At 35.8% G+C, this 57,671-nt stretch carries 41 protein-coding genes, 1 tRNA gene and 1 pseudogene (1 of these 43 running past the window's edge); 17 read left to right on the top strand and 26 right to left on the bottom strand.

The window, feature by feature from the left end:
- Nucleotides 1–2,047: the 5' portion of an AsmA family protein gene (locus GXM17_RS17890; RefSeq protein ID WP_163400827.1), read on the bottom strand. The gene continues 407 nt to the left of window position 1, outside the view; 2,047 of the gene's 2,454 nt are visible here — the first part of the coding sequence; the start codon lies at nt 2,045–2,047; its stop codon lies off the left edge, out of view.
- 288 nt (nt 2,048–2,335) lie between these two features.
- Between GXM17_RS17890 and trxA the strand changes: the two genes are divergently transcribed.
- Complete coding sequence (trxA, locus tag GXM17_RS17885) at nt 2,336–2,653, top strand: thioredoxin (RefSeq protein ID WP_026712447.1); 318 nt, start codon at nt 2,336–2,338, stop codon at nt 2,651–2,653.
- A 221-nt stretch (nt 2,654–2,874) separates the two neighbouring features.
- Here trxA and GXM17_RS17880 read toward each other — a convergent pair whose 3' ends face one another.
- The gene (locus tag GXM17_RS17880) at nt 2,875–4,956 is read right to left on the bottom strand and encodes an ATP-binding protein (protein WP_163400825.1); all 2,082 of its coding nucleotides are present in this window, start codon (nt 4,954–4,956) and stop codon (nt 2,875–2,877) included.
- Entirely contained in the window at nt 4,957–5,661 is a 705-nt protein-coding gene (locus GXM17_RS17875; protein WP_163400822.1) for a LytR/AlgR family response regulator transcription factor, read from the bottom strand.
- A 204-nt stretch (nt 5,662–5,865) separates the two neighbouring features.
- On the opposite strand from GXM17_RS17875, the gene GXM17_RS17870 reads away from it, so the two are divergent.
- Nucleotides 5,866–6,444: a DUF4082 domain-containing protein gene (locus GXM17_RS17870; RefSeq protein WP_163400820.1), complete on the top strand. Its 579-nt coding sequence runs from the start codon at nt 5,866–5,868 to the stop codon at nt 6,442–6,444.
- Nucleotides 6,445–6,571: 127 nt separating this feature from the next.
- On the opposite strand, the gene GXM17_RS17865 is transcribed toward GXM17_RS17870, so the two are convergent.
- The 5 genes from GXM17_RS17865 to GXM17_RS17845 form a co-directional block, all read right to left on the bottom strand.
- On the bottom strand, nt 6,572–7,789 hold the full coding sequence (locus GXM17_RS17865) for a hypothetical protein (RefSeq protein WP_163400818.1): 1,218 nt from the start codon (nt 7,787–7,789) through the stop codon (nt 6,572–6,574).
- 51 nt (nt 7,790–7,840) lie between these two features.
- Nucleotides 7,841–10,048: a TonB-dependent receptor gene (locus GXM17_RS17860; RefSeq protein WP_244307436.1), complete on the bottom strand. Its 2,208-nt coding sequence runs from the start codon at nt 10,046–10,048 to the stop codon at nt 7,841–7,843.
- 12 nt (nt 10,049–10,060) lie between these two features.
- On the bottom strand, nt 10,061–10,531 hold the full coding sequence (locus GXM17_RS17855; protein WP_163400816.1) for a DUF4625 domain-containing protein: 471 nt from the start codon (nt 10,529–10,531) through the stop codon (nt 10,061–10,063).
- A 12-nt stretch (nt 10,532–10,543) separates the two neighbouring features.
- Nucleotides 10,544–11,464: a DUF4625 domain-containing protein gene (locus GXM17_RS17850; RefSeq protein WP_163400814.1), complete on the bottom strand. Its 921-nt coding sequence runs from the start codon at nt 11,462–11,464 to the stop codon at nt 10,544–10,546.
- A gap of 430 nt (nt 11,465–11,894) precedes the next feature.
- Nucleotides 11,895–12,245, bottom strand: coding sequence for a hypothetical protein (locus GXM17_RS17845; protein WP_163400812.1), 351 nt, complete (start codon nt 12,243–12,245; stop codon nt 11,895–11,897).
- Nucleotides 12,246–12,401: 156 nt separating this feature from the next.
- Here GXM17_RS17845 and GXM17_RS17840 point away from each other — a divergent pair, with 156 nt between their 5' ends.
- The 3 genes from GXM17_RS17840 (at nt 12,402) to GXM17_RS17830 (ending at nt 16,055) form a co-directional block, all read left to right on the top strand.
- Nucleotides 12,402–14,972: a M1 family aminopeptidase gene (locus GXM17_RS17840; RefSeq protein ID WP_163400810.1), complete on the top strand. Its 2,571-nt coding sequence runs from the start codon at nt 12,402–12,404 to the stop codon at nt 14,970–14,972.
- Nucleotides 14,969–15,895 (top strand): DUF58 domain-containing protein, encoded by a 927-nt coding sequence (locus tag GXM17_RS17835; protein ID WP_163400808.1) that lies wholly within the window; start codon nt 14,969–14,971, stop codon nt 15,893–15,895. The genes GXM17_RS17840 and GXM17_RS17835 overlap by 4 nt, the downstream gene beginning before the upstream one ends.
- Before the next feature lie 86 nt (nt 15,896–15,981).
- Nucleotides 15,982–16,055: transfer RNA gene (locus GXM17_RS17830), tRNA-Asp, on the top strand.
- 380 nt (nt 16,056–16,435) lie between these two features.
- On the opposite strand, the gene GXM17_RS17825 is transcribed toward GXM17_RS17830, so the two are convergent.
- The gene (locus tag GXM17_RS17825; protein WP_163400806.1) at nt 16,436–17,101 is read right to left on the bottom strand and encodes an HAD family hydrolase; all 666 of its coding nucleotides are present in this window, start codon (nt 17,099–17,101) and stop codon (nt 16,436–16,438) included.
- A 542-nt stretch (nt 17,102–17,643) separates the two neighbouring features.
- Between GXM17_RS17825 and GXM17_RS17820 the strand changes: the two genes are divergently transcribed.
- Entirely contained in the window at nt 17,644–18,744 is a 1,101-nt protein-coding gene (locus GXM17_RS17820; RefSeq protein ID WP_163400804.1) for a DUF4407 domain-containing protein, read from the top strand.
- 60 nt (nt 18,745–18,804) lie between these two features.
- On the opposite strand, the gene GXM17_RS17815 is transcribed toward GXM17_RS17820, so the two are convergent.
- Nucleotides 18,805–19,854 carry a helix-turn-helix domain-containing protein gene (locus tag GXM17_RS17815; RefSeq protein ID WP_163400802.1) on the bottom strand — a complete coding sequence of 350 codons (1,050 nt, stop codon included), beginning with the start codon at nt 19,852–19,854 and terminating at the stop codon, nt 18,805–18,807.
- A gap of 138 nt (nt 19,855–19,992) precedes the next feature.
- Here GXM17_RS17815 and GXM17_RS17810 point away from each other — a divergent pair, with 138 nt between their 5' ends.
- Together GXM17_RS17810 and GXM17_RS17805 are read left to right on the top strand one after the other, a co-directional pair.
- Nucleotides 19,993–22,254: a TonB-dependent receptor plug domain-containing protein gene (locus GXM17_RS17810; RefSeq protein WP_163400800.1), complete on the top strand. Its 2,262-nt coding sequence runs from the start codon at nt 19,993–19,995 to the stop codon at nt 22,252–22,254.
- Between the two features lie 19 nt (nt 22,255–22,273).
- Nucleotides 22,274–23,662: a hypothetical protein gene (locus GXM17_RS17805; RefSeq protein ID WP_163400798.1), complete on the top strand. Its 1,389-nt coding sequence runs from the start codon at nt 22,274–22,276 to the stop codon at nt 23,660–23,662.
- Nucleotides 23,663–23,771: 109 nt separating this feature from the next.
- Here GXM17_RS17805 and GXM17_RS17800 read toward each other — a convergent pair whose 3' ends face one another.
- The 6 genes from GXM17_RS17800 to GXM17_RS17770 all read right to left on the bottom strand — a co-directional run bounded on the left by GXM17_RS17800 (nt 23,772) and on the right by GXM17_RS17770 (nt 29,284).
- Nucleotides 23,772–24,680 carry a pseudouridine synthase gene (locus GXM17_RS17800; protein WP_163400796.1) on the bottom strand — a complete coding sequence of 303 codons (909 nt, stop codon included), beginning with the start codon at nt 24,678–24,680 and terminating at the stop codon, nt 23,772–23,774.
- Nucleotides 24,681–25,018: 338 nt separating this feature from the next.
- Nucleotides 25,019–25,978: a geranylgeranylglycerol-phosphate geranylgeranyltransferase gene (locus GXM17_RS17795; protein ID WP_163400794.1), complete on the bottom strand. Its 960-nt coding sequence runs from the start codon at nt 25,976–25,978 to the stop codon at nt 25,019–25,021.
- Between the two features lie 61 nt (nt 25,979–26,039).
- Complete coding sequence (locus tag GXM17_RS17790) at nt 26,040–26,630, bottom strand: DUF502 domain-containing protein (protein WP_163400792.1); 591 nt, start codon at nt 26,628–26,630, stop codon at nt 26,040–26,042.
- Nucleotides 26,631–26,687: 57 nt separating this feature from the next.
- The gene (locus tag GXM17_RS17785; RefSeq protein WP_163400790.1) at nt 26,688–27,626 is read right to left on the bottom strand and encodes a mevalonate kinase family protein; all 939 of its coding nucleotides are present in this window, start codon (nt 27,624–27,626) and stop codon (nt 26,688–26,690) included.
- A gap of 308 nt (nt 27,627–27,934) precedes the next feature.
- Nucleotides 27,935–28,153, bottom strand: a complete 219-nt coding sequence (locus GXM17_RS17775) for a hypothetical protein (protein ID WP_163400788.1) — start codon at nt 28,151–28,153, stop codon at nt 27,935–27,937.
- Between the two features lie 30 nt (nt 28,154–28,183).
- Nucleotides 28,184–29,284 carry a diphosphomevalonate decarboxylase gene (locus GXM17_RS17770; RefSeq protein ID WP_163400786.1) on the bottom strand — a complete coding sequence of 367 codons (1,101 nt, stop codon included), beginning with the start codon at nt 29,282–29,284 and terminating at the stop codon, nt 28,184–28,186.
- 299 nt (nt 29,285–29,583) lie between these two features.
- On the opposite strand from GXM17_RS17770, the gene GXM17_RS17765 reads away from it, so the two are divergent.
- Nucleotides 29,584–30,057: a TspO/MBR family protein gene (locus tag GXM17_RS17765; protein ID WP_163400784.1), complete on the top strand. Its 474-nt coding sequence runs from the start codon at nt 29,584–29,586 to the stop codon at nt 30,055–30,057.
- 70 nt (nt 30,058–30,127) lie between these two features.
- Here GXM17_RS17765 and GXM17_RS17760 read toward each other — a convergent pair whose 3' ends face one another.
- The 10 genes from GXM17_RS17760 to GXM17_RS17715 all read right to left on the bottom strand — a co-directional run bounded on the left by GXM17_RS17760 (nt 30,128) and on the right by GXM17_RS17715 (nt 46,643).
- A complete protein-coding gene (locus GXM17_RS17760; protein WP_163400782.1) occupies nt 30,128–32,602 on the bottom strand; it encodes an arylsulfatase in 2,475 nt (824 codons plus the stop codon).
- 545 nt (nt 32,603–33,147) lie between these two features.
- On the bottom strand, nt 33,148–33,795 hold the full coding sequence (locus GXM17_RS17755) for an HAD family hydrolase (RefSeq protein ID WP_163400780.1): 648 nt from the start codon (nt 33,793–33,795) through the stop codon (nt 33,148–33,150).
- Nucleotides 33,796–33,801: 6 nt separating this feature from the next.
- A complete protein-coding gene (locus GXM17_RS17750; protein ID WP_163400778.1) occupies nt 33,802–35,040 on the bottom strand; it encodes a BaiN/RdsA family NAD(P)/FAD-dependent oxidoreductase in 1,239 nt (412 codons plus the stop codon).
- A 184-nt stretch (nt 35,041–35,224) separates the two neighbouring features.
- Nucleotides 35,225–35,902: a glycerophosphodiester phosphodiesterase gene (locus GXM17_RS17745; RefSeq protein ID WP_163400776.1), complete on the bottom strand. Its 678-nt coding sequence runs from the start codon at nt 35,900–35,902 to the stop codon at nt 35,225–35,227.
- Between the two features lie 291 nt (nt 35,903–36,193).
- Nucleotides 36,194–38,056 (bottom strand): glycoside hydrolase family 13 protein, encoded by a 1,863-nt coding sequence (locus GXM17_RS17740; RefSeq protein WP_163400774.1) that lies wholly within the window; start codon nt 38,054–38,056, stop codon nt 36,194–36,196.
- 135 nt (nt 38,057–38,191) lie between these two features.
- Nucleotides 38,192–40,306 (bottom strand): glycoside hydrolase family 97 protein, encoded by a 2,115-nt coding sequence (locus tag GXM17_RS17735; protein WP_163400772.1) that lies wholly within the window; start codon nt 40,304–40,306, stop codon nt 38,192–38,194.
- Nucleotides 40,307–40,628: 322 nt separating this feature from the next.
- Nucleotides 40,629–42,935 carry a glycoside hydrolase family 65 protein gene (locus tag GXM17_RS17730; protein ID WP_163400771.1) on the bottom strand — a complete coding sequence of 769 codons (2,307 nt, stop codon included), beginning with the start codon at nt 42,933–42,935 and terminating at the stop codon, nt 40,629–40,631.
- 169 nt (nt 42,936–43,104) lie between these two features.
- Nucleotides 43,105–43,755: a beta-phosphoglucomutase gene (gene pgmB, locus GXM17_RS17725; protein ID WP_163400769.1), complete on the bottom strand. Its 651-nt coding sequence runs from the start codon at nt 43,753–43,755 to the stop codon at nt 43,105–43,107.
- A 20-nt stretch (nt 43,756–43,775) separates the two neighbouring features.
- Nucleotides 43,776–45,131, bottom strand: a complete 1,356-nt coding sequence (locus GXM17_RS17720) for an MFS transporter (RefSeq protein ID WP_163400767.1) — start codon at nt 45,129–45,131, stop codon at nt 43,776–43,778.
- Between the two features lie 483 nt (nt 45,132–45,614).
- Nucleotides 45,615–46,643, bottom strand: a complete 1,029-nt coding sequence (locus tag GXM17_RS17715) for a LacI family DNA-binding transcriptional regulator (RefSeq protein ID WP_163400765.1) — start codon at nt 46,641–46,643, stop codon at nt 45,615–45,617.
- A gap of 239 nt (nt 46,644–46,882) precedes the next feature.
- Here GXM17_RS17715 and GXM17_RS17710 point away from each other — a divergent pair, with 239 nt between their 5' ends.
- The 8 genes and pseudogenes from GXM17_RS17710 (at nt 46,883) to GXM17_RS17680 (ending at nt 57,542) form a co-directional block, all read left to right on the top strand.
- Nucleotides 46,883–49,858, top strand: a complete 2,976-nt coding sequence (locus tag GXM17_RS17710; protein ID WP_163400763.1) for a SusC/RagA family TonB-linked outer membrane protein — start codon at nt 46,883–46,885, stop codon at nt 49,856–49,858.
- A gap of 36 nt (nt 49,859–49,894) precedes the next feature.
- Nucleotides 49,895–51,502: a RagB/SusD family nutrient uptake outer membrane protein gene (locus GXM17_RS17705; RefSeq protein ID WP_163400761.1), complete on the top strand. Its 1,608-nt coding sequence runs from the start codon at nt 49,895–49,897 to the stop codon at nt 51,500–51,502.
- 27 nt (nt 51,503–51,529) lie between these two features.
- Nucleotides 51,530–52,345 (top strand): SusE domain-containing protein, encoded by an 816-nt coding sequence (locus GXM17_RS17700; protein ID WP_163400759.1) that lies wholly within the window; start codon nt 51,530–51,532, stop codon nt 52,343–52,345.
- Nucleotides 52,346–52,417: 72 nt separating this feature from the next.
- Nucleotides 52,418–55,291, top strand: a complete 2,874-nt coding sequence (locus GXM17_RS17695) for an alpha-amylase family glycosyl hydrolase (RefSeq protein ID WP_163400757.1) — start codon at nt 52,418–52,420, stop codon at nt 55,289–55,291.
- 199 nt (nt 55,292–55,490) lie between these two features.
- Nucleotides 55,491–55,799: a type IIL restriction-modification enzyme MmeI gene (locus GXM17_RS21970; RefSeq protein ID WP_341872913.1), complete on the top strand. Its 309-nt coding sequence runs from the start codon at nt 55,491–55,493 to the stop codon at nt 55,797–55,799.
- Nucleotides 55,800–55,852: 53 nt separating this feature from the next.
- The gene (locus GXM17_RS22020; protein ID WP_208796460.1) at nt 55,853–56,572 is read left to right on the top strand and encodes a type IIL restriction-modification enzyme MmeI; all 720 of its coding nucleotides are present in this window, start codon (nt 55,853–55,855) and stop codon (nt 56,570–56,572) included.
- 82 nt (nt 56,573–56,654) lie between these two features.
- Nucleotides 56,655–57,233, top strand: a pseudogene (locus tag GXM17_RS17685) (DNA methyltransferase); the annotation flags it as partial.
- A gap of 36 nt (nt 57,234–57,269) precedes the next feature.
- Nucleotides 57,270–57,542: a type IIL restriction-modification enzyme MmeI gene (locus GXM17_RS17680; protein WP_341872911.1), complete on the top strand. Its 273-nt coding sequence runs from the start codon at nt 57,270–57,272 to the stop codon at nt 57,540–57,542.
- The last annotated feature ends 129 nt before the right edge of the window (nt 57,543–57,671 follow it).

The following is a 57,671-nucleotide window of genomic DNA, read 5'->3' as shown; positions in this document are numbered from 1 at the left end:
TCAGTTCGCCGTTGCTGTTGATTAAACCGGTTAGATTGGCGTTGCTGGTGAGTTTTCCGCGGATGTTGTTTGGAGAAAAAGACGTGATTCCGAAGTTGCTGAACGACTTTAAAAAACTCGTAATATCAACCTGATTGACCTGCGCGTTTGATGAGAAATTGTAGTTTTTGCCATTTGGAGAAACGGTGGAGCTAAAATTGATGCTTCCGCCACAAGTCTGCAGCGAACCGTTTTTGATGACAAGCCGTGAATCGATCATCTGAATTCGGGCTTTGGTGTTGGTTGCGGTCAATTTATTATAGGTGATTTTATCGGCTTTGATACTGATGTCTACAATGCATTTTTCGATCGCTGTCCGCAACTGATGCGACATGGTAGGTTTTTTGGCAGTAATTTTCTTTTTTTGAGAAGAAGCCAAAACGCCCAGAAATTGCCTGATGTCGATACTTGGGCAATAAATGTTCCAGTTTACGACCATTTTTTCGGGAGCGTCATAATATAGATTCAGGAAATTATCGATTTTGCCTTCGATGTAAATGGTGTTGTTTTTGTTTTTATAGGCGATTTTTTTAATAAGCAAAGCTTCTTGTGTAAATTCGAGCTGTACGTTGATTTTTTCGGCATGAACGTTTTTCGGAATAAAATGGAAAGAGGCATTCCGGACATTTATGTTTCCTATAAAACGAGGTTTGGTGATGTACAAATCGACAATATCAAACTGAAATTTTAAGTTGGCCGAGGCATGACCTTCGGTAAAATCAATCCATTTTTCGGTGTTTTCTTCGTTGAGGTTTTTAATGTCAAAATCAGAATTTACGATTCCGGTTGCCAGCGGTTTGTCCAGATTATTGATGGATAATTGCGGAATTGTAAGCGGAACATTTTTATATTTTCCTGAAAATCGCGTTAAAATGATGGCGGAATTGGCATCGCTAAAACCTGCTTTTGGTTTGAAGTTATTGGTAAAAATGCCTTTAAAATTACAATCGGTAATTGATCCGTCGGGAATGTTGAGTTCGTTATCTTTTATGAGTGCCTGAACCACAATTTTAGGGTCGCCTTCGACATTAAGATCACCTTTGATATCACAGTTTACATCAATAGGCTTTTTTAAATCAAAACGATTCAGCTTCGAACTTATGTTTCCGGATAAGAGGCTGGAAGCGCTTTGCCATAAAATCGTGGTACCAATGTTGATTCCGAAAAGCGAATTCCTTTTCCCTACATTAAAAAAGGCCATGATATCAAAAGAATCTTCGCCTATTTTTAATCCCTTGGTTTTAACATCTATTTTTTCTTTTTCAGAATCAAAAGAAACAGCTAAAGTTCCTTTGAGTTTTTTTTGTTTGGCAAAACTCCCATGAATTGTATTGAATGCCAGACTGTTGATCTGCGTATCCAGAAAAACATTGGTTTGCCAGTTGTCACCATTATAACGAACTTTCGATTTTAAACTGGCCACATCAAAATCAAACAGTTTATCTCCCAAGCGATTGTCTAATGTAAAATGTACGTGGTTGAACTCAACGTGATTGATTATGGTTTCGGTTTCTGATTTGTTTTCGGCTGTTTTTTTCTTTTTAGGTTTAAAAATATTAGCGTTCGAGTAACCATTTTCGGCTTTATACACATAAATCTGAGCGTTGTTAATAAGCATTTTGCGAATATTGATTTCCTTCTGCAGCAAACTCCAGACGTTCAAACGAACTTCGATTTCGTTGGCTTTTAGTAAAGTATATTTGTGTGTATTCCATTGATTGTCTTTTAGTTCGACATATTTTAGTGCTAAAGTAAAATTCGGAAAACCTGTTAAAAGCTTATACTGAAAATCACCAATATGGAATTCTCCATTGATGTTCTCATTGATTTTTGTATTGATTTTGGCTATGATCTCCGTTTTATTATGATTGAAATAAACCGACAAGGCTCCGCAGGTGATAAGAAGGATTCCGATTCCGCCTAAAATAAGATAACTGAAACGTTTGACGTATTTTTTAAAACCGGCTGATTGCAGGAAGGTTTTTACTTTTTGTAAAGTTGCTTTCATCGGAGATCAGATTAAATAGTATTAAAGATAAGCTAAAAAACTATCTAAAATGTTAATGTTTTGAATTTCAAAATATTAAATGGTAAATTTAGATATAGAAATTTATGTAAGAAAAAACAGAAGCGCATTTTACAGCGAGATATAAGTATTGACAATACATTTATAACCAAAACTAATTTTCATATAACGTTTGATTGATTTAAAATTTCTAAATTTGTACTCAAGTTTTAAAACTTATTAAAAAATTGTTTCCCTCAGCAAGCAGGGATAATCTTAAAATAAATTATTATGGCATTAGCAATCACAGATGCTACTTTTGAGGAAGTAGTTTTGAAATCAGATAAACCTGTAATGGTAGATTTTTGGGCAGCATGGTGCGGTCCTTGTAGAATGGTTGGTCCAATCATTGACGAATTGAGCAGCGAATACGAAGGTAAAGTTGTTGTTGGAAAAGTTGATGTTGATGCAAACCAGGAATTCGCTGCAAAATACGGTGTGCGTAACATTCCAACCGTTTTGGTTTTCCACAACGGTGAAGTTGTAGGTAAACAAGTAGGAGTGGCTCCGAAACAAACCTACGCAGACAGCTTAGATGCTTTGTTGTAATCGTAGGATTATGATTTATATAAAAATGGTCTGATGAAAATCAGGCCTTTTTTATTGGCAAGAATTTAGGTTACCCCGGAATGAAATGATTTTGTTTCACGCAGATTTTGCAGATTAAAGCAGATTTAATTTAGATGTCCACCTACAATTAATCTGCGTGCATCTGCCTAAATCTTTTTAAAATCTGCGTGAAAATTTTGCTGTCAGATTTTCTTTCAAAACTATGTGTTGAATAAAATAGTAAAAGTAGTTCCGAAACCCGGTTTTGAGATGACTTCTATTTTGCAGTTAATCGCTGCCGCCAGATCCCGGATTAAATGCAGGCCCAATCCGGATTTAATTCCGATGACTTCTGAATCATCATAAAGTGCTTTGAATTTTTCCAGATTTTCTCCCGGTCCGTTATCTGTTATCGAAAGATACGTTTGATTGTTTTCCTGCCAGGCTTTCCAGATTATTTTTCCGTTTTTGCATTTCTCGAGGGCTTTTACGGCATTTCCGGTCAGGTTTCTTATGATGGTTTTCAGATAATTTTCATCTGTGTTTAAAAGAATTTTTTCCGGATTTTCAAATGAAATTTCGATGTTTTCTATGGCTGAAAAATGCTTTTCGGAATCTTCGAATATAGTTTCGATGGGAATATTTTTAAAATGCGGTTTAAAATTTTCCATCTGGCCTTTGCTCCAAAGCAAAATATCTTCCATGGAGGATAATAAATTTTCGGCTCCTGAAATTATTTTGGTCTGCATTCGCAAAGCGGTTTCTTCATCAATAAGTTCCGGATTTTCTTTTTGAAGGTGTAAAAAATGAATCAGATTTGAAATCGGGCTTCTTAAATCGTGGTTCAGGATTCCGAAAAATCGCGCCTTGATTTTATTGGCTTCATCAAGTTCCTGATTCAGAAGCTGTAATTTTTCATTTGTTTTTTTGCGGTTTTGGTTTTGTCTGAAGAGCAATAATCCGATAATACCCACCAATGCCAATCCTGAAATTAAATAAATCCGCTGTTTTTTTGCCTCTTCAATCTGAATGTTTTTGATGGTATTTTGAGCGGAGAGATTTTTTATTTCCTGTTTTTTAGTGTTGTTCTGATAACGGGCTTCGGCATTGGCAATGCTTTGTTTTGCCGACTCGTGCATCATTTCGTCGTTGTATTTGGAGTAAATTTGATTATAGTGAAAAGCTTCTTTCCAAATTCCGAGAGCTGCGTAGCTTTGAGAAAGTTTCTGATTGATGATAACAAAAAACTCTTTGTCGTAGTTTAAGGCATTTTTGGATGCTTCCTTAAGGGTTTTGATTGCATTTTTGTAATCTCTTTTTTCATAAAGAACCCTTCCCATTATGGTATTGGCTTCCATAAGAATTTCTTCGTCTGTAGATTTTTGTCCCAATAAAACAGCTTTTTTGGCATAATAGTAAGCTTTCTGAATTTCTCCCTCATCAGCGTAATATTTAGACATACTCTGGTTTGCAAAACTTAAGTTAAGAAACAAGGAATCTTTTGCAGTTGGAAAGGTGTAGATTAATTTATAATATTTTTTAATGCTGTCCGGCTGTTTTTTGGCAGCAAAACATTGTATTAAATAGTTGGATGAAAAGGCACTGATGTAGGGTGAGGTCTTTATGTAAGGTTTCGACTCGTTTAAATATTCAATAGCTTTATCAAATTGTTGCATTTTGACATAAGCGCTGGCAATTTGGCAATAGGAAACTCCAATATTTTCAGTGTTAGCGGTACTTTTATCAAGTTGTTTTTTATAGTTTATGGCTTTTAGCTGATATCCAATAAAATTTTCGTATTCTGAAGTATTCAGATAATATTCGCCCAGACTTCCATAAAGAACCGCGCGTACATAATTGCTTTTGGTGGTATCAAGTACTTTTTTTATCGTCTGGATTAACTCTTTGCCTTTTTTATTTTCATTTAAAGAATAATAGATATAATTAAGCCGCATCAGAGAGGAAGTCTGGTTTTCGATATGACGGACTTTTTGAGCATATTTCAATGAATTTTCATAATTGACTAACGCTTTTTTATATTGGTTGTTACTAAATTCATAAGCAATTCCTTGTTGCAGATAAAATGTACTTAAATATTTATAATGGTTTTTTGAAAGTTCTATCCCTTTTTTGGTAGCAATGATAAGTTTGGAATATTCTTCTTTGTCTAAAAGATCCTGAGAATATTTCACCAAGACCTTCAGTTTCTGATCCGTAGTTTTATATTGTGCTAAATTTGGCTGCTGTGCAAAAACAGAAACAATTATAAAAACAGACAAAATCAAAAAACCGGCTTTATTCATCTAAATGAGGTTAAGGTTGTCTTTGTAACTTCTGCCAACCGGAATGGAGACATTATTATTCAGGATAATTTCAGTCGAATTCATTTTCTGGATAAACTGTTTCTGAACAGCAAAACTTCTGTGAATCCGAATAAAAGACTGAAAGTGATTTTCTTTCAATAAATTTCCGATACTCGATAAAACACAATGCCTTTTTCTTTCGGTAACAATTAAGGTATAATCTTTCAGGGCTTCCAGATATAAAATTTCATGCAGTTTTACTTTGGTCTGCTCATGGCCTTCTTTGATATAAATCGTATCTCCGCCAATACTGGCTTCAAAAAGTGAAGCTTTAAGTTTGATTTCCATAAATTCCTCAATACGTTTCATAGTTTGTGTAAAACGATCGAGTTTTAATGGCTTCACAATAAAATCCAGGGTTTCGATCTGAAAACTTTCGACCGCATGTTCCGGATGAGCGGTAATAAAAATACAAACCGGAATTTCTAAAGCTTTTTTTCTGAAATCAATTCCGCTTAAACCCGGCATATCAATGTCCAGAAATAAAATATCCACTTTTTGATTTTCTATAAAAGGAAGCGCTTCTTCAGCCGAATCAAAAACACCTAAAATATCCAAAACCGGAAATTTTTTGGCAAAAGACAATACAGTCAGCCTGTCAATTTCGTCATCATCTACAATAATGCAGGAATATTTTTTCATCATTCACAGCTGTTTTTATGTCGTCTGTCTATTTAAAATGTTGTTCGTCTATTGGTTGTTTTTATCAGGATTTTATTGACGCAAATTTGTCTTGTAATTCAGCATAAGCAAAAAAATAATCACCTGTTTGCGCTTTTGATTTTTTACAAAAATAAATGTTATTGAATTAAATAAAAATCATTTGACCAAATTTAAACTAAAATTATTATGAAACCATTTAAAACTATTTTTACCATTTTATCAATTGCAATATTTACTGTTTCATGCAGCAGCGATGATGATAATTCACCAAAATTTAAGACCGAAAATCCGTTGGCAGCTTATTATACCCAAACAGGATTTACCACTTCAACCAATTTTATCAATTCGGGAGATTACGAATTCGGATTGGTTTTTACACCAACGGTAAAAGGAAAAATAAAAGCTATTACTTTAAAATTGCCTGCTACAAATCCAAATTTACGTGTTACCATCTGGGATTATAATACAAAAACCGTTTTACGTTCCGAAACCTTAAATGTTGCGACTGCAGATGTTGAGGTTAAAAAAGAAATCAGTGAGCTGGCTTTGGAAAAGGATAAAAAATACCTGATTTCTATGAATTCTAATGACTGGTATAAAAAGAATAAAGCGGATAACGCTGCTACTACATATCCTGTTGTTGCCGGAAACATCACTTTTAATGAGTACAGATGGCTTTCGGGTACGGCACAGATTTTTCCTACCAACGTTTCATCAACATATAATGCAGGAGATTTAAGTTTCGATTTTCAGCAGACAGAATAATATTTTGAACAGTTGAATTAGTATGTTTAGAGGTCTGGCGAAAGTCAGGCCTTTTTTGTTTGTAAAAATCAAAAACGGCACATTAAATTGTAAAGTGCCGTTTTTTAGTTTAATATTTTGATGATAATTAGTGACTGTGGTTTTCGCTGTTTTCATGCCCAATAACCGTAATCATGTAAGGCGTAGCTGAAACCTTTGTTTTCTTAATTTCCGATGTCGAAAGATTTATCTGCAATAATTCTCCGGTTGTTGGCGAAGTGATGTATGCAAACCTGTCTGTAACCGCCATTTGAGGTTTTAATGTGGCATCAGTAGCCGTTTCTGAAGTTGCTTTTATTTCTTTCTCAACCTGAAGACTGCTGATATTGAAAAGCTTAAACTCTCCTGAGAATAAAAGAACCGCCAGTTTTTTATGATCGTAGCTTACTTTGCACTGCATAATGGTCGTGTTTGCAATTATTGGTTTTACAGTATTGGCAACAACATCAATTAAATAAGCCCCTTTTGCAGCTGTGTAACCAATAAATTTTCCTGCAGAAGCTGTTTCTAAAATACTTCCAAACCAGGCTGTTCCAAAATCTGCTGGATGATCAATTAGTTTTTGGTTTCCGTTGCTTTCTACAACCAAGATTCCGCTCGCAGAACCGAAAACGGCGTAAACTCCGTCTGAAGCATTTCCGTGAATTCCTTTGGTTACAATTTTAGCATCAAAAAGCGTTTTTCCGGTATTGTCAATGATTTTTACTTTTTCAGGGAGCGATCCTGTAACCGAATTGTCTTTTTCGGTAATCGCATACGTTCCGTTTGTAAAAGTCGCCATTGCGCCGTGATGCGCCAATAACCCTGCATTTATGATTTTGAATGTCGCTCCGGCTTTGTGCACATCTCCTTCTTTACCAACAGAAAGTGTTCCGTCTCCGTCATTAAACGTCAGGATTTCTCCAATTTTGCTTTTAAAATGCGTTGGTTTTAATCCGCTGCCGGTTAAAATGCCAAATTTAGGAACATCATCAACATCTACGTGGTCTCCGTGCATTTCCAAACCGCTGTCGAATGTTTCAACGAAATTATTGTCTCTGTGAACAATTCCGGCAAAACGTCCTGACTCAGTCGTGTACAAAGCCGATTTTGGAAATTTAGCTGTAAAAGAACTGATTTTATCTTCATGCGGATCAAAAAGCGTAAGTTGCGTGGTTTTTTCATCAGAAAGTAAAATTCGGATAAAAGTATGTTCTTCTGAAGTGTCATGCTCATGATCGTCATGATTGTCGTCGTCGTTGCTGCAGGAAATTGCAAAAAGCGATAAAGCAAATAAAAATAAGAGTTTGTGAAATTTGTTTTTCATTGTGATAAAATGATTTAAAATTTGTTAATAATTGATTTTTAATAGTTAATGTTATCTGGAGACAGAAAACGGAATTTTCATTGAAACAATAATATTCCGGCCGGCTTCCGGAAGTTCAATAAGCCGGTAGAAGCTGGTATGGTTTAAATATTTCGTATTAAATAAATTCTGAATCTGAAAACTTAGGCTGATGTCCTGTTTTCCGGTTTTGATTTTAGTTCCAAAAGCGAGATTAAAAACATGACTTTCTTCGGTTTTCTTTTCGGGCGGAACGATATGGTCCTGTTTTCCTGTAATGCGATAATCGACAGCGAAATAAGATTCTTTTAAAAAACGAATTTGTGGTTCATAATTTAGTCCGAAAAGCACTGAAGGCGGCGGTGAAAACGGAAGCGTGTATCCTTTTTTGCTTCCTGATTTTTGTTCTGAATAAAGATATTCTGCCGCAATTTCTGCACTTAAAGATTTCAGGAAATAATAACGTGTCTGCAGTTCGGCGCCGTAGCGAAAGACTTTACTCTGCTCATATTCAAAAACCTGATTTCCTGCGCCATAATACACATCAAGAGCCGAAGTTGGATTCAGATAAATGAAATTCGGAAAATAATTGGCGAAAGGCGTCAATTGAAAAGTCCAGTTTTGCTGCTGCCATTCGATGCCTAAATCTAGTTGATACGAACGTTCTGCATCCAGATTTGGATTCCCTTTTTCGAATCGGAAATAATGATAATTGACACCGTTTGAAGCCAGTTCCTTGGCAATCGGCATTCTGAAACCTGAACCTAAATTCGCTTTAAGCGAAAGATTTCCGGGATTATAATTCACTCCTGCCGACCAGGAGAAACTGTTGAAAGTCTTAGTCAAATCTTCAGAACGCTGCAGATATTCCATTTGCGTCTGATTGTTTTCTGAAACCGGACTTTCAAACCAGTCGTAATACGATTTCATGTTGATTTTTCCGTAATCGTAACGAACAGCGCCGTGGAGAAACCATTTATCATTTAGTTCAACTTTGTCATAAGCAAACAAACCCGCATTAAATTGTGTGAAAGCAGGAATCAAAAAACTCCATCCGCCAATAGCATTTTCTTGTGTAACGACATTTGTTCCAACAGTAATTTCATGCCGTTTAATTCTAAATTCATCTTTAGCAGAAAACGACCAGACATCTTTATCATATTGGCGTTCTAAATCCTGAGGAGCGTACATATCTTCAGGATAAACCGGTGGCATATAACCGTGATTGACGTAATGACTCCATTCGCGTCTAAAGTTTTTCTGAAAACCAATCTGGGTTTCAAAACCATGATTTCCCCAATTGAAAGAAGCCGTATTGCTCACTTTTAAATGATTGACCTGTTGATACGGCATCAGAATATCACGACTCGATTTATCGTGCAATTCCGTATCGACATTTCTGGGTTCGAGTCCGTGAGCATTCGCGAAAAAACCGCTTTTCGTGTACACGTTGCTGAAATAAAAAACAGATTTCAGTTTTTCTCCCGAATATCCCGTGCTCAGATGAAAATCGAGTTCACGCCCGGCTGTATTTCTCAAATGATTTTTATATAGCGGAACCTCATAACTATAGACATAAACACGATCAGCCGGAACGCGGTAATCGCCGTAATCCATTGTAGTGACACGTGAATCAAAGAACCAGTTTTTATTTCTTCCGAATAGATTTAAAGAACTTCCAAACTGGGCATTGTTGCTTTTTCCGGTAATATCCACGCTTCCGCCGAAAGTATTTTGAGAAGGGAGAGGAAGTGGTTTAATATTCACCGCACCACCCACAGCATCAGATCCGTAAATGAATGAAGAAGGGCCTTTTATGATTTCTACCCGGTTTACCGCATACTGATCGATTTCCAGACCATGATCGGCGCCCCATTGCTGGCCTTCGTGTTTCAGCCCGTTTTCGACCACAATCACCTGATTAAAACTCAGTCCCCGAATGAGCGGTTTTGAACCACCGGAACCAATCGAAATAGTTTTAACGCCCGGCAACCGCTGCAAAGACTGCATCAGGCTTCCGCCAAGATTCCGCTGAATGAAACTATTGTTTACCGTTTCAACATTCAGCGATTCTTCTTTTTTGCTTTTCTCGACAGTATTATTGTTGACTAAAACTTCATTGAGTTCTTTAATTTCAGGTTTTTTTTCTGAAGGCTGATTTTGAGAAATAACTGCAGCTGAAAACAATAAACTCATGAGTAAAAAACAATATTTCCAATGAATGGATAGGGCATTCTTCATTAAATACTGATATTATAAAATTTTAATACTTAAACCTTTCAGCGTCTGCCAGCCTTCTTTGTCTGTCAGTCTGATCATAAAATGATAATCGCCGGGATCAACATCGGCAGGAATTGCGATTTGAGCCGTTGCTTCATAACTTTTCACACCACTTGGAATAGTGTAATTGTTGATGAAGAGCATTGGTTTTACCGGTGTTTTTACTGCATCGGTTTCGCAGGTGTTCACTTCGGTACTATGGGTGTGATGATCGAAATTGTGATGAATGTCCAGACTGTAAGAACCCAATTCTGCATTATCATTAAATTTAGCTTTGAAAGTAAAGGTTTGTCCACGTTCAATGGTGCTGCACTGAATTGGAAAAGCATCGGCTGCTGAAATGTCGATTACAGGATATTCGGTATCGATTTCCGCATTATCGCCTGAGCAGGAAGAAATAATTGCGAGGGCAAAAACGCCTAATAAAAATGGTATCTTTTTCATTTTTGATTTTGATTAAAGGGCAAACGGAAGATCAACCGACTGCGAAAAATTGATGTTGTAGGTAGTGTTTTTGTACAAAACAAGGAAAGTGTAATCTCCTGAAACCCATGATTTGTTAGCTGCCAGGTCTTGCTGGATAGGAGAATTGTTGTCTTTTGCGGCTCCAATCTTCAGGGTTGGGGTGTCTCTCGTAAACTGTGTTCCGTCCCATGGAATATTCGAGAATTCTCCCGCGTTTTCAATGTTTTTATGTTCGAAAACATCATAGACAATTACTTTTTTAAAATCAATCTGATCCACGCTTTCCGGACTGTGTTTGACATTTTTATTAATAAGAAGCAGGTACATGATTCCATCGCCTTTTATACCCTGAAGTGAAACTTGCGAGCTGAAAACATCGTTGTTTTTGTATTTCGCATTAGCATCAGAAAACTTGCCTTTTCGGTACATAAAAGCATCGTTGATGAAAACCGTAAAAACAGAAGCTACCGGATTTACAGGAATATTTTCCAGTTTGTAAATCGTTAGGTTTTTCTTCACTTCAAGTTTGGTTCCGTTCTGGTCATTTACATTAATGATGAAATCGTATTTTCCTTCGGCCGCATCTTCCGGAATGTCGAAATGTTTGTGAACAGTAGCGTTTTTAGCATCGGCATATTGTGTCCAGGTAATTTCGTGTGACCAGGGTTTTGAATAGGTTTCTGTAGTTCTTTGTACAATTTTCACCTGTACATTTTCAATTTTGTCTCCGGCTGTTACTTCGGCATTAAAATGAAAATCCTGACCGATAGTTCCGGTTTCATTATTGCCAAGACCCAATTCGATTTTGTCAATCTTTGGAATTACTTTTTCTTGTTCTGAATCGTCGCTGTCGCAACCCGTAAAAGCAAGAGCAGCAAAGAACGATGCCAGAATGAGTTTTGTTGTTTTCATTTTTTCTGATTTGATTTTAATCATTTTATAAAGAGTATTTGGGTTACGAAAGAGTTTTTTAATGCCTTTAAGCTTTTAGGGTAAAGACATTAGGTTAAGATTTTCTTTGATTTAGCTTCGAAAAGTCGCAAAGGGGCAAAGACAATCGTTCTAAATTTTGCGTCTTCACGACTTTGTGTGAACAAACAATGCTTAAAAAATAACAGCCTTAACTAGACCTGAATTAGATTTAGTCCGAATGTTAATCGATAAAGAGTTGAGGTTTTTTTGTGCAGAAAAGCAGAAATCAATAATAATGACAATTGCAACATTAATACTGGTTTAATTGCTTAAAATGAATGGAATAGCTTTTCTAATGTTTTAAGATTTTAAAATCATTAAAACAAGTAAATAGCCGAATTGCCAAAGCAACACAGAGCACAAAAAAATACTAGAATGTAAAAGGAGGTGCCCGAAGTGAGAAAAGGGAGCCCTTAAAAAATGAAAAGTGTTGTACGCTGTAAAAAGTAGTATGTTTTACAGCAGAAATGTTTTTATAAAATTGAAAAAAAGCAAATTCAAATGTGCCAACAGCGCTGAATTTAAAATCGCAGATTGAACATTGATGATACGAATGCTGTTTGGATTTGAATTGTGTTTTTTCCGAAACAGAGAATTCTGTTTTTTCTTTCGAAAGTTTGGTGTCTAAAATATGCTCATACGAATGGACGGCCGGAAAGAGTATTGCGAACAATACGATTAACGGCATCAAAAGATTTATAAATTTGAATTTCTTTTTCATTCGTGAAGTTTAACTTCTGGATGAGGTTTTTGCTGCATTTAATGCAATACTGTTGCAAATATAGAAATCTTATTTTTAAATGCAATGACGTTGCGGTAATTCTTGTGAAAAATCAATGCTTTTGCTACTTTTAGCAAATCTTAGATTCCTTCAAAAATGAAAATTCACTACAGCTTTCTTGCATTTTTTATGACTCTTACGGTTGGGTTTTCTCAATCTAAAACAACCGAAAATCCTTTAGAAAATGGTGTTTCTGAGCAGTTGGCTATTTTTCGAAAACATCAAATTTCAGAGGTCTGTTACGAATTATCTTTCGAAATTCCGAAGCAAAAAAATGAGAATATTAATTCAGAATTAACTTTAAACCTGAGTTTGTCTGATGTAAGTCAGCCTCTGATTTTAGATTTTAAAGAGAAAACGGGGAACATAAAATCAGTTGCTGCAAACGGCAAAAGGATTGGGACTATACATGAAAAAGGGCATATTGTAATTCCGGTTGAAAATTTGATTTCAGGGAAAAACACGATTGAAATTTCATTCATTGCCGGAAATTTATCTTTAAACCGAAATGATGATTTCCTATATACTTTATTAGTTCCGGATCGTGCGGGTACTTTATTTCCTTGTTTCGATCAGCCGGATATCAAGGCGAGTTACAAATTAAGTCTTTCTGTTCCCAAAGAATGGAAAGTTTTGGCTGGAGCCGATGTAAAAGAGACTGTTCAAAAAGGTGATTTTAATTTTTACACTTTTGCAGAATCAGATAAAATGAGTACCTATTTGTTTTCGTTTGTAGCGGGAAAATTCAATAGTGTGACAAAGAAGCCCGGATTAGAAATGACTTTTCTATTTCGGGAGAATGACAGGGGCAAAATTGCAAGCAGTATGGATACGATTTTCAGTTTGCATCAACAGTCTTTGGATTTTTTAGAAAAATATACAAATTATAAATTCCCGTTTCAGAAGTTAGATTTTGCATCAATTCCGGGTTTTCAATATGGCGGAATGGAACATGTGGGGGCAATTCAGTACCGCGAATCGACTTTGTTTCTGGACAACAGCGCTACCGATAGCGAGAAACTAAACCGAGCAAAACTTATCGCACACGAGACTTCGCACATGTGGTTTGGCGATCTGGTTACAATGAAATGGTTTGACGATGTCTGGATGAAAGAGGTTTTTGCGAATTTCATGGCAGATAAAATCATGAATCCGATTTTTCCAAAAGTCAATCATAACCTGCAGTTTTTTACGGCGCATTATGGAAGCGCTTACGCAGAAGACCGGTCTTTGGGAACTCATCCGATAAAACAGCATTTAGCCAATTTAAAAGATGCCGGTTCGCTTTACGGAAGTATTATTTACAACAAAGCGCCGATTATGATGCGTCAGTTAGAAGTTTCAATGGGCAAGGAAGCTTTCCGGAAAGGAATTCAAAAATACATTCAAAAATATTCCAACGACAATGCCGACTGGAACAATCTCGTAGAAATTCTCGATGCCGAGACACCGCTTGATATGAAAAAGTGGAGCGAAGTCTGGGTCAACAAATCCGGTAGAGCCATTTTTACAGATAAAATTGAATATGATGCTCAAAACAGAATTACGTCATTTGAAATTGAGCAAAATGCCGAAGATCAGTCAGAGAATCTCTGGCCTCAGGTTTTTCAGATTGGACTGGTTTATGCCAATGATGTAAAAGTGGTTACGGCAAATTTTACAGATAAAAATTTTGTTCTTAAAGAAGCCATCGGACTTGAAAAACCTTTGGCAATCGTTTATAACTATAATGGTTTTGGGTACGGTGTTTTTCCGCTTGACGGGAATAATTTAAAGTATATTTCAACATTGAAAGATGAGGTAGCAAGAGCTTCTTCCTACAGTAATCTTTACGAAAATATGCTGGTTGGCAATGTCCCGCCACAAAAAGCTTATGATTGTTTTTTCAGAGGGATTCAAACGGAAGAAAATGAATTGGTTTTAAGAATTGCATCAGGAAATTTAAGCACGATTTACTGGCGGTTTTTAACCAGAAAACAGCAGGACAAGGTGGGAAAATTACTGAGTAATGCATTGCTTGCACGCCTGGAAACCAATTTGTCTCCAAATATTAAAAAGACTTTATTCAGTTTATTTAATTCAATTGCGCATTCCAATTCGGCGAAAGCCAAATTATATCAGATTTGGAATAAAGAAACTGTGATTCAAAATCTGAAATTAAACGAAGATGATTACACGAATATGGCGATGAATCTGGCTATTTTCAAACATAAAAAAGCAGATGAAATTCTGAAGAGAGCCCAAAGCGCGATTACAAATCCGGACAAGCTGAAACGATTTGAGTTTTTGCTTCCTTCGTTATCCAAAAACGAATCGGTTCGAAATAAGTTTGTAGAATCTTTAAAAGAGGATGCCAATCGGGAGAAAGAATCGTGGGTTTCGGTTGGTTTGGCCAATGTAAATCATCCGCTTCGTCAGGAAAGTGCTCAAAAATATATCAGATTTTCATTAGATTTGACAGAAGAAATCCAGCGGACGGGAGATATTTTCTTTCCAAGAGACTGGCTCGATAATACCGTTGGAAGATATTCGTCGAAATATGCTTTTGATGAAATACAGCGATTCTTAAAAGAAAACCCTAATTTTAGTCCGATTCTGAAACGTAAATTGTTTATGGCGACAGATTTGCTTTATAAAGCACAAAATATTAAAAAAGAAACCGAATGAAAATTGAATCGGAAATAGAGAAAGTCACCAGTTTTCAGCATCTCGAAATGCTGGCAAATCAGGTTGTGGAAGGTTTTATATCCGGAATGCACAAGAGTCCGTTTCATGGATTTTCGGCTGAATTTGCCGAGCATAAAGTGTATAACGCAGGCGAAAGCACCAAACATATCGACTGGAAATTATTTGCCAAAACAGACCGTTTATATACAAAACGTTTTGAGGAAGAAACCAACATGCGCTGTCATATTATTGTAGATAATTCGTCGTCTATGCATTATCCGGAGCTCAAATCAAATCAGTCCTTTTATGAAAAGAAGATTGGTTTTGCGGTTTTAGCTTCGGCGGTTTTGATGAATATTTTAAAGAAACAGCGTGATGCTGTTGGTTTAAGCGTTTTTTCTAATAGTTACGAATATTATGCTCCTGAAAAAGGAAGCGATCGTCATCATAGAATGCTCCTCAACAAATTAGAGCAATTGTTAGTACAGCCAAGAGTACAGAAAAGCACCGATACGATTACGTATCTGCATCAGATTGCAGAGAAGATGCACCGCCGTTCGATGATTATTTTGTTTACGGATATGTTTCAGGCGGAAGACGATGAAAAGCTCTTTAACGCGCTGCAGCATTTAAAGCACAACAAGCATAAAGTCGTTTTATTCCACGTAGTCGATCACGAAACCGAACTGAAATTTGGCTTCGATAACACGCCAAGAAAGTTTATCGACTTAGAATCAGGCGAAGAAGTGTCGATTTTTGCAGATAATGTAAAGCTGGAATATGAAAAGAGGGCAGAAGCCTACTTTAAAAACCTGGCTTTAACGTGTGCAAAGAACCAAATTAAGTACGTTGCGGTGAATGTTGGTGATAATTTTGAAAAAATTTTGACTACATATTTGGTTGAAAAACAAAACTTTGGGTAGTGTTTTGAAATTATATTCAAAATTTTTTATCAAAACGCTTGCAGAAATGAAATTCTGTACTATCTTTGCAACCGCAATAACGCAGAGGTTTGGTAGTTCAGTTGGTTAGAATACATGCCTGTCACGCATGGGGTCGCGGGTTCGAGTCCCGTCCAGACCGCAATATTGGGAGAAGCCTTTCTTAACGGAAAGGCTTTTTTGCCCAAATACGGTATCTAAGATTAGTTGTGTTGTTGCTACGAATTTGTAACTCGTAGCTGGTTTAGTAGTTAGACCAATGAAAAGCTTTCCACTTTTGTGGATGGCTTTTTTGATTTATGGCAACTGGTAAATTCTAAATTACTAAAATTGGATCAACACGAAAACGGATCAACACGAAAACCTGGGATCAATCCGAAAACCTGTGGGATTGAAAAATTAAGCATAAATATTTGTTAGCCTAAAAAGGAAGAATTCTACATTTCTAACCCCTCTGAATTGGGATCTAAATGCTTTATTTTTGCATTAAAAGACGGATCAATCTTTTTAGGATATCAGCTATTAAGAATTGGAATTTAACAATTCAAGAATCTTAGCCACATTCACTTCGCTATAATCATTGATATAAAAATTACAAGGAGGCAATTGTTCTTTAGTATGCGTACTCAAAACCCCAACTACTTTCATTCCGGCATTAATCGCTGCAGAAGCTCCCGAAAAAGAATCTTCGAAAACCACACAATCTGAGGGCGAAACGCCAACACGCTCTGCAGATTTTAAATATACTTCCGGATCTGGCTTATGATGTTTTACGTCTTCGCTGGACATCATCGAGTCCATTTTGTCTTTTATCTGTAAAGCGGTTATAATTAAATCAAGGTTCGCACGCGGGGCAGAAGTGGCAACAGCTGTTTTGAATCCGTGAGATTTTAACTCTTCTAAAAACTTCATATAATGCGGAATCGTTTCTACTTTATCTTTATATATTTCACGGAACATGGCTTCTTTTTCGAATTCAAGTTGGGCTAATTCTTCTCCTGCAACCGGACGCTTGAAGAAATGCGTCATGATGTATCCGTTGTGTTTTCCGTACATATGCTCTTCGAATTCTTGGTGCGTATACGGTATTTGATATTTATTGAAAAAGGCTTCGAAAGCGACTACATGATGCGGATTGGTGTGGCAGATCACTCCGTCCATATCAAAAATTACACATTGCTGGCTCATATATTTTGTTTAGTTATTTTAACGGCTGCAAGATAGTGGTTTTCTGCGGAGATGCGCGGAGATTTTCGCAGAGTTACACTAAGTATTTTAATCTCGCGAAGTCACAGGCCGCAAAGTTTTTCTCGCAGATTTATAAAGATTTAAGCAGATGCAGTCAGATTATTTAATTTTAAAATCTTAAAAATTAAATCTGCAGAATCGGCATAAAAATATTTTTTATCTACTTAATTCACGTTGCAGGTTAATTGATTTATTTAATTGTTGTCCGAAATACAAACTCTGTAAGCTTTATAATAAAACTTCCAGTGTCACAGATCGTATTGTTCTTGGAAAAGATTTTCACATACTTACCGTGTAACTATGGCTGAGTCTTTGGTAGTGGTAAAACAAATTTCTCACTTTTTATGCTTACTTTTTATAATTTCTAATTAGAAATCTGAATTAAATAATTGATTCACAGGAAAAACAAATTGAGTATTTGCATCACAATTGAATTTTTGGCGTTAAATTTGCCTTATCAATCAATCAAAAAATCATCAATCATGTTAAAGCAATTTTTTATCCTGTGCTCAGGAGCAGACCGAAATCTTCTCGAAGGCTGTTCAGAAGGCGAACAAACCAAATATGTTGGTATTGGGGCCACCGTTTTTTTTACCGCAGTTATGGCTTTTCTGGCCAGTGCTTATGCACTTTTTACAGTTTTTGACTCTATTTACCCAGCCTTGATTTTTGGATTGGTCTGGAGTTTACTTATTTTTAATCTGGATCGTTTTATCGTTTCGACTATTAAAAAAAGAGATCGTTTTATGGATGAATTCCTGCAGGCGACTCCCCGAATCATGCTGGCAATTATTATTGCTATCGTAATTTCGAAGCCTTTGGAAATCAAAATTTTCGAAAAAGAAATCAATACTGTTTTGCTGAAAGAAAAAAACGAAATGGAACTGGCGAATAAAAAGCAGGTTGGCAATTATTTCAAATCGGATTTAGATAAAAATAAATCTGAAATTGCTGCTTTAAAAGCTGATATTCTGAAAAAAGAAAAAGAAGTAAACAATTTATACTCAACTTATATTACAGAAGCCGAAGGAACTTCCGGAACGAAAAAATTAGGAAAAGGTCCGGTTTATAAAGAAAAAAGAGAAAAACACGATGCTGCCTTAAAGGAATTCGAAAATTTGAAAACCACCAACGAAGCCAAAATTGCCGAAAAAGAAAAAGCAGGCAAACAGCTTCAGGCAGATCTGGATAAAAAAGTTTCGCAGACCCAACCCATCATTGAAGGTTTTGACGGATTAATGGCGAGAATAAATGCGTTGAACAAATTGCCGTGGCTTCCGTCATTTTTCATCATGTTATTGTTTCTGGCGATTGAAATGTCTCCGATAATTGCCAAATTGCTAGCACCTAAAGGTGAATTTGATATTAAACAGGAAGAAGCCGAAACTGCCATGAAAGCCACTTTGGAACAAAATAAGTACCAGCGTGAGTTGCTGATAAAAACAAGTGCTGAAATGCACGACAAAATATATGCTGATATTGCCGAAGACAGAAATCTGTACAATCTGCAGCGAAAAAATGCTACCGAATTGTTAGAACTGCAATCAAACGGGTTTTTAGAGAAACAAAAAAGTACACTTTAATTCTACAGTGATTTTAAACAATTATAAAGAAAGAAGCTTAACCGGCTTCTTTTTTCTTTTTTATAAAAAATCAACTAAAGGAAAAAAGTCCATAAACTCCCAAAATATAAAATTCAGCTTGGTAAAAATGTTGAACTTTCTAAAATTCATTGGAGTAAAACCATAAAATGATTTGAAAGCCGCCGAAAAATGAGAGACATCTTTGTAACCACACTTGTAAGCAACTTCGCCTACATTTGAGTTTTTGTTTTTGAATAATTTTTTGGCATATTCCATTCGGAGTTTCGTCACGTAACTTTTTACCGTTGTTTCAAAACAAGACTTAAATCCTTTTTTGAGTTTAAATTCATTGAGCGATATTAATCTCGAAAGCTCCACAAGGGAAGGTGCATTCGTAAAATTGCGTTCTAAAATTCTTTTGGCCTCCAGCAGTTTTTTATAATCCTTTTCATCTACAGGGGCTTTGGCTTCAAATTCCTTCAATGATTCAAGCTGAAAAATCAAAAGCTCTTTGATCTTGGCCTCCAGATACATTTTTTTCATGGAACCTGAGTATTTACAATTCTTTATTTCATGGATAGCCCATTGAATTTCCGAATTGAACGGAACATATTTTGGAGTCAGATAACCGGATTTTTTCTGTAAAATATTTTTCGAGAATTTTTGATGTAGATCCCAGTTTTCATTGATTAATTTGGAATAAAAATCGGGAGATATAATAATGGATAAATAATTAATTTCTTCTAATTCAGGAATTTTAAAATTGGCATTAAGTTTTGATGCATAAAGAATATTATGAGTGTTTTCTGTGGAGTATTTTTCGCTTTCGACCTCATCAATATCAGCTTCTACATTATTACAGCAAATAAAATTGAGTACTACAGATTCTCCAGCCATTTCAGTCCGGATCGTTTGAAGGCCTGAGAAGCACATTTGGATATCAATAATCAAAATATCTTCAGAAATCAGATTCACACTGCTGATTTCGCCCAGATCTTCTTTTTTAATACTGACTTTTTCCTCAGTAAAATGATTTTTTTGATGGTAAGAGCCGGTTTCTATATCTATAATCGGCTTTTCTTCTCCCAGAATGATTGATTTAAATCTCAAAATATAATCCGTTTTTACAAAATAATAATCCGTTTTTCCCTATTCTTTTTCAGTACTGCTAAGGTACTTTTGCGACAAATTTATTTATAATAAATCTAATTAAGAATAAATTTTATAAAAAAAAACAATCAAAAGCACATGTTTAAAAAAAGTACCTTATCTGTTTTATTCATTTTACTTGCATTTTCTGCATTTTCTCAGGAAAAAAGTACGAAGGAAAAGGAAAATAAGACCGAAAAAACTACTGACAAAAAATCTGAAGCTAAAGCCTTAGAAAATGTTGAAGTTAAGGGTAAATCAAAAAAACAAAAAACAGAAACATCCGGTTTTGCTGTTGCTATTATTGAGACAAAAGAGGCTTCTCTACGAAATTTAACAACAAACGAATTACTGGACAGATCAGTTGGTGTGCGAGTAAGACAAAATGGGGGTATAGGTTCAAACGTAGAGTACAACCTTAATGGGATGTCCGGAAGTACAGTTGGTATTTTCATTGACGGAATAGAAGCTTCTACTTACGGTTCTTCATTCAATTTAAATAACATTCCTCCTGCCATGATTGAGCGCATAGAGGTTTACAAAGGAGTTTTGCCATCACATTTAACAGGTGATTATGTTGGTGGAGCGATTAATGTGGTTTTGAAAAAAGATGTATCTAAAAACAGCTTAAATATGGCTGCTTCTTATGGTTCGTTCAATACTTTTCAATCTGATTTTGGCGGAACATATCGCGACAAAAAATCAGGACTTTCTGTTAGAGGTTCAGGATTTTATACTTATACGGATAATAGTTATGAAACCTGGGGGAGATCAACTACTTATGTAAATCATTTTGGTCAAATTTTCCGAAATTATCGTGCTAAACGCTTCAATAATACCTATAAAAATATTGGCGGACGAATAGAAGCCGGTTTTACCGACACCAAATGGGCCGACCAATTTTTCATTGGATACAACGGTTCGGATAATTACACCGAAATTCCTCATGGTATTACTCAGGCAACCCCGTATGTTGGAAGATTTAATAAAACTAGAGCCCATGCTTTATTACTGAATTACAATAAGAAAGATTTTTTAGCAAAAGGATTAGCTTTAAATATTAATGCTGTACAAAGCTATCGCAACACTTACCTACAAGATACGGTAGGTCTTGCCTACAACTGGGATGGCACCGTTAGGGAAATCATATTTGAAGAAGAAAGAGTTCCCCTAAAAACTAGTGAAGGCGGACAACAGGGTCCAAAAATAATAACGAATACAGATAGAGAAATAACAAATATCCGATCAAATTTGGGTTATACCATCGCTAATGGACATCGCCTTTCCTTGAATCATAAATATGAAGCTACCAAAAGAGAAGATCAGGATTTATTAAATCCGGCTCGATTTGATTTAGCAACTAAAAGTCTTATTTCTAAAAATATTATTTCAATGAACTATGAAATCGAAACCTTCAACAGAAAACTGAGGGCAAATATTTTAGGAAAATATACTCATAATAAAACCAAACAAACTATATCAGAAATAATAACTTCCGAAGGTATCAATTCAATCGTTAAAAAAGATAGTCTTTCAACAGATTATAATTTTGGATACGGTGCGACAATTTCCTATAATATTCTATCTAATTTATATCTAATTGGATCTACTGAAAATTCGCCTATCATGCCTTCAGATGAGCAAATGTTTGGAGCACCAGAGCGAAATATTTTGCCTAATCTTGGGTTAAAACCTGAAAAATACATCAACTATAATTTAGGTTTCCGCTGGGGTCCATCCGATTTTGGCAAACACAGAATTTCATTATATGCAAATTTGTTTTGGCGAAACGGCTACGACAAAATTATCCAACAAACTGTAGATGTAAACGATATTAAAGAAGAAAGTGAGGCTGATATCCAGGTAACCCGATATGTCAATCTTGATCACACACAGGCCAAAGGTTTTGAAGCCGAAATTATTTACATCTATGATAACCGTTGGAATACTTCATTTAACATCTCAAAATTCAACAACCTTGATAAAAGTGAGTTAGATAATCAGGGGCAGCCAAATGCTTATTATGGACATCAGATAAGTAACGAGCCTTTTTTTACCATGAATATGAATACACAGTATAGTTTTCGCAATGTATTTCAAAAAGAATCTATACTAAACATTTATTACACAATTGGATATGTAGGCGAATATTATACTGTTAGAGGACAGCCGGAATGGTCAAAAACCCCTAGCCAGTTTCCTCAGGATTTAGGACTCAGCTATCGTTTTCCTTCAAAAAAACTGATTGCCAGTTTAGATATCAAAAACGCTTTCAATGCCGAGGTTTATGACAACTTTCAAATCCAGAAACCGGGTCGGGGCATTTTCTTTAAATTGAATTACACATTAAATAATTTTTAAACATCAATAAACCAATATCATGAAAAAAAATCTATTTAGAATAGCTTTATTTAGTACTGTTATTACAGCTCTGTCATTAGGAAGTTGCAGTAGTGACGATAACAACAACGATTCTGGAAATAATCCTGGCGATGGCGATAAACGTTGGATTTCTATTACCGGATCATTCCCAGATGAAAATGGAAGTGCAGGTAATGGAGGAACTCGTGCTTATGCAATCACCGAAGAAAACGCAGCTGATCCAAACTATGTAGTGGAGTTATTTAAAATGCAGGGTGAAACCTATGTTAACGGCTTTGGATTAAAATCAAGCCGTACTGCTCGTGTTCAGGCTTCTGCCGATGGTAAATACTTATACAATATTCAATATGGCGGTACTGACGGTGGTGTTTTTAATAAGTATCAGGTGAATGGTGAAGGAAAATACCAAGAAGTAGGTTATGAGTTAAATACTTCTACCATTTTAGGTTCAAATCCACGTTGGGTTAAAGCTGCTGAAGGTATTGGTGTAGGCGTTTCTTTTGGAGAAGCACTAGTTCCATATACCGGAACTGCTCCAAACTATCAATACCAAAATCCTAAGGGACAAATAGAAATTGTAACAATTGATTTAAACAATACTGCTATTACAAATACAGGTAAAATTGCTATTGATCTTGGAGCTGAATTAGAGGGGCAAGGATATCATATATGGAGAGCTGATGTACCAGTTTTAAATGAAGCTAAAACAAAACTTTACATTGGTGTAGGCGTTAGAAGACATGACCTCAATGGAACTGTTACTACAAACTCGTCTGGTGCTATAAATGGATGGAAAACTACTACTGAAATCAACCTGGGAACAGCTACTTATGTTGTAGATTTCCCTTCACTTAAAAATCCAAAACTATTAATTTCTGAAAAATCAAAAATAAGCAACCTGGGATACCGTACTATGACTCAGCACGTTGGCACTGACGGACATGTTTACCAGGCAACTGCTACATCTGGTCCGGATATTCTACGTATCAGCAAAACAACAAATGAATATGACCAAAGCTATCATTTCAACTTAAACACTGCATTAGGTGTTACCGGAGCAGCTATTAAAGCCTGGAAATATGTTAAAAATGGTTTAGCTGTAGTACTTTACACTCATTCAGTTGATGGTGGATATGTTGCTTTAATTGACTTAAACACTCCTGCTAACTCAGTTAAATTAGCTACAGAAATTGAATCAGATGTAGATTTAGAAAATACATTAGGTCAATTTCAAAATATTGGTGTAATAGGTGACAATGTATATTTACCACTAACTCCTGCTGGTAAAAACGGTAACATTTATATCGTAGATACTAAAACAAAAACAATCAAAAAAGGAGCGCAGTTAAAAACTGCAACAGGAAGTTTCTACTTAGGAGCTTATTAATTTGCCCTAAAAAAAAATAATTATATTTGGTTAAAAACAGGTGCTGATAAAATCAGCACCTGTTTTTCTATTTTACAGCATTTTCAAAAAACTAAAAAATTAATGTTTTTTAAACGTTCTTTAAATTAATAATTTCCTGATCTGTCAAAAAACGCCAGTTTCCTCTTGGCAGGTTTTTTTTGGTCAAACCGGCAAATGATACACGGTCAATACGCAGAACATTATATTCAAAATTTTCGAAAATCGCACGAACTACTTTTACATTCGCTGTACGTAATTTAAGACCTACTTCACTTTTTGGTTCATTATCAATATAACTGATTTCTTCAACAAAAACACGGTGCCCTTCAAGAACCAAACCTTTACTAATCTTCTCTAAATCTTCAAATTTCAGGTTTTTATCCAATGAAACCTGATAGATTTTAGACGATTTCTGATTTGGTAAAGTAAACTTCCGAATCATATCATTATCATTTGTAAACAATAATAAACCCGTTGTATTTTTGTCCATTCTTCCAACCGGGGCAATTTTCGAAGTGGTAGCAGCACGCACCAATTCCAGAACATTACGGTATTCCTGACCTTCGTCTAAAGCTGTTGTAAAGTTCTTTGGTTTGTTAAGCAAGATATATTCTTTCTTTTCAGGAGTAAGGACAACACCGTCAAAGTTTACAACATCATTCAATTTTACTAAATAACCCATTTCAGTAACCGGAACACCATTTACTTTTACGTTTCCGGACTGAATGTATATATCAGCGTCACGACGTGAGCAAACACCAGAATTCGAAATATATTTGTTCAATCGAATTTCGTCTGAAGCTTTTTGTCTCTTCGGAGCCTGATTTTGTTTTTTAAGTTTTTGTGCTTTCTCTTCTTCAGCTGCTTTAACAGCAGGATTCACTTTCTTAGGCCCCTGCGCACGCTTTGCCATAGGAGGTTTTGGCTTGCCGGAGTTTGATCTTGAACTGTTTGGTCTCGATCCGCCTCTTTTATTATTGCCTTCCTTGTTGTTCATAAATTCTGTAATTTGTGCAAAGATAGTTTTTTCCTGCTAAATAATCTTAAGTTCAATGTTGTTAGATTAATAGCTTTAAGCCTTAGATTGATTTGAAGCATTACATCTGGCTTTTTATAATCATGGGTTCCCGTTTTGCGTTCCCAATCTTTTATTTTTTAAAGAACAAAATAAAAGGATTTCCACTTCAACCGGGGCTAGATCAAATCAATTGGCTTTCTTTTTAAAAATTAGTTATTACACAAAGCTTCTCAAAGTTAGCACAGGGTTGCACAAAGTTTTTATATTCTCCGTGAATCTTTGCGAAAAATCTCTGTGAATCTCTGGGGAATAAAACCCTAAAAATTAGAAATGAATTGTTGCCCGTGCCACAAAACACTCGGGTTAATCAGTACAATGCAGAAAACACCCGAAACAATCAAAAATTTAAGTACATTATGAAGCAGCAGGTATTGTTCTTTAGAATTTGATTTCCATAAATACCATACAAAAAAAAGCAAAGCTATAAAACACACATAAAAGTAAATATCCATATAACCCACATCGTAAACATTGATTAATATGTAAACCGGAAGTGTAGTCAAAAAGGTTAGAACAGTAATAATTTGTTTAGAGGTGGTTTCGTTATAAAGAATAGGTATTGTTTGATAGTTATTCGCTAAATCACCTTTTAAGTTCTCCAGATCCTTTATCATTTCGCGAATCAGCAGCAGTAAAAACAAAAACATTGCATGCGCCGAAATTACTGCAAAATGGCTTCTGTGATTCTCAATTTCGTCAAATGAAATCTGGTGGTAAAAAAAATACAATAAAATGGCAAAAAAAGGCAGAACAGCCATAAAAGCTGCTGTCAGATTTCCAACAATAGCGTATTTTTTTATTTTATGAGAATAAAACCAAATCAGGAAAATATAAGCCGAAAAGAATAAAAAGGCTCTCCAGGAAACTATTATAGCCATCATAACTGCAATGAAATTCAGCGTAAAGTAAACCGACAGCTTTGTCTTTTGGCTTACCAGACGATCCAGCATCGATTTATTCGGCCTGTTGATTAAATCCTTCTGGCTATCATAAAAATTATTGATGATATAACCCGAAGCAATCGTAATCGCTGAAGCAAAAACAATCAGAAACAAATAAAAATCGAGTATAATGTCCAACGCTCTTTTTTCGGGAGCCAAAATAAAAATTGCAGATAAATACTGGGCTATGATAATTATGGGAATATTATAGCCACGTATAACAGAAAACAAACTTAAAATTTTCATCACTACAAGTTTGTGCTGTCTGCTTAACATAAATTATGGTCTGGATTAAATTATTTTGGGAAGGTAACAGAATGTTTTTAAAATCTGAAATTTACAGCTTGTTTTTTAACAATTCTTTTGAGCCATAACCCAGTTTTCGAATACAGGCAAGCGCTTCCTTTTGGGTAATTCCTACTTCAGTAATATCTTTTTTTTCTACAAAACACACAGATCCGCTCCAGGGATTTGGGGCATCGGGTACAAAAACGGTAAAAAGATTTTCATGTATTTCTTCAATTATAAAAGCAAATTGCAAACCCGCATCAGTAGGAACCATTATTACCTTTAAGTCGTCTTTGGATTCAAGACCCATTACATTCTCATTCATGTTTTTCATAAAAGAATAACCGGGAACAAAACTCAAAATTCCATTTTCTAAACGCTGGACTATTTTTTTTGCACGAACAGTACGCCCCAATAATCCGGCTATCAGACAAATAAAAATGATAATAATTATCCCTATAAGTTCCTGAAGAGCAACTCCTAAAACATTAACCTTTGGAAGATTATCGACAAGCGGAAGCGTCACTTTCTGAACTATGCCAAATACTTTTTTAAGAATAATCACCAGTACAACTAAGGGAACCAAAAATAAAATTCCGCCTAAAAAAGTGGCTTTTAATAATTTCAAAATACTTTTCATAATGTGTTTTTTAATATGAAAACTTATGAAAATTGTCAGTGACCGATTCTATAAAAATTAAAACTGATAAACCACTTCTAATTTATAGTCTTTTAAAGAAACTTTTGCGCGCTCTAAATCTTCTGTAAAACCCAGAATATAGCCACCGCCACCTGAACCGCAAAGCTTTAAATAATAATCGTTAGTATCTATTCCGTGTTGCCAGATTCCGTGAAATTGCTCCGGAATCATTGGTTTAAAATGATTTAAAACAACTTTTGAAAGTTTTTTAGTATTCGTAAACAACGATTTCATGTCGCCATGCAAAAAGTTATCAACGCAGGCATCTGTATATTTTACAAACTGATTTTTCAGCATCGCACGGAACCCTTTGTCTTTCAGGTTTTCCATGAAAATATTAACCATAGGAGCGGTTTCACCCACAATTCCTGAATCCAGCAAAAACACAGCACCTTTTCCGTTAAAACTCTGGGTCGGGATTCCGGTTGCTTCGATATTATCTTTCGAATTAATTAAAATCGGAATGCTCAAATAACTGTTTAAAGGATCCAGACCAGAACTTTTTCCGTGAAAAAAACTCTCCATATTTGCAAATATGTTTTTAAGCTGCAATAATTTTTCACGGGTCAGGTTCTCAAGAACCGTAATTTTATTAGTAGCATATTTGTCATAAATTGCGGCAACCAAAGCACCGCTGCTGCCTACTCCATACCCTTGCGGAATACTGGAATCGAAATACATTCCGGTTTCAACATCAGTTTTTAGGGAAGTAATATCAAAAGCAACCAAATCAGGCTGTTCTGTTTGTAACTTTTCCAGGTAAACGGTATAGCGTTTTAAACTGGCATTTGAGGCAATAGCTTCTGCAGAAGGATTTTCATCCTTCTTTAGTGCGCCATTGTAAAAATTATAAGGAATAGAAAGTCCTTTAGAGTCACGAATGATTCCGTATTCTCCAAAGAGTAATATTTTTGAGTAAAATAATGGTCCTTTCATATGTTTATTTTATATCTTTCTTTAATTTATTGGGGTCTTGTCTTGTGTCGAAAAATGCAATTATCTCTACTCTTTTTGTATTGAATTTATAATAAATTGTTGTATGTTTTGTCAAGATACATTTTCGATAGTTTTTATTTAATTCTGATTTTGGAAAAATTTCAGGTTCAATTTGTATTAGATAAATTACTTTGTCGAGATTTGATATAAACTTATTTTTTATTCTTCTGACCATCGTCCTTCTAAATATCCAAATAATTCAGACAACCGCTTTTCAGCATTTTTTGAAAAGATTATTGTTCTTCTCATTAACGATGTTTTTTCATCATATCCTCATATAAAACAAATTCACCACGTTCAATCTGTCTTTCTCCTTCTTCAATTTCTGCTTTCTGCTCATCAGTCAAATCATCCCACCAATCTTTCTGCTTTTTTTTGAAAATTTTCCTAATAGATTTAATGATAGCATGATCTTTTGTGTCGGCCAGCATTTTTATCAATTCTAATTTTTCTGACTGAATGTCCATAATCAAAAATTTAACTAAAGATACGTAAAATTATAATGCAATTGCACCCTCTCCAATTTCGTCGCAAATGTACTGACCATTTTGACAAAAGCCAACTAATTCGTTCTTAATAAATTGCAATACTTTTTCTTTAACATTTTCAGGATAAAGCACATGTACATTTGCACCGGCATCAAGGGTAAAACAAACCGGAATATTGGTTTCTGCCCTATATTTCCAGATGGCATTGATGATTTGTAATGTGTTTGGTTTCATCAAAATAAAATAGGGCATCGACGTCATCATCATAGCATGCAAAGTCAGGGCTTCGCTTTCTACGACTTTAATAAACTCTTCCAGATTTCCGCTTTCGAAAATAGCGATTAATTGATCCAGATTCTCGTGTGCCTGTGCAAAACGTCTTTCTGCATACGGATGATTGTGCATTAAATCGTGTCCAACGGTGCTGGAAACCTGTTTTTCGCCTTTGTCAACCAATAATATGGTATCCTGATAATTCTTGAAATTTTCGTGAATTGTATGTGGAAATTCAACTCCAAATAAATCCGAACTTCCTTTTATATTTGCCTGAGTGCCCCAGACAACTACATTTCCTTTTACGCTTCGACAAGCACTTCCGGAACCTAAACGAGCCAAAAATGAAGCTTTTTGGTAAAAATAATCCTCTGTCATTTCCGGGTTTAGTTTTTTTTCCAGATTCATAAAATTCATCGCCAAAGCCGCCATTCCAGAGGCCGAAGAAGCAATTCCTGAGCTGTGCGGAAAAGTATTTTGAGTGTCAATCGTAAAATGATAGTCTTTCAAAAACGGCAGATACACTTCAATTCTTTCTAAAAACTTTTTGATTTTTGGCTTGAAATCTTCTTTTGGTTTTCCTTCAAAAAGCAAATCAAAAGAGAATTCTGTTGTTACATTGTGAGGAGTCGAAATGCTTTTCTTTTCAAAAGTTAGCTTTGTAACCGTTTTGCAATTATTAAGCGTAAAACTCACTGATGGATTCGCCGGAATCTGGTTTTCTTTTTTGCCCCAGTATTTTACCAATGCAATATTGCTTGGAGCGCTCCACTCAAAGTTACCCTTTTCGATTGTTGAAGTATATGTTTCAGGAATAAAATCAGCTGCTGTAAACATGAATTATAAATTTTGGCAAAGATAGTTTTTAAATTTTTTCACCATATAAGTTATATAAGAAAATGTAAGTGTTAGTTTTTAAACTTTAGAAACAATATCTCCTGAGTCCATTCAGCTTAGCTCAGGATAAACCTAATCGAAGGCCCTGAACATGAAAAGGCTTCGATCCGCTCAGCCTGACACTTAATTTTTAATTTCACCAACGGATTAATATTAAATCAGTAAAAATTAAATGAACTTATATCACTTATATGGTTTAAACTTTCTTTTAATTATTTTTGACTACAAAATTTGATCTCATGAATAAGTTCGTAAAAATCGCTATAGCACTAGTAGTTTGTTTAGCAGTAGGGTATTCAGCAAGTCTTGTAACCAGACCAAGTGTCCAAAGCTGGTATCCAACAATTGAAAAACCTTTTTTTAATCCGCCCAACTGGATTTTCATGCCGGTCTGGACATTGCTTTACGTTTTAATGGCTGTTGCTGCCGGTTTGGTTTGGGATAAAATAAAAGAGCAAAATGAGGAGGTCAAAAAAGCTTTAGGGTTCTTCCTAATTCAGTTAATATTAAATGCCATCTGGTCGTATTTATTCTTCGGACTGAAAAACCCGATGCTGGCTTTAATCGAAATCGGACTTTTATGGCTGATGATTTACGAAACGTATTTAAAGTTCATCAAAATCAATAAAACGGCCGGATATTTATTGATTCCATACTTAGCCTGGGTTGGATTTGCAGCGATTTTGAATGCGAGTATCTGGTGGTTGAATTGACTAAAAAGGCAAAAAAAAGGCTTTAAAAGTTGTATTTCAAAGCCTTTTTTTATTATTGATAATTTACATTTTAATGAACAGCTAATGCAAGTTTTTTCAAACTTTGTGCTTGTTTTTTTCGGTCTGCGGAGGCTGTTGCCGATAAGTTGGGTTTAATGTTGACAACAACTTTATTGATTTTTCCGGTAAATCTAAATGGCACCTTATAACTTTCCATCACAGGTGTACCGGTGTCTTCTCCTATATCAAGTGTTTCATCAAATGAAAATTTATTAGGAGTCGTGCGTTCTACTCGTCCCGTTCCTGAAGCGATGTCATCTACATAAATTGTTCCGGTTCCGCCTCGTCCAGGTCCGCCTCCATCGTATTTAAATACATATTTTATGGTATGTTTTCCTGGCGCTAACGGTTTTCCTTTAATGGTATAATGGAACTCAGCCTGATTGGTAAGTGTATGTGCTACAGTAGGAACACCTCCTTGCAGTATCATTCCCCATCCGCCAAAGCGTCCGCCTAGCGTCATGATTACACCATTTGCTCCTGCTCCTACTTCTACATCAGCGGTAACGGTAAAATCTTTGTTTTTAATATCCGGTGATGAACCTTCAGGAATTCTCTTAATTCCGGCATAATAAGTAAACTCCGTTCTGCCTCTTGTTAAGCTAGGTCTGTTTTTTACTTGATCTGGTGTGGCTCTTTCTCCGTACCGGTCATCAATTGGCAAAACATTATATTTTTTAGCTTCTTCCATAAATAAAGCCTTTAATTCTTCCAGCTTTTCAGGATGTTTAGAAGCTATATTTTTACTTTGTGTAACATCTTCATTAATATTATACAATTCCCAATCATAATCAGTAATAGGGTTTTTAGTAGTTTCTCCTAAGGTTACCCATGGTAATCTTTTAGGTACTGTATTGGCATACCATCCGTCATGATAAATACCTCTGTTGGCTACGATTTCAAAATATTGTGTAGTGTGTTTGGTTTTAGCTTTAGGATCGGAGAAAGTGTACAACATGCTAGTTCCTTCGATGGGTTTTTGTTTTACACCATTAATAGAAGTTGGTTCCGGTAATCCGGCAGCTTCTAAAAGAGTGGGAACTATGTCGATGATATGACAAAATTGATTTCTTTTCGTACCAACATCTTTAATTTTTTTAGGCCATGAAATAACCATACCGTTGGAAGTCCCTCCAAAATGCGACGCGATTTTTTTATCCCAGGGAAAAGGAGCATTCATTGCCTGAGCCCATCCTGGAGAATAATGGTTGTAGGTTGCCTCCGTACCCCATTGGTCTAAGATAGATAATAAGAATTGCTTGCTTTCTGTAACGCCATTTCCTAAGGTTCCTACTTCATTTGTAGTACCGTGCATAGTAGAGTCTTCTGCACTGGCTCCATTGTCACCCATAATATAAATAATAATGGTATTGTCTGCCTGTCCGGTTGCTTCAACAGCATCCAAAACGCGTCCTATTTGGTAGTCACAATGAGATAGTGCAGCAGCATAAGCTTCCATTTGCTTGGTAAGTATTTTTTTGTAATCTGCATCAAAGGAATCCCAACCCGGAATTTCTTTTGGCCATGCGCTCATCGTTGAGTTTTGAGGTATGATTCCCAGTTTTTTCTGATTTTCAAAAGTTTGTTGTCTAATAGCCTGAAAACCTGCATCAAACTTACCTTTAAATTTATCTCTCCATTCTTTTGGAGCGTGATGAGGAGCGTGTGCAGTACCCGGAGCATAATACATAAAGAAAGGTTTATCCGGAGATAGGGCTTTTTGTTGTTGTATGTAGTTCACAGCGTGGTCTGCCATGTCTATGTCAAAATGATAATTGCCTTCTTTTCCTTCATAAGGATCAATTGGCTTCGTGCCCTCGTAGGCAGCTGGAAAAAATTGATTGGCATCGGCTCCTAAAAATCCATAAAAATATTCAAATCCAAGTCGTGTTGGCCATAAATCGTAAGGGCCATTTTGGCTGGTCATAAAGTCAGGTACATTATGATTTTTTCCAAACCAGGACGTATTATATCCATTGAAATTTAAAATTTGTCCAATAGTTCCACAAGATTTACTCATGATAGAATTATAACCTGGAAAACCACTGGCCATTTCTGTAATGATTCCCGTTGAAGCTGTATGGTGGTTACGTCCTGTAATAAGTGCTGCTCTTGTAGGGGAGCACAGAGCGGTTGTATGAAATTGCGTATAGGTAATCCCTCTATGGGCTAGTCTTTCGAAATTAGGCGTTGGAATTGGACCTCCATAAAGGCTACTGGCTCCAAAACCTACATCATCTGTCATAATTACCAGAATATTGGGTGCTCCTTCGGGAGCTGTGACTGGTTTGGGATAATCAGGTTTTGATACTCCATAGTAATCTCCAATTTCACCTTTAAATTCGGGTTCAGCTATTGGTAAAATGGTTCTGTCGAAACCATCACTGCTATTTTGGGCAGTTGCTCCACCAGAAGTACCTTCTTCTTTTTTGTTACAGGAAACAATTAGCCCCGTAAGCAACATACAGATAAAAACTTTTCTCATAATTTTGAAATTTTACATTGATTCAGAAAAAAACAGCATTTATATGCTAACAGGCTCAACAACAAGTCAATAAAGTTAACGAAAATTACTTCTTTTAACGCAAAATCTTACATTTTTTTATCAAAACTGCATTTTTATCTGCAAAAAGGATAAATGACCTCTGGAATGTCCCGAAGTTTCAACAACTTTTAAATCTGCGAATTTGATCACCTTTTAAAGTTTGAGAAACCAGATATCCCTTTCCGGACGAAAAGTTTTTCTGAAATTTCGAAAGAATATGATTCGGATTGAATATTCTGCAATTACATTTCCGTTTTTGGCAATTTTTAGATGGATTCTGTTAAGTGATTCCGGCGTAATTCCGAGAAAAGAAGCGATAAGCTAAAGTTGTACGCTGAATTATTTTGGCTGGAGCCGAAGCTAAAAAAGTACGATGTTTTTCTTTTGGAAGGAATCATTTGCAAAAACAAGAAGCAATTGTCCCGATTTCATTTTTATAAAAACGGGCAATTGCTGTGATTTGTTTTTGTAATGAAAGATGTATTTTATAAAATCTCAATTAATTCAGAAGCCGTATTGACAACCAATTTTGCACCGCTCGCTTTCAGTTCCTCTTCTGATCTGTATCCCCATGTAACCCCAACAGGAAACATATTGGCGTTTACTGCCGTCTGCATATCAATATCAGAATCTCCTACGAACATTACTTCTTCAGGTTTTAAATTCCATTTTTTACTGATTTCTAATGCTTTAAACGGATTTGGTTTTTTAAGCGCTTCAGTACTTAAGCCGATTGCCATATCAAAATGTTTCGGAAATATTTCAGAAGCAATTTTCTTCGTCAGTTCATCTGCTTTATTGGAAAAAATCGCGATCCTGATATTTCGGGAAACCAAATTGTCCAATAATTCGATAATGCCTTCATAGGGTTTAGTTTTTAACGTACAGGCTTCACTATATCCTTTTACCATTCTTTCGAGACAGATTTCAATTTGCTCATCAGTATTGTTTGATTCAGGCAATGCTTTGGTAACAGTATTTCGCAACCCGCTTCCTATAAAATATTGAAACACATCATACGAATGAGTAGGGTAGTTAAGATCCATAAGAACTTTGTTCATGGCATCTGCAATATCCTCTAATGAATTGACTAATGTTCCGTCTAAATCGAAAATAATTCCTTTAAATTTCATTTTATTTTAAATATTTTGAGCCAGAATAAACCCGCTTGTCCAGGCATTCTGAAAATTAAATCCTCCTGTTATGGCATCGATATTGACAATTTCACCTGCAAAATAAAGGTTTTCTTGAATTTTGCTTTCCATGGTTTTGAAGTTGATTTCCTTTAAATCGATTCCGCCTGCAGTTACAAATTCTTCCTTAAAAGTGCTTTTCCCATTGACTTTAAATTCGGCTTTTGTTAACTGTGAAGTCAGGTTCTGCAATTGGGTTTTGGATAAATCTGCCCATTTCGTTTCAGAATCAATTCCAGAAGCCAAAACCAAACTTTCCCATAAACGGTTCGGGACCCGAGCGCCAGCGAACTGGCCGATAGGCAAATCAAAAGGTGATTTTTTAGAAACTGCTTTTTTAGCGTGTTCCTGTTTTAAGTCTTTTAAGATTTTTTCAGCGTCTTCATAATCAACATCATTTAACCAATTTACAAAAATCGTAAACTGATAATTTTTATCGTGCAGAATACGTGCACCCCAGGCTGAAAGTTTCAGGATTGCAGGACCGCTCATTCCCCAATGGGTGATTAACAATGGTCCTGTTGATTCTAATTTTGTATCTTTTACGTTTACGGTAACTTGTGCGGCAACTCCGGGTAATTCTTTAATCCTGGAATCTTTAATATTGAAAGTAAATAGGGAAGGGACAGGGCTTACAACAGCGTGTCCATGTTCCTGAAGCATTTCCCATATTTTAGGATTACTTCCTGTTGCCATAACTAGTTTTTCAGCAGCATAATTATCCGTTTGAGTATCAATTTTCCAATGGTTTTCTTTTTTGAAAATTGACTGAACACTTTGTCCGGTTAATACTTTTATGCCTAATTTATCGGTTGCTTTTAGAAAGCAATCAATTATGGTTTGTGACGAATTTGAAACCGGAAACATTCTGCCGTCTTCTTCAATTTTTAATTCGACACCGTGTTTTTCAAACCATTCAATGGTATCTCCGGAACAGAATTGGTGAAACGGTCCCCGGAGTTCTTTTTCGCCTCTTGGATAAAATTTGACCAATTCATTCGGTTCAAAACAGGCGTGTGTTACGTTGCATCTGCCACCACCAGAAACGCGGACTTTAGAAAGGACTTCTTTTCCTCTTTCTAAAATGGCGATTTTAAGTTTCGGATTTTTCTCTGCAATATTAATTGCGGTAAAAAATCCTGCTGCGCCTCCGCCAACGATTATTATATCGAAATTTTTGATCATATTTTATTTTTTGCCACGACTCGAGTGATAGCGAACTGGCGAAGCAATTACACTAATTGGCACTAATTTTCTTATTTAACCACAAATTACACAAATTTTCACAAATTGATTTTTGCATTTAATTTGTGAAAATTTGTGCAATTTGTGGCAAAAAAAACTTTTAATCTGTGGCTATTTTTAAACTTTATATTTTGTCCGGATTATCAGAGATAATTCCGTTTACTTTATAACTTTTTACTTTTTGAATATCTTCTTCTGAATTTACCGTCCAGGGGAAAACTAAAAATCCTTTTTCCTGAATTTGGTGAACCTTTTTCTTATTCAGTAACTGAAAATCAGGATGAATAGCTTTTGCTTTTATCGATTCGGCGAAAGCCAAAGCGGTATCTATATCTTCTTCTGTTAAAACTCCAATCGGGATATTTGGATTTAGGTTTTGAACTTCTTTTAAAGCGTTCCAGTCAAAACTTGAAATGATAAAATGGTCATAATTCCAGCCTTTTTCTGTGATATATTTTTCAATCAAGGCAGAGACGCACTGCAGTGCATCTCTACTTTTTAATTCGATATTGATGAAACATTTTTTGTCTACTAAATCAAAAACCTCATTTAGAGTTGGAATTTGAAGTTCATCAGCGATTAAAAATGACTTTAATTCGGCTAAAGTATAGGTATTGATTTCACCCTTTCCATTGGTCATTTTATCAATAGTCTCATCGTGCATTACGATTATATGTCCGTCAGCACTTAGGTGAACGTCGAGTTCGATTCCGTCTGAATTTAGGTCTAATGCTTTTTGGAAAGCTTGCAATGTATTTTCAGGTTCGTATGCTTTTGCACCTCTGTGAGCTATTTTTAGCATTTTTTTTGAATAAGGTTCAGAGTTGCAAAGGTACAAAGTTGCAGAGGAAAAATAATAGCCACCAATTCACGAATTTTTATTATCAATTATTGTCAAAAAAATGAGAATGGGGCGTAAAAAAGAATAAGTCTCTCGCAGATTTGGCAGATCAAGCAGATAATTAAAAAATAAATCTGCTGAATCTCCAAAATCTGCGAGAGAACTAAAATTTTATACTCAGAGATTATCAAAGAAAATAATTCGTGAATTGCTTCGCCTGTTCGCTATCGCTCGGGTTGTGGTAGAAAAAAATTATTCCAATTCTAAAACCAGAGCTGATTTTGGCTCCAAAGTAATCTCAGAAGCTAAATCGAATGTTTTTCCTGTAATAACATCTTTTCCTGATTTGTAGTTTTTGATGTTTTCTTTGAAACGATTAGTTTTTACAATTTGCTCTTTTGCATTGTTATTAAAAACTACCATAACCGTTTTAGCGTCTGTAAATCTGAAATACACATAGGTATTGTTCTCCGGAATATAATGTGTCATTTTTCCGGAATGAACCGCTTCGTTTGATTTTCTCCAGTTGAATAATTTTGAACTAAAATCAAAATAAGCAGCCTGCTCAGCCGTTCTTCCTGCTGCCGTGAAAGCATTGTTTTTGTCGCCTGCCCAACCGCCCGGGAAATCCTGACGAATATCAGCGTCACCGCCTTTGGCTTTATCACCGCCCATTCCAATTTCGGAACCATAATAAATCTGAGGAATTCCCCGAACGGTTGCCAGTAACGTCATAGCCAGTTTGTATTTCGCTAAATCATATTTAAAAGTATGATTCATACGGTCTGTGTCGTGATTTTCGGCAAAAACCAAAATGTTATTAGTATTTGGATATAAAAAATCCATTGCAAAATTATTGTAGAGTTTAATCAATCCGTTGTCCCAGCCTGGCTCATTTTCGTTGAAAACAGAGCCAATCTGACTTTGAAGTGTAAAATCCATTACACTTGGAAGGTTTGAATTATAATTTTCAATGGCGCCAATTTTACTGTCTTTTTGCCAAAAAGCTAAATTTGCCTGATTGTTCATCCAGATTTCGCCCACAATATTAAAATTCGGATACTCATTTGTAACCGATTTTGCCCAGTTTGCCATCGCGGTTTTATCTGAATAATTATAAGTATCGACTCTAAATCCATCTAAATTGGCAAATTCAATCCACCAGATGGCGTTTTGAGTCAGGTATTTTGCAACAAGCGGATTTCTTAAATTCAAGTCCGGCATAGAAGGTACAAACCAGCCATCGATACAAACTTCCTGATCTGATTCTGAAGCGTGAATATCTGTGATTACTTCCCGTCTGTGGTGTGTTTGTGTGTAATTTTCAAATTGGTTAATCCACGATTTTGTTGGTAAATCTTTGACCATCCAGTGCGAAATTCCCCAGTGATTGGTAACATAATCCATAACCAGTTTCATATCTCTTTTGTGCAATTCTGCTGATAAACGGGCATAGTCTTCATTGGTTCCGTAACGAGGATCAATTCGATAAACATCTGTTTGTGCATAAGTGTGGTACGAATGCTGTTTTTCGTTGTCTTCGCATAATGGCGTATTCCAAATGGTTGTTGCTCCCAAAGAAGAAATATAATCTAAGTTTTTAATGATTCCTTCAACATCTCCACCGTGGCGTCCGCCTGGATCCTGGCGATTTGATTTTTCAGTTAAAGAAGCATTGCTGTCATTTTTCGGGTTTTCATTAGCAAAACGATCCGGCATAATCAAATAAATCAGGTCTGACGAGTCATAACTTTTTCGGTCAGCAGAATTTGCTCTTCTTTCCTTAAGTGCATATTTTTGTGTAAAAGCGACTTTGTTTTTAATCTTAAAAGAGAAAACCAATTCAGAAGCTTTTACGTCTTTCGTATCGATGGTTACAAAGAGGTAGTTTGGGTTTTCAGTCTTCTCTACATTTTTTATCACCACATTATTTGAAACCGAAGCTTCGTATTGTGAAATGTTTTTTCCGTAGAACATGATCTGCAGCTCCGGATTTTTCATTCCGGCGTACCAGAAAGGTGGTTCTGTTTTTTGGATTTGCGCTTTCGCGGAAGCGGAAAACAACAAGACCCAAAAGGTTAATTTACAAATAAGTGATGTTTTTGGCTTTTTCATAGTTGTAAAAAATTATCCTCATTGTCAGTTCGAGCGGAGTCGAGAACCTTTGCGGCATCTCGACTCCGCTCGATGTGACAAAAAGATGTTGCTAAAAAAGACAAGTAATTCTGGGGGAAATTACGTTCTTTAAAATTATTTGTTTTCAATAATGCTTATCGCATAACCTCCACCCGGAGCTGATAACTGTGATAGTTTTGATTTATTGGTTACAGCAATTTTCCTGATGGTATAAGCCTGCGGATTTGTTTTGTAATGCGCCTCTTTTGCATCAGCATAAATTGTTGCGGTGTACTTTTTACCTTTTTCAAGGAAACTGAAATCGATGGTTGATGTACGTGGCGTTTCTCCGTTTACATTTCCAACAAACCAGTTGTTTGTTCCTTTTGCTTTACGGGCAACCGTAACAAAATCTCCAGGCTCAGCCTCAATGTATTTACTTTCTGACCAGTCTATAGCCACATCTTTTATGAACTGGAACGCATCCGGAAAACGGTTGTAATTCTCCGGTGTATCAGCTGCCATTTGCAACGGACTGTACATGGTTACGTACAAAGCCAATTGATTTGCCAAAGTGCTGTTTACATGCGATTTGTTATCTGGGTTCAGTTTGCTGATATCCATTTCGAAGATTCCAGGCGTATAATCCATTGGACCGCCGATTAAGCGTGTAAATGGCAATACCGTAACGTGATTTGGTTTAGAACCTCCAAAAGCCTGGTATTCTGTTCCTCTTGCTGCTTCATTTCCAATTAAGTTTGGATATGTTCTGCAGATTCCTGTAGGGCGAATGGCTTCGTGAGCGTTCACCATAATTTTATAATCAGCTGCTTTTTCGACTGCATATTGGTAGTGGTTTACAATCCATTGGCTGTAGTGGTTTTCGCCTCTTGGCAAAATATCGCCTACGTAACCGCTTTTTACGGCATCGTATCCGTTATCGTTCATGAACTTATAAGCAGCATCCATGTGGCGCTCGTAGTTGCGAACAGATCCTGAAGTTTCGTGGTGCATGATGATTTTTACACCTTTAGATTTGGCATATTCGTGAAGCCCTTTTACATCAAAATCCGGGTAAGGTGTCAGGAAATCAAAAACATAATCTTTTGAATGCCCGAACCAGTCTTCCCAGCCTTCGTTCCAGCCTTCGACCAAAACAGCGTCGAAACCGTGCTGCGCAGCAAAGTCAATGTATTTTTTTACGTTAGCATTAGTTGCTCCGTGTGTTCCGTTTGGTTTAGCTTTCGCGAAATCAGAAACACCCAATTGAACTGTTGGATAATCGTTTGTATAAGACCAGGAACTTTTTCCGGTAATCATTTCCCACCAGACACCCACATATTTAACCGGTTTAATCCATGAAGTATCGTCAATTTTTGATGGATCGTTTAAGTTTAAAGTCATTTTTGATGAAAGGATTTCTCTTGCATCATCGCTCACCATAATCGTTCTCCATGGCGAGTGGCTTGGCGCCTGCATATACCCTTTATCACCTTTTGCATCCGGAGTTAACCACGATTCGAAAATCATGTTTTTATCGTCTAAATTCAAATGCATACAAGAATAATTAATCAAAGCCGCTTCATGTAAGTTAATGTAGATTCCGTCAGCCGTTTTTAACATCAAAGAAGTCTGAACTCCTGTTGGAGAAAAGTTCTTTTGAGAAACGTTTGCAGTATATGCTTTTTCAGATAAACCTCTGATTTCTGATAATTTCGATTTGGTATAATCGTATTCCTGAGTATCATAATCTCCCGGAATCCAGAAAGCGGTGTGGTCGCCCGCCATGGCAAACTGAGTTCTCTCTTCTTTAATAATAAAATAAGTAAGGTTCTTCTGCGCCGGGAATTCATATCTGAATCCAAGTCCGTCATCAAACAAACGGAAACGAATTATAATCTGTCTGTCGGTGCTTTTTTGGTTTAAAGTTACCGCCAGTTCGTTATAATGATTTCTGATGTTGTCAACTTCTCCCCATACCGGTTTCCATGTTTCGTCAAAAGTTGAGGTTTTAGTGTCAGCAATTGTAAAGTCATTCAACAAAGATTTTTTATCATCTTTTAGTTCAAGACCTAATTTACTGGTTTTTACAACTTCTTTGTTTTTGTATTTTAAATTGTAAACCGGAGTTCCGTCGTTCTGAAGCGAAAACTCCATTACGAACTTTCCTTCGGGCGATTTTAATTGCTGTGCATTCGCTATCGTGCTGAAAGCAAACAAGACTAAACCTGCGAAAAATAAGTTTTTCATATGATGGTATTTATTGATTTTTAAAGGTCATATGTAATTCGCATATATTCAGTGGATATTCGACCAACTTTAATCATGCTCATTTCATATTTTATTGTTTTAAATGTTGTATGCGTTTCTTTTAGAAGTAACATTTTCTTTTTTTGTCATTTCGACCGGAGGGAGAAATCACACTAGAAAATCGACAAAGATTGGCGATGCTCTGGATGGAATTCCTCGTGCGATTTGCTTCGACTGTTCGCTGTCGCTCGGGTCTCCTATCGTCGAAATGATAAGATTGTCAAATCAGTTTAAGTTGTTTTTAGTTTTTAAAGATTGTAATTTAATGAATTTTAGTGAGTTGCTTGCTTGCAATTACCGGTTTTCCGTTCACGATAATCGTTAAATCATGATCGCCGTCAACAGTAAAAGTACTTTCGGTATGGCTTACTGCAACTTTTAGAATCTGATGCCTGAAATTAATTTTAAACGAATACCCTTTCCATTCTTTTGGAATTTTTGGTGAAAAATGAAGCTGGTCATTTTTCACACGCATTCCGCCAAAGCCTTCCACAATACTCATCCATGTCCCCGCCATTGACGTGATATGACAGCCTTCCTCGACTTCTTTATTATAATCATCCAAATCCAGACGGGAAGTTCTTAAATAAAAGGTATATGCCATGTCCATTTTATCTAATGCTGCGGCCTGAATTGAGTGTACGCAAGGCGAAAGAGAACTTTCATGCACAGTAAACGATTCATAAAACTCGAAATTTCGTTTTAATTCTTCTTTCGAAAAATGATCTTCGAAGAAATAGAAACCTTGTAAAACATCGGCTTGTTTAATGTATGGCGAACGCAACACACGATCCCAGGACCATTTTTGGTTAATCGGACGCTGTGATTTATCTAAATCTTTTACCGGAACTAATTCTTTGTCTAAGAAACCATCCTGCTGCAAATAAATCCCTAATTCCTCCGATTTCGGGAAGTAAATGTTATCAGCTACTTTTTTCCATTCTGAGATTTCAGAATCTTCAAGATTTGTTTTCTCTATAATACGTTTGTGATCTGCCGGATATTCTGCAGCTACTTTTTCGATTTGTTCAGAAGCAAAATCAATACACCATTTTGCAATAAAATTGGTGTAGAAATTATTGTTGATGTTGTTCTCGTACTCGTTTGGACCCGTAACACCCAAAATTACATATTGGTTTTTGTCTTTAGAAAAAGAAGCTCTTTGATGCCAGAAACGTGCAATTCCGATTAACACTTCCAGTCCTTTTTCAGGAATATATGAGTAATCTCCGGTATAGCGGTAATAATTGTAAATCGCAAAAGCAATCGCTCCGTTTCTGTGGATTTCTTCATGTGTGATTTCCCATTCGTTATGGCATTCTTCACCGTTCATGGTAACCATCGGATATAAAGCTGCACCGTTTTTGAAACCTAAATTGTCTTTTGCGTTTTCAATCGCTTTATCCAGTTGATTGTAACGGTAGGTCAATAAATTTCGGGCAACTTCCTGATCTTTCGTAGCCATATAAAACGGAATGCAATACGCCTCAGTGTCCCAGTACGTTGATCCGCCGTATTTTTCTCCGGTAAAACCTTTTGGTCCAATATTTAACCGGCTGTCTTTTCCGGAATAGGTTTGGTTTAACTGGAAAATGTTGAAACGTATTCCCTGTTGTGCCTTAACATCGCCTTCAATAGTAATATCGGACATTTCCCAGATTTTTGCCCAGGCGTCTATTTGGTTTTGAAGCAAAGTATCATATCCTAAAGAAACGGCTGTTTTGATACATTTTTCGGCTGCAGCCAAAGTATTTTCGTGATTTAAAGAAACCGTATAACCACCTATTTTCTGAATGGATGAGGTTTGGCCTTTGGCAATAATGGTTCCGTAAGTATATTTTACTTTATCTATAGTCGAATCAATTGCAGAAGGCGAAATATGGATGTTTTCTCCGTTGGCCAAAATCGTGTTATGCATAAAAGTCGTCACTTTAAAATGCGTTTTAAATGTTTGTGCCGTTACAAAAGCTTCACCGTTTGATTTTTTTACTTCTAAGGGTTCCCAGAATTTTTCGTCCCAGTTAGCATCTTCGTTGGTTACACCTGCATCAATATAAGGCTTGTAAACAATTTTGGCATCTTTATTTAAAGGCGTAATATCGTATTTGATGATACCCGCTTCATCCAGGTCTAAAGAAAGAAAACGACGTACATTCACAGCGATTTCAGTTCCGTTTCTTAGAACTGCTTCAAAAGAACGATTGTACCATCCTTCTTTCATATTCAGCTCCCTGCGAAAATTCCGAACCTCATCACATGTATTCAAATCGAGGTTTTCTTCATTGATTTCGATATTAATTCCAATCCAGTTAGGCGCGTTTAAGACTTTGGCAAAATATTTCGGGTAGCCGTTTTTCCACCAGCCCACTTTGGTTTTATCCGGATAATAAATTCCGGCAATGTAACTTCCCTGAAAGGTCTCGCCGGAGTACGTTTCTTCAAAATTGGCCCGCTGTCCCATAGCGCCGTTCCCAAGGCTGAAAAGACTTTCGGAAGATTTGACACTTTCGGCATCAAACCCTTCTTCTATGATGGACCAGTTGTCTGGTTTTATATAATCCTGATTCATTTGTTTTTTTAATTAGAGAATTAGATAATGTGCCAATTTGATAATTACTTTTTTCTGGCTATTTCTAATTGCTGATTGTTTTTACTGTTTGATTGATGATTTTTAAAGATTTATTAGGATATTTAATTTGATAATTATCCATTTTCTAATTATCAAATTGGCACATTATCTAATTGATTAACTTGTCGATAAAGTTTTCATCCACGAAAGTAAAATCATTAAAAATGTAATCTGCTTCATGCAGAATTGTTTTCTCACCAATCCCTATACTTACCATTTCTGCGCTATTTGCTGCCTGAATTCCGGCAACAGAATCTTCAAATACGATTGCATTTTTGGGATCAATATGTAGCAATTGAGCCGCTTTCAGGAAAACTTCGGGGTCTGGTTTTGCTTTACTGACGTCGTTTCCGTCAACAATAGCGTCGAAGTAAGACAGAATCCCTGTTTTTTCCAGAATGGGTCTTGCATTTTTACTGGCAGAACCCAATGCAATTCCCTGATTTTTATCTTTTAATAATTGCAGAATTTTAAAAACTCCCGGAAGAATTTCGCTTTCGTCCATATCAACTAAATAAGACAAATAATCTTCATTTTTTTGAATCAGCCATTTGTCTTTGTCTTCCTGAGAAGCTTCAACATTGCCTAATTCTAAAATGATATCCAAAGAACGAACACGGCTTACACCCTTTAAAAGTTCGTTGTGCTCCTGCGTAAAATTTATATGTAATGCCTGCGCGATTTTTTGCCAGGCCAAAAAGTGATATTTGGCGGTATCGACAATGACTCCGTCAAGATCGAAGATGAATGCTTTTTTCATTAAAAAGGAGAATTCTTAATTTATGATTTTAGAATAGTGTCGTCTACGTCTTTGACTTTGTAGACCAATAGAGCAGCGATTAAGAAACTTACACCGCTTGTGATTAAGGCATAAATTGCTTCGCCATCATAAAGATATTTTACAATTGGACCGCCAATCAAAGCATTTACAATTTGCGGAATAACTACAAAAAAGTTAAAAATCCCCATGTAAACACCCATTTTTTTAGGCGTAATAGAACCGGCAAGAATGGCATAAGGCATAGCCAGAATACTTGCCCAGGCGATACCTATTAAAATCATGGGTAAAACAACCCAGTCTTCATTTGGCATGAAATAAATGGTTATCAAACCAATTCCTCCTATAATCAAAGAAACCGAATGGGTAGCTTTTCTTCCGATTTTTTTAGCGATATAGGGTAGGAAAAACAATGCTACAATGGCAGAAACAAAGTTGTAAACACCAAATAAGATTCCGACCCAGTCACCAGCATTTTGATATTGCTGGCTGGAAGTGTCGCTAAGCGGTAATTTATAAATATGATGTGCAATGGCAGGGGTGGTAAAAACCCACATGCCGAATAATCCGAACCAGGAGAAAAACTGCACCCAGCTAAGCTGACGCATTGTTTCTGGCATTTTTGCAAAATCGGTAAAAATGTCTGCGATTTTTGATTTTTCTTCAGCATTAAAAATCTCGTCATTTTGCGGATCTTCAAATTTAGCCAGTTCTTCAGGCGAGTATTCTTTAGTAGTAAATAATGTTACCAAAATAGAACCGATTAAAACTGCAGCCCCAATTACGAAGGACAAAGTCAGATTTAAAGGAACACTTCCCGGAATTGTATTATTTGGTACATCGAACCATTTTGTTAAAACATAAGGTAAGGCTGAACCAATTACAGCTCCAAAACCAATAAGTGAGGTTTGAATACTGAATCCTGCAGTACGCTGATCTGTTCTTAAATTATCTCCAACCAGTGCACGAAATGGCTCCATAGCAATATTAAAAGAAGCATCCATGATCATTAACATTCCGGATCCAACCCATAAAGCGGGCAATACTGAAATGAAAATATTAGCCTGTGGCATTAAAATTAATCCAACCGAAGCTAAAATTGCCCCTACTAAAAAGAAAGGTTTTCGTCTGCCGAATCTTCCCCAGGTCCTGTCACTGTAATGACCAATAACGGGCTGCACTATCAATCCCATTAAGGGAGCAATAATCCAAAACCATGAAAGCTCATGTACGTCGGCACCAAAAATTTGTAGAATTCTGCTGGCATTTGCATTTTGAAGTGCAAATCCCATTTGGATTCCTAAGAAACCGAAACTCATGTTCCAGATTTCCCAGAAACTTAATTTACGCTTTTCCATTATCGCAATTTGTAAAAATTATACGATAAGCGCTTTGCTTATCAAAACTTACTATTTATTTTCGAAGTAAAAGTAAAAGCTTTGAACTGGGCTGTAAATATATAAATATATTTCAGTTTTTGGTTTTATAAAGGCAAATAAGAGCAAACATTTTTTACTACAAGGTTGTAGTAATGAATTAAATAAGAAAAAAGTACTACTAAAATATAAAGTGATAAAGTAAAAATCTAAATTCAGATTTAAACAGCTTTATCACTTTTGATTTTTATGATTATAAAATTAATCTGTAACTTGTGGGTGAAATAAAATAGCTTCATTCAAGGATTAAATCTATTTTGATCTGCAAAATCCTTTAAAATCTGCGTGAAATACTTTTGCTTATTAATTTTTCACGCAGATTTACACAGATTAAAGCAGATTTAGAAAGATTTATATCTAAGCTGATGCAATAGAATTGGAAAAAAAATAATTTCAGCCAACGGGTTAATCTGTAGATTCTCTTTTTATAAGATGCGTTTCAATCACCTCGGTGGTGTAATTTTCATTTTCCTCTTCATCATCATGTTCAGCTTCCAGTCTTTCTATAAGCATTTTGGCCGCTTTATTGCCCATTTTTTCTCCACTCTGACTTACAGTTGTAATACTCGGTGTTGAATATTTCGAAATAATTCCGTCAGTAAAGGCTATAACAGCTAAATCTTCCGGAACTTTCAATCCCATTTTATTGGCTGTTTTGATAATAGTTACCGCAAAAAGCTCATTAACGGCAAAAACAGCATCAAAAGCCCTTTCGTGCAAAAGCTGGCTGATGGTAATTTCGCAGGTATCAACGTCTTCAATTTTTATGATTAACTCTTCGTTGAAGGGCAGTCCGTTGTCTAATAATGCTTTTTCGTATCCATCGGTTCTGAGTTTTCCAACGCTTACATAATCAACAGTAGTAACAAGCGCTATTTTTTTTCTTCCGCTGTCAATCAGACTCTGAACCGCTTCATAAGCTGCAGCCTTATCGTCAATGATTACTTTATCACATAATATATCATTGGTTACCCTATCAAACATGACTACCGGCATTCCCTGATTGATGACTTCTGTGATATGGTGAAAATCCCCTTTGAACTGAGTCTCTTTAGAAAGCGACATGATGAAACCATCGATGCTTCCGTTTGCCAGCATTTCCATATTTAAAACTTCTTTGTCAAATGAATCATCCGATAAACAAATGACTACGCTATACCCATGTTCGTTAGCAATCTGTTCAATTCCGTTTATAACAGTAGAGAAAAAATAATGTACAATTTCAGGAATAATAATACCAATACTTTTCGTTTTCCGGTTTTTTAAACTAAGGGCGATGTTGTTGGGTTTATAGTTGTAAAACTTTGCAAAAGCCTGGACTTTCAATCGGGTTTCTTCACCAATTTCAGAACTGTTCCGCAATGATTTTGAAACCGTTGAAATTGATACATCCAGCTCTTTTGCAATCTGTTTCAGGGTTACTTTTCGTTTCATGGTGCTAATTTCGAAAAAATGTTATTAATAATAAAGGTATTGTAAATTTTAATAAATCATAATTTTACTTCTAAAAAATGAAAATAATTCATAAACTTTTCAACACTACCACGTTTTCGTAAACTTTTCAGAAACGCATGATGTCGAGCATGTTAATTATTTATTAATCTTTGAAACTCGAAGTAAAATTAAAAGCTTAACTAAACAATCACTAACTCAAACTAATTTAAACAAAAAGTATGAAAACAATTTCTCAAAAGTTGTTATTTTTATTCCTGCTGTTTCCGTTTATGATGCTTGCTCAGGGCACTTTAAAAGGTACAGTTGTCGATAAAGCGACGGGACAGCCAATCCCGGGGGTAAATGTAAATGTACAAGGTGCTCCCGGAGGAACATCTACCGGCTTTGACGGTAATTTTGAATTATCTAATGTAAAAGCCGGCAATAAAATTCTAATTTCTTTTATAGGATACAAAACAGCAACCGTTGACTATAACGGACAAAAAACACTCAACATTTCATTAGAAGAAGATACCAATCAACTTAAAGAGGTAGTTGTGCAGGTAGGTTACGGAACTGTTAAGAAAAAGGATGCGACGGGTTCAGTAGCAGTTTTATCTTCAAAAGAATTTAATAAAGGATTAAATGTAACTCCGGAAAATCTGTTAACAGGCCGGATTTCGGGTGTTAATGTAACAGGAGGAGGAGCGCCAGGTGCAAAAGCGGATATTAGAATTCGTGGAGGATCTTCGTTAAATGCATCAAATGAACCTTTGATCGTTTTGGACGGATTACCTTTAAGCAATGCAGTACCAAGTGGAGCGACTAGCATTTTATCTACAATTGATCCAAATGATATTGAGTCTTTTACAGTTTTAAAAGATGCCTCTGCTGCTGCAATCTACGGATCTCGTGCTGCAAATGGTGTAATCGTTATTACCACTAAAAAAGGAACAAAGGGTGGTGTTAAAGTGAACTTTAGCTCTCAGGTTGGTATTAATACTGTTTCTAATACTGTTGATGTGATGAGTGCAGATCAATTCCGTGAGTTGGTTAATACAAAAGGTACTCCTGCCCAACAAGCTTTATTGGGTAATGCAAACACGAACTGGCAAGACGAAATCTTTCATACAGCTTTAACAACAAACAATAATATTTCTGTAAGTGGTGCTTTATTCAATAAACTACCAGTTCGTTTATCTGTTGGAAATGTTGATAATCCCGGGATCCTAAGAAACACTTCTTTTGAGAGAACTACAACATCGTTATCGTTAAATCCTGTTTTATTTGACAATCATTTAAAGATTGATATTAGCGGAAATTTATCTTTTGGGAAAAATCAATTTCAGGATGAAGGAGCAGTGATTGGAAGCGCAATTGGATTTGATCCAACGCAGCCGGTATATCAGCCAGGATCTCGTTACGGAGGGTATTTTGAATGGTTAGAGCCTACCGGAAACTTACCATTGTTGCCAGCAAGAAACCCTGTAGCAAGATTAAATCAAGACGAAAGAAGAGCGACTTCTACAAGAAAATGGGGAAATGTGAGACTGGATTATAAATTCCATTTCTTCGAAGATTTGAGAGCTGTTGTTGAAGCAGGTATTGATAGATTTGATAGTAGCGGATATACAGAAGTTAGTACGCAAAGTGCTTTAGGATATCAGCCAAAACCTTTTAACGGACCTGATTATGTGAATCTAGGAAACTATTCAAGTTATACAGATGCACTTCAAAACAAAAACTTAAATGCTTATTTTAATTATACTAAAGATTTAGGGAAATTTAAAATTGATGCAACTGCAGGTTATAACTACCAATTATTTCAAAAAGAGAAATACCAGTCGGGAGAAGTTAGACAGCCAAATCCTAATGAAGATGTAATTACAGATCCGGATATTAATCTTCAATCTTATTTCGGTCGTTTAAATTTAGGTTATGACAGCAGATATTTATTGACACTTAACTACAGAAGAGACGGAACTTCTCGTTTCTCTGAAGATAACAGATGGGGTAATTTTGGAGGAGCTGCTTTTGCTTGGAATTTATCTGAGGAAGCTTTCTTAAAAGATAATGCTACTATTTCTACTTTAAAATTAAGAGTTGGTTATGGTACAACCGGGCAACAGGATATTTCTGCACAGTATGATTATTTAAGAAGAGTAACTCTTGGAACAATCAACTCTCAGTATATTTTTGGTAATACGATTTATTCAACAGCAAGACCGGAAGGTTATAATGAAGATATTAAATGGGAAGAACTGGCAGAGACAAACGTAGGTATTGACTACGGTTTCTTTAATGACAGAATAACTGGATCGATCAACTATTTTAATAAAAAATCAACAGATTTATTAGCTGATATTGCGGTTCCTGATGGGGCTAATATTAGAAATCAAGGTTTCTTTAACATTGGTAGTGTTGATACAAAAGGTGTTGAGTTTAGTATTGCTTCTGATATTGTTAAAACAGATAATCTGACCTGGAATGTAGCTTTTAATACTACTTATATTCATCAAGAAATTGCTGATTTAGGAATTACAGTTCCAGGTTTCCAAGGTTATTTAACTGGAGACAATATTGCTGGAGGTAACGGAAACAAAATTCAAATAAATTCTGTTGGATACGCTCCAAACTCATTCTTTGTTTACGAACAATTATATGATGCAAACAAAAGACCAATTGCCGGTGCTTATGTAGATAGAAACGGAGATGGAAAAATTGATGCTGGAGATCGTTACAGATTTCATAAAACTGCACCAGATTACACTTTCGGATTGTTTTCTACTTTAAACTACAAAAAGTTCGATTTTACAATGAACTGGAGAGCGAGTTTAGGAAATCGCATTTTTGATAACGTAAGTTCAAACTTAGGATATTCTGATGCAGGTTTAAGAAGACAAACAGACTTATCTAATGTAAGTTCAGATTACTATAATACTGGTTTTACATTTGAAGATAATGGTACACAACGTTATTTGTCAGACTACTTTATAAAAGATGCTTCTTTTATTAAACTTGATAATATTACGCTTGGCTATACTTTTGATAAATCGTTGATCAAAGCAGCTTCATTAAGATTTACAGCTGGTGTTCAAAATGTATTTATCCTTACAAAGTATAATGGTTTAGATCCTGAGAAATTCAATGGAATTGATAATAATGTGTATCCAAGAGCAAGAACATTCTTGTTTGGTGTGAATGCAAACTTCTAATAAGGAATAGAAATCAAAAATTTAAAAAATAACAAAATGAAAATATCATTTAAATATATATCTTATTTTTTCCTATTCATATTAGGAATAAGTATGACGCTTACGTCGTGTACTGACGACTTAAACGTGACGCCAAAAGATGATGATGAGTTTTTATCTGAAACTTTTTTTCAGGATCCCACATCATACAAACAAGTATTGGCAAAATTATATGCTGGACTGTATGTAGGAGGTAATGATGGAGATGGTAGTGCAGATATCGCTGGACTTGGCGGAGATTTTAGTAGTTACTTAAGATTGCTTTTTGTAACTCAGGAATTTACAACAGACGAGGCAATTATTGCCTGGGCAGATGGAACGTTACCAACTTTGAATACACAAACTTGGTCTCCGGCAAACGAATTTTTAGAAGGAACTTTTTCCAGAGCTTTCTATCATATTAGTGTTGCTAATGAGTTTTTAAGACAAACTACTGATGAAAAGTTAACAGCAAGAGGAGTTGATGTAGGTTTAAAAGCTGAAATTGCAACTTTTAGAGCTGAAGCTCGTTTCTTAAGAGCTTTTTCATACTACAACTTAATGGATTTATTTGGTAATGTGCCAATTACAACAGAAAATGATCCAGTTGGATTCTTTTATCCAGAGCAAAAATCAAGAGCAGAAGTTTTTGCTTTTGTTGAATCAGAATTAAAAGACCTGGACAATAGTTTAGTTGCTTCAAAAGCAAATGAATATGGAAGGGTTGACAAAACAGCTGCTAAATTCTTATTAGCTCAGCTTTATTTAAATGCTAAAGTATATACCGGAACTGCAAGAAATGATGAAGCAGCAACATTATGCAGCGAAATTATTACTGGTTCAGGCTACACTTTTGCAGATGTTCCTTATAGTTACTTATTTTCTGCGGATAATAACAGAAACGGTGCTCAAAATGAAGTTATCTTTCCTATAATCGGTGATGGTAATGCCATTAGAGCTACAGGTGGAGGAATGAGTTTTATCATGCATGCTTCAATTGGTGGTAGCATGGATGCTGCATCCAGAGGTATGGACGGAGGCTGGCAGGGAATCAGAACTCGCAGAGAGTTTGTGAACCTTTTCCCAGACGAAACTGCAACTGGAGATAAAAGAGGAACATTCTATACAGATGGACAATCAAAAGACATTAAAAATGTTGGGACTTTTACAGATGGGTATGCTGTAACAAAATACATTAATATAAATTCTGATGGAACCGCAGCACAAAGAAACGATATTCCAGATATCGATTTTCCAATGTTCAGATTAACAGATGCCTATTTAATGTACGCTGAAGCAACGCTTAGAGGAGCATCAACAGGAAATATTGGTACAGCTTTAGGATATATTAACCAAATTAGAGCCAGAGCGGGAGCTCAGACTATAACAGCACCACAACTAACCCTTGATTTTATTTTGGATGAAAGAGGAAGAGAGTTGTTTTGGGAATGTCACAGAAGAACTGATTTAATCCGTTTTGGAAAATTTACCGGAGGATCTAAAATATGGCAGTGGAAAGGTGGTTCTGTAAACGGTAGCGCAACTGAATCGTACAGAGATTTAATGCCTATTCCTGCAAGAAATATTCAGGCAAATCCAACATTAAAACAAAATCCAGGTTACTAACTAATCTCTAACTAAAAATAAAACAAAATGAAAAATATATATAAAGTATTAATTGCATTCATTGGTGTATTAGCAGTTTCTTGTAATGCAGATGATGTAGAAAACAGACCCGTAATCGAAGCAGCAAATGCTCCGGTATTATTAACACCAAAATCTGATTTTAGTATTGTTCTTTCTAAAGAAACAGAAAATGAAACTGCTACAACAGTAGTTTGGAATGATGCAAAATATGAAGGATCTCAGACAGTGGTAAACTATACCATCGAAATTGCAAAAGAAGGAACTAATTTTGCTACACCAATTGTTGTATCAAACACTACTGAAAGGTTCAAAGCTTTAACCGTAGCAGAACTGAACTCAGCATTAGTTAACGGTGGTTTTATTGAAAAGCAAGAAAATAAAGTTGATATTCGTATCAAATCTGCTGTAGGAGCTTCCGGACTTCCACAATATTCTAACATTTATACTATTACAGCTACGCCATATCATGTTCCGTTAGCTAGTTCTCACTGGTTAGTTGGAGCTGCAACTCCAGGAGGATGGACATGGGCTGGCGATGCAGAAACTGAATTTCCGCTAGTAGTTGGTAAAACGGATGTTTATAAAGTAACTATCGTTCTTAAAAGTGGAGAAGCATTTAGAGAGTTCTTAGGGAATAATTTTACAAGCGATGGTAACTGGGATGCCAGTCATAACTATGCTTATTATTCAGGTTTAGGATACACTATAGATTCTGAATTAGAAAATGCAGGAGATGGAGACAGTAACTTTAAATATACTGGACCAACAGGGGAAAGAGTTCTGACCATTGATAATGGTGCAAAAACTATAACATTAGACTAATTTCTAATGTAGATATACAAAAGGCTATCAGCAGATAGCCTTTTTTTAATCAGACTATTTAACCACAATCTTATGAAAAAAACTTTACTAACAATATTGCTGATGTTGTCGGCTGTTATTTTTGCACAGCAACAAAATGTTACTTATTCTGTAAGTCCGGCTACTTTTGAAGAAACAAACGCCATTACAATTACTATCAATGGAAGCAGTATCAATGAGACTGCCTGGGGCGTGGCCGCAACTCACGAATTGTATTTATGGGCATGGGCATTTGATACCAATGACACTACTGCAAAAGGAACACCAAATAACGGTTCCTGGACCGCTTCAAGTGCTGCCAGTATGTTTACGTATAACGCCGGGACAGATACTTATACCAAAACCATTACGCCTGCTACGTATTACAATGCAACCGGAATTGGCAGAATCGGTTTTTTGGTCAAAGCCAAAGACGGAACCGGAGATAAAAAATCACAGGATATTCTGGTCGAAGTGGGTACTTTTCAGGTTACACTTACTACACCGGCAGAAAACAGTTCAGCCATTTTAGCATCGGGTTCTAATTTTAATATTACAGCCACAAATACAAATGGAGTTGCGAATTATGTTTTAAAATCAAACGGAAACACGATTAATACCAATGCAAGTACAACAAGTTATTCCTTCAATCATACCAATATTACTGCGAATCAGAGTTATGAATTACTGATAACGCAGGGAGCAACAACCATTTCAAAAAAGTTTTCGGTTATTGTAAATCCTAATACCGTTTCAGAAGTTATGCCTGCTGGTTTAGTCGATGGAATCAATTACAACACAGCCGATGCTACAAAAGCGACTTTAGTTCTGGATGCACCCTTAAAAGATTTTGTTTACGTAGCCGGAAGTTTTAATAATTGGCAGCCTTCAGCGGCGTATGCCATGAAAAAAGACCCAGTTTCAGGAAAATTTTGGCTTGAAGTATCCGGTTTGGTTTCGGGAGCAAATAATACGTTTCAATATTGGGTTGGAGATGCTACACCACTGGCCAACTCACCTTCATTAGTAAAAACGGCTGACCCTTATTCTACCCTGGTTTTATCTCCTTATGATGATGCTTCGATTCCTGCTGCCAATTATCCAAATATGCCGGTTTATCCATCAGGACAGCAATTTGAAGTTACGGTTTTAAAAACCGGACAAACGCCATACAACTGGCAGGTAACCAATTTTACTAAACCTGAAAAGGATAAATTGGTAGTGTATGAAGTTTTGGTTCGTGATTTTGATGCCAACAGAAATTATCAAAGCCTGATTGACCGAATTGATTATTTTAAAAACCTGAAAATAAATGCGATTCAATTAATGCCGGTAATGGAATTTGAAGGCAATGAAAGCTGGGGCTATAACACTTCCTTTCACATGGCTCTGGATAAATTCTACGGAACTTCGGATAAATTGAAAGAGCTTATCGATTTATGTCATCAAAACGGAATCGCAGTTATTCTGGATGTGGCTTTAAATCACGCTTTCGGAAGAAACCCGATGGTCAGAATGTGGATGAACGATCCTGACGGAGACGGTTTTGGATCACCAACTACTGAAAACCCGTATTTTAATACTACTGCCAGACACAGTTATAATGTTGGGGAAGATTTCAACCATCAGTCCATTAGAACTCAAAATTATGTAAAACGTGTTGTCAGACAATGGATTGAAGAATACAAAATTGACGGCTTGCGTTGGGATTTAACCAAAGGGTTTACCCAAAATTGTACTGCTTCAGATGAAACGTGTACGAATGGGTATCAGCAGGACAGGGTTGATGTTTTAAAATCATACGCAGATTATTCATGGAGTCTGGATCCTACACATTATACCATTTTCGAACATTTAGGAACTGATCTGGAAGAGCAGCAATGGGCAAATTATAAAATTGCAGAATCGCCAAGCAAAGGAATCATGATGTGGGGAAATATGAATAGTGCTTATAACGAGTTGTCTATGGGCTACACAGGCAATATTTCCAGAATGACAAGTTCAAGCCGCGGTTTTACTTCGCATCGTTTAATAGGTTACGCAGAAAGCCATGACGAAGAACGCCTGATGTATAAAAATATTCAATACGGAAATTCGACAAATGCTGCTCACAACGTAAAGACATTACCCACAGCTTTGTCCAGAATGTCGGCTATTGGTGCTGTTTCATTATTAGTTCCGGGTCCAAAAATGATCTGGCATTTTGGAGATTTAGGCTGGGATTCTTCAATCTTCACATGTAATAATGGAACCGTAAACGATCAGTCATCAACCATTAGCGGAGACTGTAAACTAGACACCAAACCTCAGCCACAATGGACAGGTAACTGGCTCGGAAATAATTCGCGAAATAAAATTTACAATGACTGGGCTAAAATGATTACTATGAAAATTGCTGAACCCGTATTTTCCGGAACAGCAACATTGGCAAACACAAGTTCTTTATATCCGAACATTAAAATTACCAATGCCGCTTTAAATTCAGCTCAGCTTAAAGATGTTTTGATTATAGCGAACTTTAATGTAACAACACAAAATGTGGCTACCGGTTTTTCATATCCGGGAACATGGTACAATCTGATGGACAATTCTACGATAAATGTTACAGATGTAAATGCTGTAATGAGTATTCCTGCGGGAGAATTCAGAATTTACGGAAACAAACAAGCTAGTCTGGCTATTGAAGATTTTGAAAAAGGTAATTCAGTGAGTTTGTATCCAAATCCTGTTTCGAATTATTTTACATTGAATTTTGCTGCTGCAAAAGTTGAAATTTACGCAGTTACAGGTCAGTTGGTAAAAAGTTTTACAACCAATGGAAATCCTGATTTTCAATTTGGCGTAAGCGATTTAAAACCGGGATTGTATATTGTAAAAGCACTGGATGTGAATAACAAAATGCAGATAACAAAATTCATTAAAAAATAAAATTTGGTAGATTAATTAGGTTAGTAATGCTAAAAGGCTGTCCGCGTATGGACAGCCTTTTGTTGTTTTCTTAAAACCTTTTAAAAGCATAGTGGTAAATGCTTGCTGTTTAGATTTACAAATACCATTTGACTATTAATCCCGATAGCTTTTATATATTTACTGAAAATATTCTCCTTACCGAAAAAGATGAAAAAATCTGAGATTCAGCAACTTTTACAAAGCATATCCAACAATATCGATAAAGAAAATTTTTATTTATGATTTTCTTTCCTCTTTTGGCTTATCCAAAACCACTATTGCCCGTTTAAAAAAAGGCGATTACAATCTTTCTAAAACGGAAGGGGAACTTTTTTATAAAGGGAAAATCTTTTTTAAAGTATTAACTGAAGGGAATCTTTTAGATACTATAGATGAATTGTCCAAAGACGACAAAATCCTCAGACAAAAACCGCGTTTTATAGTAGTAACTGACTTTAATAATTTTTTGCAACCGACACCAAGCTAAAAACGAATAAAGATTTTACGATTGCTAATCTTGCAGACCAAACCGATTTCTTTTTGCCTTTGTCGGGTGCAGAGATTTATCGGGTAAGCAATGACAACAAACTGGACCGTGAAGCTGCTTATAAACTTGGCGAACTTTATGATATTTTGGTGGCTGATAATCCTGACTGGATAGCACAAGGAAGTCATCAGCTCAATATCTTTTTATCAAGATTATTGTTTTGTTTTTTTGCTGAAGATACCGGTATTTTTACTATCAAAAGCATTTTTACTGAAAGCCTCGCAAATAATACCCAAGACGATGGCTCCGATGTTAAAGAGTTTCTGTCTTTGTTGTTCAAAAAATTAAACACCGAACAAGGAGAGTTTCCTAATTATTTAGACAGCTTTCCGTATGTAAATGGTGGTTTATTCCGGGATGATATTGAATGTCCGAAGTTTTCCAAAAAAGCCCGACAAATTTTAATTGATTCGGGCGAACTGGATTGGTCAGAAATTAATCCAGATATTTTTGGATCAATGATTCAGGCGGTAGCCGATCCGGAGGAAAGGAATAACTTAGGAATGCATTATACGTCGGTAGTCAATATTCTTAAATTAATTAAACCTTTATTTCTTGATGGACTATATGATGAATTTGAAAAAAACAAAAACAATGCAAAAGCATTGGATAAACTTTTAGTAAGGCTTTCTAAAATTAAATTCTTTGATCCGGCTTGCGGAAGCGGAAACTTCCTGATTATTACTTATAATCGATTTGAATTCAGGCAGTAGTGTTATTGTACCGAACGTACAATCAAAAATTGGTTTTAACGGAGACACCCCAAAAACGATTATTCCTGAGTCGCAATCTAAAATGAATTTTGCAGGAGGGCAAAGCAAAATCTATTTTACCGAGATTTCTTTAAACCAGTTTTATGGCATAGAAATCAAGGATTTTGCTCATGAAATGGCAATACTTTCGCTTTGGCTGGCAGAACACCAAATGAACCAGGTTTTTGAAAACGAACTATTGGATTATGGGCAGTCTAAACCATTATTGCCACTGAAAGAAGCAGGGAATATTACTGCAGGAAATTCAGCTCGTATCGATTGGGAAGATGTATGCCCTAAAAAAGAAGGGGATGAAATTTATATTATTGGGAATCCTCCGTATTTGGGAGCAAGAATTCAGGACGAGGAACAGAAAAAAGATATTGCAATAAATTTCCCAACACTAAAAGGAGCAAATAATTTAGATTATATATTTGTTTAGTTTTATAAGGGTGCCAAGTTTATAGAAAGCATTAATGCAAAATTAGGTTTAGTATCTACAAATTCGGTATGTCAGGGAGAACAAGTTTCTTTATTGTGGCCTCAAATTTTGAATGATAAAATAGAAATTGATTTTGCATATCAATCTTTTAAATGGGTAAATAATGCTAAAGGAAATGCAGGAGTTACAGTTATAATTTTGGCGCTTCGAAATGTAATGACTACAGAAAAATACATTTTTACAGAATCCATAACGAAACCAGCTAAAAACATTAATGCTTATTTAATAGATAGTTCTAACATATTTATTACACCTCAGACAAAATCAATTTCAAAACTACCTGAAATGAATTTTGGGAGTATGCCAAATGATGGAGGCAATTTGATTCTAAATGAAGAAGAATATAATAATGTAAAATCTTCGATCCCTAATGCAAAGGAATTTCTTAGAAAATTTATTGGTGCAGATGAATTCTTAAAAGGAACTTAAGATATTGTTTGTGGTTTAGAGAAGAAAACTATGAAGATTATGAAACTTTCGATATAATTAATTCAAGTTGCTAGTTGGGATAGCATAAAAAAACAAAGCAGAGGTTAAGTAAATTTGTTTTGCGAACCA

Origin of the sequence: Flavobacterium fluviatile, assembly GCF_010645065.1 — a bacterium.
Lineage (GTDB): Bacteria > Bacteroidota > Bacteroidia > Flavobacteriales > Flavobacteriaceae > Flavobacterium > Flavobacterium fluviatile.
This window is presented reverse-complemented; position numbering and strand designations above follow the sequence as displayed.

Coding starts and splice junctions, on each gene's coding strand:
- trxA (WP_026712447.1), top strand. CDS start 2,336: ATGGCATTAGCAATCACAGATGCTACTTTTGAGGAAGTAGTTTTGAAA.
- GXM17_RS17880 (WP_163400825.1), bottom strand. CDS start 4,956: ATGAATAAAGCCGGTTTTTTGATTTTGTCTGTTTTTATAATTGTTTCT.
- GXM17_RS17875 (WP_163400822.1), bottom strand. CDS start 5,661: ATGATGAAAAAATATTCCTGCATTATTGTAGATGATGACGAAATTGAC.
- GXM17_RS17870 (WP_163400820.1), top strand. CDS start 5,866: ATGAAACCATTTAAAACTATTTTTACCATTTTATCAATTGCAATATTT.
- GXM17_RS17865 (WP_163400818.1), bottom strand. CDS start 7,789: ATGAAAAACAAATTTCACAAACTCTTATTTTTATTTGCTTTATCGCTT.
- GXM17_RS17860 (WP_244307436.1), bottom strand. CDS start 10,048: ATGAAGAATGCCCTATCCATTCATTGGAAATATTGTTTTTTACTCATG.
- GXM17_RS17855 (WP_163400816.1), bottom strand. CDS start 10,531: ATGAAAAAGATACCATTTTTATTAGGCGTTTTTGCCCTCGCAATTATT.
- GXM17_RS17850 (WP_163400814.1), bottom strand. CDS start 11,464: ATGAAAACAACAAAACTCATTCTGGCATCGTTCTTTGCTGCTCTTGCT.
- GXM17_RS17845 (WP_163400812.1), bottom strand. CDS start 12,245: ATGAAAAAGAAATTCAAATTTATAAATCTTTTGATGCCGTTAATCGTA.
- GXM17_RS17840 (WP_163400810.1), top strand. CDS start 12,402: ATGAAAATTCACTACAGCTTTCTTGCATTTTTTATGACTCTTACGGTT.
- GXM17_RS17835 (WP_163400808.1), top strand. CDS start 14,969: ATGAAAATTGAATCGGAAATAGAGAAAGTCACCAGTTTTCAGCATCTC.
- GXM17_RS17825 (WP_163400806.1), bottom strand. CDS start 17,101: ATGAGCCAGCAATGTGTAATTTTTGATATGGACGGAGTGATCTGCCAC.
- GXM17_RS17820 (WP_163400804.1), top strand. CDS start 17,644: ATGTTAAAGCAATTTTTTATCCTGTGCTCAGGAGCAGACCGAAATCTT.
- GXM17_RS17810 (WP_163400800.1), top strand. CDS start 19,993: ATGTTTAAAAAAAGTACCTTATCTGTTTTATTCATTTTACTTGCATTT.
- GXM17_RS17805 (WP_163400798.1), top strand. CDS start 22,274: ATGAAAAAAAATCTATTTAGAATAGCTTTATTTAGTACTGTTATTACA.
- GXM17_RS17800 (WP_163400796.1), bottom strand. CDS start 24,680: ATGAACAACAAGGAAGGCAATAATAAAAGAGGCGGATCGAGACCAAAC.
- GXM17_RS17795 (WP_163400794.1), bottom strand. CDS start 25,978: ATGTTAAGCAGACAGCACAAACTTGTAGTGATGAAAATTTTAAGTTTG.
- GXM17_RS17790 (WP_163400792.1), bottom strand. CDS start 26,630: ATGAAAAGTATTTTGAAATTATTAAAAGCCACTTTTTTAGGCGGAATT.
- GXM17_RS17785 (WP_163400790.1), bottom strand. CDS start 27,626: ATGAAAGGACCATTATTTTACTCAAAAATATTACTCTTTGGAGAATAC.
- GXM17_RS17775 (WP_163400788.1), bottom strand. CDS start 28,153: ATGGACATTCAGTCAGAAAAATTAGAATTGATAAAAATGCTGGCCGAC.
- GXM17_RS17770 (WP_163400786.1), bottom strand. CDS start 29,284: ATGTTTACAGCAGCTGATTTTATTCCTGAAACATATACTTCAACAATC.
- GXM17_RS17765 (WP_163400784.1), top strand. CDS start 29,584: ATGAATAAGTTCGTAAAAATCGCTATAGCACTAGTAGTTTGTTTAGCA.
- GXM17_RS17760 (WP_163400782.1), bottom strand. CDS start 32,602: ATGAGAAAAGTTTTTATCTGTATGTTGCTTACGGGGCTAATTGTTTCC.
- GXM17_RS17755 (WP_163400780.1), bottom strand. CDS start 33,795: ATGAAATTTAAAGGAATTATTTTCGATTTAGACGGAACATTAGTCAAT.
- GXM17_RS17750 (WP_163400778.1), bottom strand. CDS start 35,040: ATGATCAAAAATTTCGATATAATAATCGTTGGCGGAGGCGCAGCAGGA.
- GXM17_RS17745 (WP_163400776.1), bottom strand. CDS start 35,902: ATGCTAAAAATAGCTCACAGAGGTGCAAAAGCATACGAACCTGAAAAT.
- GXM17_RS17740 (WP_163400774.1), bottom strand. CDS start 38,056: ATGAAAAAGCCAAAAACATCACTTATTTGTAAATTAACCTTTTGGGTC.
- GXM17_RS17735 (WP_163400772.1), bottom strand. CDS start 40,306: ATGAAAAACTTATTTTTCGCAGGTTTAGTCTTGTTTGCTTTCAGCACG.
- GXM17_RS17730 (WP_163400771.1), bottom strand. CDS start 42,935: ATGAATCAGGATTATATAAAACCAGACAACTGGTCCATCATAGAAGAA.
- pgmB (WP_163400769.1), bottom strand. CDS start 43,755: ATGAAAAAAGCATTCATCTTCGATCTTGACGGAGTCATTGTCGATACC.
- GXM17_RS17720 (WP_163400767.1), bottom strand. CDS start 45,131: ATGGAAAAGCGTAAATTAAGTTTCTGGGAAATCTGGAACATGAGTTTC.
- GXM17_RS17715 (WP_163400765.1), bottom strand. CDS start 46,643: ATGAAACGAAAAGTAACCCTGAAACAGATTGCAAAAGAGCTGGATGTA.
- GXM17_RS17710 (WP_163400763.1), top strand. CDS start 46,883: ATGAAAACAATTTCTCAAAAGTTGTTATTTTTATTCCTGCTGTTTCCG.
- GXM17_RS17705 (WP_163400761.1), top strand. CDS start 49,895: ATGAAAATATCATTTAAATATATATCTTATTTTTTCCTATTCATATTA.
- GXM17_RS17700 (WP_163400759.1), top strand. CDS start 51,530: ATGAAAAATATATATAAAGTATTAATTGCATTCATTGGTGTATTAGCA.
- GXM17_RS17695 (WP_163400757.1), top strand. CDS start 52,418: ATGAAAAAAACTTTACTAACAATATTGCTGATGTTGTCGGCTGTTATT.
- GXM17_RS17680 (WP_341872911.1), top strand. CDS start 57,270: ATGACTACAGAAAAATACATTTTTACAGAATCCATAACGAAACCAGCT.